The 43,973-nt window shown below is 41.9% G+C and carries 42 protein-coding genes; 16 read left to right on the top strand and 26 right to left on the bottom strand.

Translation table 11 applies throughout. From position 1 onward, the window contains the following. Positions 1-829: 829 nt before the first annotated feature. The 10 genes from ACFOUY_RS13580 to ACFOUY_RS13535 all read left to right on the top strand — a co-directional run bounded on the left by ACFOUY_RS13580 (position 830) and on the right by ACFOUY_RS13535 (position 13,814). Positions 830-2,965, top strand: coding sequence for a TonB-dependent receptor domain-containing protein (locus tag ACFOUY_RS13580; protein WP_378961366.1), 2,136 nt, complete (start codon positions 830-832; stop codon positions 2,963-2,965). A 2-nt stretch (positions 2,966-2,967) separates the two neighbouring features. Further along, positions 2,968-4,161 (top strand): hypothetical protein, encoded by a 1,194-nt coding sequence (locus ACFOUY_RS13575; RefSeq protein ID WP_378961365.1) that lies wholly within the window; start codon positions 2,968-2,970, stop codon positions 4,159-4,161. A 78-nt stretch (positions 4,162-4,239) separates the two neighbouring features. Continuing rightward, complete coding sequence (locus tag ACFOUY_RS13570) at positions 4,240-4,941, top strand: ABC transporter ATP-binding protein (protein WP_378961364.1); 702 nt, start codon at positions 4,240-4,242, stop codon at positions 4,939-4,941. Positions 4,942-4,944: 3 nt separating this feature from the next. Then, the gene (locus ACFOUY_RS13565; protein ID WP_378961363.1) at positions 4,945-7,380 is read left to right on the top strand and encodes an outer membrane beta-barrel protein; all 2,436 of its coding nucleotides are present in this window, start codon (positions 4,945-4,947) and stop codon (positions 7,378-7,380) included. Positions 7,381-7,663: 283 nt separating this feature from the next. Beyond that, a complete protein-coding gene (locus ACFOUY_RS13560) occupies positions 7,664-8,134 on the top strand; it encodes a glycine-rich domain-containing protein (RefSeq protein WP_378961362.1) in 471 nt (156 codons plus the stop codon). Continuing rightward, positions 8,135-9,067 carry a hypothetical protein gene (locus tag ACFOUY_RS13555; RefSeq protein ID WP_378961361.1) on the top strand — a complete coding sequence of 311 codons (933 nt, stop codon included), beginning with the start codon at positions 8,135-8,137 and terminating at the stop codon, positions 9,065-9,067. A 1-nt stretch (position 9,068) separates the two neighbouring features. Continuing rightward, a complete protein-coding gene (locus tag ACFOUY_RS13550; RefSeq protein WP_378961360.1) occupies positions 9,069-10,496 on the top strand; it encodes a DUF3526 domain-containing protein in 1,428 nt (475 codons plus the stop codon). Next, positions 10,497-11,921, top strand: a complete 1,425-nt coding sequence (locus ACFOUY_RS13545) for a DUF3526 domain-containing protein (protein WP_378961359.1) — start codon at positions 10,497-10,499, stop codon at positions 11,919-11,921. It abuts the gene before it with no gap. Positions 11,922-11,926: 5 nt separating this feature from the next. After that, positions 11,927-13,264 carry an MATE family efflux transporter gene (locus ACFOUY_RS13540; protein ID WP_378961358.1) on the top strand — a complete coding sequence of 446 codons (1,338 nt, stop codon included), beginning with the start codon at positions 11,927-11,929 and terminating at the stop codon, positions 13,262-13,264. 82 nt (positions 13,265-13,346) lie between these two features. Continuing rightward, entirely contained in the window at positions 13,347-13,814 is a 468-nt protein-coding gene (locus tag ACFOUY_RS13535; protein ID WP_378961357.1) for a Fur family transcriptional regulator, read from the top strand. Between the two features lie 415 nt (positions 13,815-14,229). On the opposite strand, the gene ACFOUY_RS13530 is transcribed toward ACFOUY_RS13535, so the two are convergent. The 5 genes from ACFOUY_RS13530 to ACFOUY_RS13510 all read right to left on the bottom strand — a co-directional run bounded on the left by ACFOUY_RS13530 (position 14,230) and on the right by ACFOUY_RS13510 (position 22,395). Further along, a complete protein-coding gene (locus ACFOUY_RS13530; protein ID WP_378961356.1) occupies positions 14,230-15,240 on the bottom strand; it encodes an ATP-binding protein in 1,011 nt (336 codons plus the stop codon). Between the two features lie 619 nt (positions 15,241-15,859). Further along, positions 15,860-16,948, bottom strand: a complete 1,089-nt coding sequence (locus ACFOUY_RS13525) for an efflux RND transporter periplasmic adaptor subunit (protein ID WP_378961355.1) — start codon at positions 16,946-16,948, stop codon at positions 15,860-15,862. A gap of 17 nt (positions 16,949-16,965) precedes the next feature. Beyond that, a complete protein-coding gene (locus tag ACFOUY_RS13520) occupies positions 16,966-20,097 on the bottom strand; it encodes an efflux RND transporter permease subunit (RefSeq protein WP_378961354.1) in 3,132 nt (1,043 codons plus the stop codon). Positions 20,098-20,100: 3 nt separating this feature from the next. Further along, positions 20,101-21,489 carry a TolC family protein gene (locus tag ACFOUY_RS13515; RefSeq protein ID WP_378961353.1) on the bottom strand — a complete coding sequence of 463 codons (1,389 nt, stop codon included), beginning with the start codon at positions 21,487-21,489 and terminating at the stop codon, positions 20,101-20,103. 81 nt (positions 21,490-21,570) lie between these two features. Beyond that, entirely contained in the window at positions 21,571-22,395 is an 825-nt protein-coding gene (locus tag ACFOUY_RS13510; RefSeq protein ID WP_378961352.1) for an AraC family transcriptional regulator, read from the bottom strand. Between the two features lie 99 nt (positions 22,396-22,494). On the opposite strand from ACFOUY_RS13510, the gene ACFOUY_RS13505 reads away from it, so the two are divergent. From ACFOUY_RS13505 to ACFOUY_RS13490, 4 genes are all read left to right on the top strand, one after another. Then, positions 22,495-22,932, top strand: coding sequence for a DoxX family protein (locus ACFOUY_RS13505; RefSeq protein WP_378961351.1), 438 nt, complete (start codon positions 22,495-22,497; stop codon positions 22,930-22,932). A 488-nt stretch (positions 22,933-23,420) separates the two neighbouring features. Next, positions 23,421-23,825 carry a hypothetical protein gene (locus tag ACFOUY_RS13500; protein ID WP_378961350.1) on the top strand — a complete coding sequence of 135 codons (405 nt, stop codon included), beginning with the start codon at positions 23,421-23,423 and terminating at the stop codon, positions 23,823-23,825. Next, positions 23,806-24,210, top strand: a complete 405-nt coding sequence (locus ACFOUY_RS13495) for a DUF1801 domain-containing protein (protein WP_378961349.1) — start codon at positions 23,806-23,808, stop codon at positions 24,208-24,210. The genes ACFOUY_RS13500 and ACFOUY_RS13495 overlap by 20 nt, the downstream gene beginning before the upstream one ends. A 9-nt stretch (positions 24,211-24,219) precedes the next feature. Continuing rightward, a complete protein-coding gene (locus ACFOUY_RS13490; RefSeq protein WP_378961348.1) occupies positions 24,220-24,609 on the top strand; it encodes a VOC family protein in 390 nt (129 codons plus the stop codon). Between the two features lie 315 nt (positions 24,610-24,924). Here the strand turns inward: ACFOUY_RS13490 and ACFOUY_RS13485 are convergent, their stop codons facing one another. The 3 genes from ACFOUY_RS13485 to ACFOUY_RS13475 form a co-directional block, all read right to left on the bottom strand. Beyond that, a complete protein-coding gene (locus ACFOUY_RS13485; protein WP_378961347.1) occupies positions 24,925-25,917 on the bottom strand; it encodes a DUF932 domain-containing protein in 993 nt (330 codons plus the stop codon). Then, positions 25,904-26,101 (bottom strand): hypothetical protein, encoded by a 198-nt coding sequence (locus ACFOUY_RS13480; RefSeq protein ID WP_378961346.1) that lies wholly within the window; start codon positions 26,099-26,101, stop codon positions 25,904-25,906. The genes ACFOUY_RS13485 and ACFOUY_RS13480 overlap by 14 nt, the downstream gene beginning before the upstream one ends. Positions 26,102-26,291: 190 nt before the next feature. Next, entirely contained in the window at positions 26,292-26,855 is a 564-nt protein-coding gene (locus ACFOUY_RS13475) for a hypothetical protein (protein WP_378961345.1), read from the bottom strand. A gap of 352 nt (positions 26,856-27,207) precedes the next feature. Here ACFOUY_RS13475 and ACFOUY_RS13470 point away from each other — a divergent pair, with 352 nt between their 5' ends. Together ACFOUY_RS13470 and ACFOUY_RS13465 are read left to right on the top strand one after the other, a co-directional pair. Then, positions 27,208-27,357 (top strand): hypothetical protein, encoded by a 150-nt coding sequence (locus ACFOUY_RS13470; RefSeq protein WP_378961343.1) that lies wholly within the window; start codon positions 27,208-27,210, stop codon positions 27,355-27,357. Between the two features lie 471 nt (positions 27,358-27,828). After that, on the top strand, positions 27,829-29,733 hold the full coding sequence (locus ACFOUY_RS13465; RefSeq protein ID WP_378961342.1) for a glycoside hydrolase: 1,905 nt from the start codon (positions 27,829-27,831) through the stop codon (positions 29,731-29,733). A gap of 196 nt (positions 29,734-29,929) precedes the next feature. Here the strand turns inward: ACFOUY_RS13465 and ACFOUY_RS13460 are convergent, their stop codons facing one another. From ACFOUY_RS13460 to ACFOUY_RS13375, 18 genes are all read right to left on the bottom strand, one after another. Beyond that, on the bottom strand, positions 29,930-30,349 hold the full coding sequence (locus ACFOUY_RS13460) for a RidA family protein (protein ID WP_378961341.1): 420 nt from the start codon (positions 30,347-30,349) through the stop codon (positions 29,930-29,932). Between the two features lie 138 nt (positions 30,350-30,487). Then, positions 30,488-31,054, bottom strand: a complete 567-nt coding sequence (locus tag ACFOUY_RS13455) for a Crp/Fnr family transcriptional regulator (protein WP_378961340.1) — start codon at positions 31,052-31,054, stop codon at positions 30,488-30,490. A gap of 221 nt (positions 31,055-31,275) precedes the next feature. Further along, positions 31,276-31,455: a histone H1 gene (locus tag ACFOUY_RS13450; protein ID WP_378961339.1), complete on the bottom strand. Its 180-nt coding sequence runs from the start codon at positions 31,453-31,455 to the stop codon at positions 31,276-31,278. A gap of 57 nt (positions 31,456-31,512) precedes the next feature. Further along, complete coding sequence (locus ACFOUY_RS13445) at positions 31,513-32,493, bottom strand: hypothetical protein (protein ID WP_378961338.1); 981 nt, start codon at positions 32,491-32,493, stop codon at positions 31,513-31,515. Positions 32,494-32,529: 36 nt separating this feature from the next. Further along, on the bottom strand, positions 32,530-33,576 hold the full coding sequence (traM, locus tag ACFOUY_RS13440; protein ID WP_378961337.1) for a conjugative transposon protein TraM: 1,047 nt from the start codon (positions 33,574-33,576) through the stop codon (positions 32,530-32,532). 21 nt (positions 33,577-33,597) lie between these two features. Further along, positions 33,598-33,816 (bottom strand): hypothetical protein, encoded by a 219-nt coding sequence (locus ACFOUY_RS13435; protein WP_378961336.1) that lies wholly within the window; start codon positions 33,814-33,816, stop codon positions 33,598-33,600. Continuing rightward, positions 33,813-34,439, bottom strand: coding sequence for a conjugative transposon protein TraK (gene traK, locus ACFOUY_RS13430; RefSeq protein ID WP_378961335.1), 627 nt, complete (start codon positions 34,437-34,439; stop codon positions 33,813-33,815). Before traK ends, ACFOUY_RS13435 begins: the two co-directional genes overlap by 4 nt. A 24-nt stretch (positions 34,440-34,463) precedes the next feature. Further along, positions 34,464-35,690, bottom strand: a complete 1,227-nt coding sequence (gene traJ / locus ACFOUY_RS13425) for a conjugative transposon protein TraJ (protein ID WP_378961334.1) — start codon at positions 35,688-35,690, stop codon at positions 34,464-34,466. Next, complete coding sequence (locus ACFOUY_RS13420; RefSeq protein ID WP_378961333.1) at positions 35,687-36,346, bottom strand: TerB family tellurite resistance protein; 660 nt, start codon at positions 36,344-36,346, stop codon at positions 35,687-35,689. The genes traJ and ACFOUY_RS13420 overlap by 4 nt, the downstream gene beginning before the upstream one ends. Continuing rightward, on the bottom strand, positions 36,333-37,007 hold the full coding sequence (locus ACFOUY_RS13415; RefSeq protein ID WP_378961332.1) for a hypothetical protein: 675 nt from the start codon (positions 37,005-37,007) through the stop codon (positions 36,333-36,335). Before ACFOUY_RS13415 ends, ACFOUY_RS13420 begins: the two co-directional genes overlap by 14 nt. Continuing rightward, positions 37,000-37,743, bottom strand: a complete 744-nt coding sequence (locus ACFOUY_RS13410; protein WP_378961331.1) for a conjugal transfer protein TraI — start codon at positions 37,741-37,743, stop codon at positions 37,000-37,002. The genes ACFOUY_RS13415 and ACFOUY_RS13410 overlap by 8 nt, the downstream gene beginning before the upstream one ends. A gap of 6 nt (positions 37,744-37,749) precedes the next feature. Beyond that, complete coding sequence (locus ACFOUY_RS13405; protein WP_378961330.1) at positions 37,750-38,118, bottom strand: hypothetical protein; 369 nt, start codon at positions 38,116-38,118, stop codon at positions 37,750-37,752. Between the two features lie 17 nt (positions 38,119-38,135). After that, entirely contained in the window at positions 38,136-40,598 is a 2,463-nt protein-coding gene (locus ACFOUY_RS13400) for a TraG family conjugative transposon ATPase (RefSeq protein WP_378961329.1), read from the bottom strand. Next, positions 40,595-40,921, bottom strand: a complete 327-nt coding sequence (locus ACFOUY_RS13395) for a DUF4133 domain-containing protein (RefSeq protein ID WP_378961328.1) — start codon at positions 40,919-40,921, stop codon at positions 40,595-40,597. The genes ACFOUY_RS13400 and ACFOUY_RS13395 overlap by 4 nt, the downstream gene beginning before the upstream one ends. A gap of 56 nt (positions 40,922-40,977) precedes the next feature. After that, a complete protein-coding gene (locus tag ACFOUY_RS13390) occupies positions 40,978-41,322 on the bottom strand; it encodes a DUF4134 domain-containing protein (RefSeq protein WP_378961327.1) in 345 nt (114 codons plus the stop codon). Between the two features lie 52 nt (positions 41,323-41,374). After that, positions 41,375-41,908, bottom strand: coding sequence for a hypothetical protein (locus ACFOUY_RS13385; protein ID WP_378961326.1), 534 nt, complete (start codon positions 41,906-41,908; stop codon positions 41,375-41,377). Positions 41,909-42,043: 135 nt separating this feature from the next. Continuing rightward, positions 42,044-42,931: an RteC domain-containing protein gene (locus ACFOUY_RS13380; RefSeq protein WP_378961325.1), complete on the bottom strand. Its 888-nt coding sequence runs from the start codon at positions 42,929-42,931 to the stop codon at positions 42,044-42,046. A 217-nt stretch (positions 42,932-43,148) separates the two neighbouring features. Then, complete coding sequence (locus ACFOUY_RS13375; protein ID WP_378961324.1) at positions 43,149-43,838, bottom strand: helix-turn-helix transcriptional regulator; 690 nt, start codon at positions 43,836-43,838, stop codon at positions 43,149-43,151. Positions 43,839-43,973: the final 135 nt, after the last annotated feature.

Below are 43,973 nucleotides of genomic sequence, written 5' to 3'. Positions count from 1 at the left end.
TTAACCCTTCAGGTAGTATTAAAGATAGTATTGAAGTGTCCAAAATAATAATGTTGTACAAAATTAAATAAACTTCTCAACTCCCCAACTTTTTTGCTTGATCCTCACTTATCTATCAGATAAACAATAGATTAGGCATAAAAAAAACCGGAGCTAAGTTTCTTAAAAACTTGAACTCCGGTAACGTACTCCAAACCTTTGAGCCCACGAACCAATTTTTAGACGATCTGAAACGCATAGCCACTCTGTTTGATGATTAAGGGCAATCTGAAATATCTAACCTGTTTTGAATTGAACCGTGTTGGACTTCTTAGGACAGGGTGGCATATCTTTTAAATTTAATAATAAAAAATTTTGATTCTGACAATATTTAACGCAACTTTGATGCATTATGTCAGGAGTAGACCTTTTTTATAGCAAAAATGTGCTTTTAGCAATAATCGCATGGCTATTAATGTCCGTTTTTCTTGCTATACCGATGGTCCAGTTATTGCACAAACACAAATTCCACACCGAATTTTCTAGAACATCAAAAGAACATATTAAAATTTCTTCTCATTCTAAATGTGAAATTTGCGATTACCTATCGCATACATTAAAAAAGCAAGCGTTTTACGCTTCTGCTGTCGAATCAGCTATACTCGCCACGAAATATATTCTGCGCAAAAGCTTTTTTGCATGCACAATATTCAAACAATGCATACAGGCTTTTACCAATAAAGGCCCCCCTCTCTTGTCATAAATCTCAACTTCTAAAAGGCATGTAAACCGTTAATCTATTAATGGTCTGCCTAAACCCGCTGATTTTTACGAAAACCCATTATCGTTAATGAAACGAATATGCATAGGTTTTTTCTTGTTTTTGCCGTGCTTAGCATTAGCTCAAAATACAAGAGATAGCCTTATTAAAAGAACCGACACAGTGCGATCACTGCAAGAGGTTACGGTCAACACGAGTATTTTAAAACAGTTAAAACAAGCCGCTGGCAATCTCACTGTCGTGGATGCAAAGCCGTTTTACCGATCAAACATTACCGCAGTGCAGCTCTTAAAGCAGACCGCAGGTATAAAGGTTAAACAGGACGGCGGCTACGGTTCGAGAGTTGAATTCTTTGTTAATGGGAGCACCGGAAAGCAATTAAAATTCTTTTTGGATGGTATGCCCATTGATAATTTGGGTGAAGCAACTAGTATTAATACGATTCCCGTTGAATTAATTGAACGCATTGAGATCTACAAGGGCGTTTTGCCAATTGAGTTGGGCGCTGATGCACTTGGGGGTGCTATTAATATTGTAAGCAGGACAGAAAGAAGAAATTACATAGATGCCTCCTATGCCTTTGGTTCTTTTGGTACGCATCGCGCCAGCCTATTGGGTAGGACTGTTCTTGGCAATAAACTTTATATGAGTTTACAAGCAACAGGGGGATATGCCAAAAACAATTATGAGATCGATGCAGAGGTTCCAGACCAATTTTACACGCCGGTTCTAACTAAGGTGCGCCGCTTCCACGACCGGTTTAAGAATGTTCTTTTAAAAGGAGAAATAGGACTGGAAAATACTTCCTGGGCTGATCATCTATCTCTGGGATTAAATTTCAGTGCGCTGGATCGTCAGTTGCAAAATAATTTAACGATGACCCAACCTTATGGTAGGGCTTTTTATCAGGAAAATCTATACAGTGCACAGTTAAAGTATAGAAAACGGTTAAAAAATGGTTGGTCGCTTGCCAGCCAGATCACATTGAATCGAAGTTTATCCAACAATGTCGACACATCCGGTAATGTATACGTTTGGGACGGCAGTGTATTCGATAGAAGATTAAAGCCCGATGAAGCTGAAATGGGAGAAGCTAAATTTTTGCGGGCTACAACAAATCTTTCCAATCATAGGATACAGTTAGCCTGGGGGCCTAATGATAATTTCAAGCTTGCATTCGCCAATACTATACAGTACTTCCACCGAATAGGAAAAGACACTTTGGCTCTTAACGCAAATGATGGCCTGGATTATTATGCGCAGCCGGCAACGATGTTAAAGAATGTAAGCGGTATAAGTATAGAACAGGCTTTATTGAACCAAAAGCTTATCATATCTACGGCCTTAAAGAATATATATGCTAAGATGAAAAGTCATGAACTGGTTGAAACAGCACTGGTACCAAGAGCGCAAAATATAAATAACCTGGGCTATAACCTCGCGGTCACCTTTGCTGTTTCCCAAAGAATTCTACTTAAAAGTTCTTATGAAAATGCACTTAGATTGCCCGATGTAGAAGAATCCTTTGGCAATCTGATGCTGATCAGACCCAATGCTAACCTGCGCCCGGAGAAAAGCCACAATATAAACATCAATGCGCTGTATACCTCTTCAAATTTTAATGTAGAAGTGGCGGGTTTTAATAGGATAATTTCTAATCTCATTTATCTTCAAACTGATACAAGGGGTGCGGGCACCAGTCAAAATATCAGTAATGCCCATATTTCCGGGGCCGAACTGACCTTTAGCGGCAGGTTATATAAGCAACTGCAATTTACGCTTAATGGGACCTATCAGGATATACGAAACAAGGGCATGATCAACGCTGCCGATGATAACCAGCGCTATGTAGATGCCCGGTTACCAAACATACCTTATCTGCTGGGAAATTTGGGGTTAACCTATCAGATCCAAAATTTTATTACCAAAGGAAAAAGCCTTCAGTTTTGGGCTAATGCAAATTACACACATAGTTATTTCCTTTATTGGGCTGGAGATGGGGATAAAAGTTTAAAAAATATCATTCCTACGCAGTTCGTTCAAAACGTAGGAGTAACGTTTGCACCAAGTGAACGATTGGCCTTTACACTCGAAAGCTTTAACGTAAGCAACCAAAAAACCTACGACAACTTCAATGTCCAATTGCCCGGACGATCATTCAGTTTTAAAACCCGATTTTATTTAACACAAAAACAAACAAATTAAACATGAAAATTAAAAATTTATGCCTTGTGGCCGCTGGCCTGGCATTAGCAATTCAAGGTTGCAAAAAAGACAAGACTCCTGAGACAACACCAGAAGTCGCAAACTATGTACTGAGTGTTACAGGGGGTGTTTCGCCGAACCAGACCAGTTACCTGTTTAGTAGTAAAGACGTGCCTACCGGCGCTGTAGGAACAAGCAATGCACTGGAATCCACGAGTTCGGCCACGATCTATAAGTACGGCAAATACATTTATCAAAACAATTTCGCTGCCCCGGCAACGCTGACCAAATACGGATTTGATGCCAGCGGTAAACCGCAGGCGGCTGGCTCTTTCGCAATTCCTGGCCTTCGGACAATTGGGGCAGTACTTTTTATCAGTGAAACAGAAGCTTACGCCACAGTGGCCAGCTTTGGTGTTACGCCTAAACTGGTGAAATTCAATCCAACAACGATGCAGGTAACAACGACTTTGGATCTTACAGGCCTTAACAAAACCGGTGCTACAGAGGTGTATTATATGGGGCTGGTTCAAAGAGGGAACAATATTTTTATGGGCGTAAATTATCAGGACGCTTCTTTCTCGAATTTAGAGGACAAGGTTTTTGTGGCGGTTATTGACCGCACCACCGACAAATTTGTAAAACTTATTGAAGATAGCAGAAGTAGCCAAATGTGGAACGGTGGAACTGACGCATCTTTCAGTCCAAACTCGTTGATAAAGGACGCAAGTGGGGATATCTACGTAATGGGATATGCAAACAACGGTAAACCCAGCGGTGTGCTGCGAATTAAAAATAACGAAACAGCATTCGATCAAAGCTATTTTTTCAACTTAACAACGACTGCCGGCGGGCCATGTGTCGGATTATTTCATTTTGGACATGATCAGACTTTTACGGTAACTTACACAAGGGCTGCAGCCTATCCATTCGATAGCGGTACTGCTGCCGGACAATACCGCAAAATTAATCTGCAAACCCAAACGGTAAGCGGTAATATTTCTAGTACTCTTCCACTAATAAAGGGCAATAAAGCATTTATGACAAAGTGGGATGATCAGAAAATATATTTCAACGTCGCAGCCGATGCTAGTATCAATTCCATTTATTCTTACCAATTGAGCAATGGCACAGTTAAAAAGGAGTTCGATCTAAGTTCCGGGGCATGTAACGGTTTTGCCAAGTTAGTACAATAAGTAAGCGTGTTAGTTAATTAGTTTAGTTAAGTGGGCTGGCCGCGAAAGTGGCTGCCCACTATTTTAAAACCGGAAAATATGTTAGAAGCAGTAAACCTAAGTAAAACCTATCAGCAACATGAAGCACTTAAACCCTTAAATCTGACGGTTAAGCCGGGAGAGATCTTTTGCCTATTGGGTGCTAATGGCGCTGGCAAATCGACTACTATCAATCTGTTTCTAAATTTTATCGAGCCAACTTCCGGAAAGGCACTGATCAATGGAATTGATGTGGCTTCCAGCCCGTTAGAAACCAAGAAGTTCCTGACTTATATTCCAGAAAATTTGATGCTCTACCCTATGCTTACCGGCGTGGAAAATTTGGATTTTTTTTGTGGTCTTTCCAGCCTTCAGTTTAAAAGAGATGAACTGGCAGTTTACCTAGCCCAAGCAGGCCTGCAAGAGGATTTTTTTAACCAGAGGGTATCAACTTATTCAAAAGGAATGCGCCAAAAGGTAGGGATCGCATTAGCCATTGCTAAAAAAGCACAGGTTTTACTCCTCGATGAACCAACTTCCGGCCTTGATCCAAAGGCTAGTAATGAATTCTCTGAATTGCTAATAAAGATGAAAGAAATTGGAGTTGCCACCTTGATGGCAACACATGACCTTTTTAGGTCAAAGGATACGGGAACTCATATCGGAATCATGAAACAAGGGCAACTACTGGAAAATTTTGAGGCAGCCGATGTGAGTTTTGACAGCCTGGAGAAACTTTACTTACAGCACATGCATAATTAAGTGATGATTGAGATTGAAAATAGAACCATTTTTAAAATGTCCCGCCGGAAAAGAATATTATTTTGGAGCGTTATTTTTTGTTTTACGCTGCCAGTCAGTGGCGCATATGCGCAGCAATTCAGCATCACGGGGAAAGTGAAATCTAAATTGGTAAACCTACCTTTTGCCACTGTAATCATACAGAAATCAACCGACACCAGCTTTAATGTTAAAACATGGACAGATACTGCCGGGACATACCATTTCGATAAGTTAGCACAAGCAACCTACCGAATTAAAGTGACCAGTTTGGGTTACAAGCGGTTTGAAAGTACTGATGTAGTTTTAAATAGCAATAAAACTTTCGATGTTGAGCTTCTTATCGATCAGACGCAGCTTAAAGAGGTGAGTGTAAGTGTTAAAAAGAAGCTATTTGAGACAAACAAAGGCAAACTGATCTTCAACGTACAGAATTCTACCCTTACCTCTGGTCAAACCGCTTTGGATATGCTCAAAAAAGTGCCAGGAGTAACGCTGGGACAAAATGACGAAGTGATTTTTCGTGGCTCTGGCGGCATAAACGTTATGATGAATGGAAGGATGACCTATTTAGCCGGGGCACAACTGGTCAATTTGTTAAAGGGAATGAGCGCTGAGGACATCAGCAGGATTGAGCTTAGCACTACACCAACGGCAGAACTTGATGCGGCCGGAAATGCAGGTGTAATTAATATTGTCTCCAAAAAAAGCCAAAACCTTGGCTATGCAATCGATATCCGCTCGGGCGTTTCAAAAGGCAAGAACTGGATGACAAATCAGAATATTTCAGCTGGTCTAAATACAAAAACACTTCGGTTATATGGTGCATTTGATTTTAATACGCCGCAGACTTTTTCTGATAACAGAAGCAGCAACTCGGTTAACAATAACGGTCAACTGATAAGGTTGGAGCGCAAAAGTGATTTTCTATTTAAATCTAAATATTATACCAAACGCTTTGAAGCCGATTGGAAATTTAACCCGAAACATCAAATCGGTTTGATTTATCATGGCTATCTGGATGATTGGAACGGGAGCAAAAATTCATTTATAGATCAATTCAATAGCCAAAATATGCTTCAATCCCGTATTCTTACCAAGAATACATTAATTGAGCCTTATCACTACGATTCGGGAACCTTTAATTATGGTTATACGATAGATTCATTGGGCAAAAAAATTACTGCTGAGGCGAACTACACATCGTATAGAAATTTTTCTGATGGCCTGATGACCACAAATATTTATGGAAAACAAGGGGATTTTTTGGGTCAAAATCTACTAAAGCAGTACCAGCCTGGTTTTATAAAAATCTTCTCGGCAAAGACCGATGCTGAACTTCCGTTTAAAAAGGTCACCATAAAAATGGGTTTAAAATATGCCGAGGTTTCCAATGACAACCAGTTCAGGTTTGATTCGCTGCAAGGAGGGAATTTTGTAAAAGTGGAAGAGCTTAGCAACCATTTCAAATATAAGGAACGCATTGCCGCAATTTATTCGACTGCCATCAAGAAATTTAATCAAACCAATATAGAAATAGGTATGCGCTTAGAGCATACCAATGCCGATGGTTACACCCTTAAACAAGATATTTCCAACGTATGGCAATACACAAAGCTCTTCCCATCATTAGCAGTAGAACAGGCCATCAACGAAAACAATAAAATAAATTTTTCTTTCAGCAGGCGTATAAACCGGCCATCCTACACAGATCTGAACCCGGTAAAATGGTATAATGATAAATATTTCTATTTTTCGGGGAACCCCAATCTTGTGCCAGAACTGGCCTGGGTTTATGCCTTAACCTATGCTATAAAAGATGAGTACATTTTTTCGGTGGGCTATAATCAGGGCATCAATTTTATCAATAGAAAGCTATCTATAGATGATGATGGGATTGCGATAAGAAGTACGAGTGACAATTTCGGTGAGCGTCGAAGATTTGACTTCACCGCTTCTGTGCCAGTTCATCTTTGCAAGTTTTGGGATGTACAAATGTTTGCAGATCTAAGTCATTCGGCCTATCCCATTTCTATGCGCAATGGCGAAAAGCAATTTAGCCTTTGGTCGCTTACCGCAACAATGCAACAGAATTTTACCTTGCCTAAAAACTTTAAGATCAATCTTGCCGGTTACTACTATAGCGCCGAGGCGTTGGGTATCTACCAGTCAAGGCCAACAGGAAGCATTGATTTTGGAATAAAAAAGTCGATGCTGGCAAAGCGGTTAAATATGCAATTTTCGGTTCGCGATATTTTCAATACTGATCGTTATCAAGCTGCCTCGCAAACGGATATTGTAGATTATAAATATAACGATAAACGTTTTACCAGAATTTTTGGTCTCTCTCTAACCTACCATTTTGGTGGGGAACTGAAAAAATCAGGTACACGCAAAACCGAAGAACAAGAAAGGCTGTAAGTAACAATTTATTAACGCAACAATGCTGCATTAATAAATTAATATGATTATTATTGTAATGTTATTGCAATGACAGGGCAAGCCGAAAACCTGATAGAGTAGGCAATCAAAATCTAAAAATTCAAATATGAAAAATTTAAGTAAAGAGGCATTAATTGCTTCGATCCTTGCAAGCAGAGTTATTAGCGGTAGTACTCACTGTGATACTGGTGGCCACTGTAAAGTAACATTGTAAAAACTATTGGCTTCCGCATTAACCTGCGGAAGCCTTTTTTAATCGACTATGGATCAGCAGCAGCTTAGCAAGATTTTAGCCTACCAGAATGAGGATGTGATCAGCCGGTTTACCGATATGATGGATATTGGGCAGCCCGAGGCGGAAGACATTTTCAATGAAACAAAAAAATTCCTCTACCTGAGCCAAGTGCCGGATATTTTTATTCCAGATGAATTGCTGATCATTGATGAAATGTGGCACAACTTTGTGCTTTTTACAAAAGACTACCATTTGTTCTGCCTTGATAACTTTGGGCGTTTCGTACATCATCAACCGGCTACCTATAAGGAAAAACAGGCCTATAGGGAAAAGAAGCAGATAGATGCAGAAGCGACCACAGCCGAATTTAACCAAAAGCTTGAAACCATGCTTTCTGCCACGTATGACCATTTGGGGCAGGATACCGTAGTGAAATGGTTTGGCACCTATCCCCAGCAATACAGCCCTGAAAACATAAAAAGTATAAGAAAGTATTAAATGAGTATATTCCCAAAACGAGGTTTAAGAGGCACTTCCATTACTATACACTGGAACTTTAATACATCATCAATCAAGGAATCCCATATTTGTCCTTTGGTTCGGATCGGGGTAAAAGATCCTAAAGGAAATATCAGCATGCTGTTCGAGAAGCATGTACTGTCGCTTCCGGCGATTAAAAATTTACCCGAGTCCAGTGATCCGGTCAGACCACTATATCTTAATAAAAACTTTCCCTTATTAGTTGTGGCCGAATACCTGTCAGGAAAATACAGCCGTGAAAAATTGGTTGATATTTTGGAGAATATTCAGGGAGGACGACATTTCTATTTTGTTTACCAGGTACCGGGTGATGCGGCGTTAGGTAAATACACTTTGATCTCCGAAGTAATTAGCGGAGGTGAAGTACGTTACTCAAAAACTGCGGAGGATGATTTTTTTTTCATAGAGGATATAGAAATTTCTAACTGCATAAATGATGGGCAATGTATCCAGGCCACTATTACAAACCACTCGCCGGAACCGGCTCCTGTAAAAGTGGTGGCTTACCATGCCAATGGGGAGCTTTCCCCGACCGACATTGATGCCTACGAATTAAGCGGCAACGAATCAAGGAAAATTACGGTAAAAGCACCCTATGGCTTTGTTTCCTACAACGAGGAACGGGAAATCTTGCCATTGCAAGCTGAACCCAGGATCATTAAAAACCCCTATTATCTTAGTTTGAATAAAGAGGATAAGCGTTATATTTTGTATCGGGATAGTGATAGTTCTTACATATTGGACGAGGAAACAAGAAAAATATGGGATTTCTCGGATGGCCTGGAAGAGCGAAGTACATTAGCTAAAATAGCTAATGTCCAGTTTGAAGAAATGCTAAGCAACCAGTTGATTTATCCAATTGATGAACGCGGTAACATTGTAAAAGATTAATATGGGTATTGTTACGAAGGTTATTAAAAAAGAATTTTTGAGCGCATTCCGGGATCGTCAGGTTACTTTTGCACTCGTCATTATTATATCCCTTTTTACGTTGGGCGGCATTGGTGGTTTTTTAAATTATGGACATCAAAAAAAACAGATAGAAATTCTAAAGAAAGAAAAGCGCGACCAGTGGCTGGGACAGGGAAATAAGCATCCGCATATTGCAGCGCATTATGGTACTTTTGTTTTTAAGCCCAAAACCGGCCTAAGCTTTTTTGATTTTGGACTTGATGCCTACACCGGTTCCTCGATTTATCTAGAGGCACACTATCAGCACGAGTTTATGTTCAGGCAGGCGCAGGATTTTGGCGCTATGATCCGCTTTGGTGAGTTATCCATCGCCCTGATATTACAGCTCCTTGTGCCGCTGCTTATCATTTTTCTGTGTTTCTCGGCGTTTGTTACCGAACGGGAAAATGGAACTTTAAGAATTTTGGCCAGTCAGGGCGTATCAATGACCACCGTCGCATGGGGCAAAATTCTAGCCTACTTTTCTCTTGTTTCAGGACTTCTATTATTAACCTTTGCAATTTTATTTGGCTTGGTATTTATGAGCCCACAATTTAGCCTTACGGCTGATACTTTGGCCAGGATCGGGGTTATTGCCCTGGCTTATCTAGCTTATTTTTTTGTATTTATTTGTTTATCGGTAGTTATCTCGTACCGATCCAAATATGCCCGTAACGCTTTACTTTCTTTGTTGGTAGTTTGGATACTCTTTACCATCATCGTTCCAAAAACAACGGCAAATTTTGCCAGTAACCTATACAAATTGCCATCACTGGCGATCTATGAAAAGTCGATCGCCGATGACATCAGCAGCAAGATCCTAAGAAACCCTACCCAGGATACTTTGATCACCAATTTTCGCGATAGGCTGCTTAAAAAATACCAGGTGAATGACGTCAATAAACTTCCCCTAAATTTTGAGGGAGCTTATGCCCAGGTGTATGAAGAGTTTGGCAACAAGATCCACGATGTACATTCTGACAGCCTTTTACATAAAATTCAAGCCCAAAACAGATTAAGTACGTTTATGGGCTTCATTGATCCTTTTCTGGCGGTAAGAAACCTATCAATGACAATGGCATCTACAGACTTTAACGGCTATACCGATTTTCAGAAAAAAGCAGAAGATTACAGGCGGTACCTGGTCAAGCAGATGAATGCCGACTATAGGGATCATTCCCACACTGGAGAGTTTTATGAATATAAGGCAGATAAAACATTATGGGGTTCCATTCACGATTTCCGCTATACTGTTCCTGATTTGAAAATATCAATCGGTCAATTATTAAAGGAGATTTTCGCTTTACTGATCTGGGTAATTATTTCAGTAATAGTGGTCAATAAAATTACTAAAAAAACTATACTGTAAATGTCCTTGCTTACACACATATTTAAGTACGAATGGCTGAACTTTATCCGCAATAGATTTCAATTGACAATGCTTGTCGTTGTGTTTCTATTGGGTTGTTACAGCATCTACTACGGTCATCAGGAGATGGAAAAACAGCGCGCCGCCATAGCTGTAGTCATAAAACAGGCGCAGCAGGAAAGGCAAGATCAGATTAAAGGCTTTTTTGCAGATACCACTTCTGTTGACGGCAAAAAAGCATGGCAACGCAGTACAGTGACCCGATTTGCCTGGAACAAGCAATTTTACGCTACTGCTTTTGAGCCGGGCGGCTTCGCATCAATGGCAACCGGGCAGAGAGACCTGCAGCCCTACTACTATAAGCTAACGGCAATGAGCATTTTTTACCAGCTTTTCCAAAATGAAATAGCAAATCCGCAAAAGTTGGCCGTTGGCAACTTTGATCTATCATTTTTGTTCGTTTATATATTCCCTTTGCTGATCATTGCTTTGTGCTATAGTGTGCTTTCGGGGGACAAAGACAGGGGATTGATCAATTTGCTAAAATCGCAATCCTGCGCTTTACATCATGTCGTGCTCTTCCGCCTGTTATTCTATTTTTTAATAGTTGTGGGACTGGCATCGGGTCTATGCGTAATAAGTTTTGTTGCAAATCATTTAGAGCCTACTGGCCAGCTAATATTGATGTTGAGCTGGATAGGCATTGTTTTCGCATACCTCATGTTTTGGTTTGCAGCATTGTTTTTATTGATATCATTTAACAAAACTTCCACGTTTAACGCAATGGTAGGGATTTCCATTTGGCTATTGTTGCTGATTGCATTGCCTGCATCGCTTAACATAGCTATAAGCGTTACTAAACCGCTTAATAGTGCTGTACTATCGGGTATTAGCAGAAGGACGGGCGTTATTAATGAAGAGAACGATGAAAATCAAAAAAAGGTTGTTCGTGAATATCTTCTGCAACATCCCGAGCTGAATTTCAAAGGTCTTTTCGACCAGAATTTAAGCGCTAAGGGTTTTGCGGCTTATACCGAACTCAACGATCAGAAATCGGCCAAATTGGTTGAACAATTTCAGCGACGCATTATAGAACGGGAACGATCAGCAAGGCTGTTTGACCCTATAAATCCGGCAGTGAGTACACAGGCAATGTTAGATCATATTGCCGGTGTAGATCTATTGGCATTTCAATATTTTTACGCAGAGGTTAAGAGCTTCCACGGGAGTTTGGTTGCTTTTTACTATCCCAAACTTTTTTCAGATAAGAACCTTACCCTTACAGATTTAAAAACAGCGCCCCGATTTACTTTTAGCCCGCGTCAGATTGATAAGGGATTTTTGCTCCGGGGTTTTGGCTTAATGCTCATAGGCGTTTCTGTTTTACTTTTATTAGGCCTAAAAAACATTAAATCTAAAACCTAACATTCATGGCTGGCAAAGAAGAGATATTGAAGGATAACATCTGGAAGCTGATGTTAAACATGTCTTTGCCTGGAATTGGGGGCATGTTGGTGATTTCGCTAAATTCTTTTGTGGATGCGATGTTTGCTGGTCGGTATATCGGTTCTGACGCCCTTGCAGGAATTTCACTTTGTATTCCTTTGTTGGTTGTCAACTCGGCTGTGACGGGATTTATTTCTTCCGGATCATCAAATATATTAAGTAGAGCTATTGGCAGCAAAGATGAAACCGTATTTAGAAATCTATTTGCTTATACACTGGCGTTTTCGTTGGTAGCTTCTGTAGTACTGGGTGTATTGGGTTACCTTTTTTCTACACCACTGCTCCAATTAATGGGCGCAACGGGTGAAATCCTGAAAGAGGCGGGCACATATTACCGCCTGATGATGGCCGGTTGTTTTACCAGTATTTTTGGCTTGGGCATTTCATCTCTGATCAGAGCGGAAGGGAGAATGAAATATGCAATGTCAATAACTACATTCGCCGTCATCCTTAATATTATCTTAAATGCCATTTTGGTGATCTATCTAAGATGGGGAGTAAAAGGATCGGCAATTGCCACTGTAGCCTCTATGGGTATTTTTACTTTATTAACGCTAAGGTATTTTGTAAAAGAGGATAGTTACGTAAAGCTTAATTTTAAAAAACTGGCTTATCTTCCAAATATGATCTCGGATATAGCTAACGTTGGTTTATCGGCCTTGGTAATGCAACTGAATAATTTCTTACGTCAGGTTTTTCTATTCAAAACGGTAACCTGGTATAATGGCGCAATTGACACGGCTTTTTTTTCTGCGGTATTTCGTATTTTTTCTTTTTCGGTTATACCTATTTTTGGCATGTTACAGGCTATGCAGCCAATTGTTGGAATCAACTTCGGCGCCGGAAATTTGGAACGCAGCATCCGTGCGTTAAATTATTTCAGACTGGCAACTATTGGGATGATGTTGATTGCACTCATACCACTTCAAATTTTCTCCGGGGAAATTTTATCCTTACTATTACCTGAAATGAATTTTTCGGCACAAGATATTATGCGCTTTAGGTTGCTGATGTGCATCCTACCTATTGCCCCGATTGCCTCTACAGCAGTCGTATTCATGCTGGCAACCAAACGGGGCAAAGTGACCACTTATCTGGCATTGGGCCGGGAGCTGTTGTTATTTTGCCCATTGATGCTATTGCTTCCTTTCCTATTTGGTGCAAGCGGTATCTATTACGGGCTTTTTTTAGAAAATATCATTTATATGATTGTCGTCATTCTCGTATTAAAAATTCAAGTTAAAAAGCTGCTTTTTTTCTGATCACAAAGCTTGTGTAGAAGATCAAAAGTTGGCAACTGTGTAATATTTGCTGTTAAGTCAGGATATTCCTACTTTTGGGCTTATGAATATAGGCGATGAGCATTATGGTAAGTTACTCGACAAATACAACTTAAAAAAAACCAAAACACGACTAAGCGTGCTGGAAATTTTAGATAGTTCAGAAACAGCGGTATCACAGCCAATTCTAGAAAAAACACTTGGCAAGGATACTGATCGGGTTACCTTGTATCGTGTATTGAAGTCATTCGAGGACAAATGCATAATCCATAAGATCATTGATAAGAACGGCACTTCGTTTTACGCGCTATGCGATTCAATCGATCATCTTCATCAGGATCACGAGATGCACGTACATTTTAATTGTGTGGTTTGCCTGAAAGTTTACTGTGTAGACGATTTAAAGCTACCGCATATGCCACTTCCAAAGGGATTTACGGAGTCTTCCAAGAGCTTGGTCATATATGGTACTTGCGAGGTATGTAATAAGGCGGCCCTACTATATGCGGGTGATAAAATTTCAGAATCGTAGCTGAATGATTAATGCCTCCTAGGCGCATTATCATGTAGTAATCTTTCAAGATTATTTAAATAATCTTGAAACCGTTATTTTTTTGTCACCAAAAATTTAATAGGATTTAACTGCTTTATATTTATTTCGATATCTTGATCGATCGGGACAAAATCTTGGGTTAGCCCCTTTCATCTTTTTGTGATCTTGTCCGTCTGCTGGCTCCTGGTGAAGTTTGATGTTCACCACCTTGTTTTTTATCAGCCATTCCTTAAACAGAACATTCTGTTTTGTGGTATGATGTATTATAGAACCATCTTTTAATAGCATTGTAAAAGTATCTCTGGCTGCAATGACTTGAATATTTCTGCCGGATGGTAAAATCCGGGGCAAGTATTTTGGTTTTATTATTCATAGGGAGTGTGTAGGGAATGCTTTAAGCCGTAAATTCGATAAAAAAGGTAGTTCCCTCTCCTTCAGTACTTTCAAACCATATCTTACCCCTTAGCCGCTCGATGCAGGTCTTTGCAAAATACAGGCCAAGCCCCGTAGATTTCTCCCCATTGGTTCCGGGACGGGAGGAATGTGTAAACTTGTCAAAAACATGCGCTTGTATGTTCAACGGGATGCCTATTCCGCTGTCACAGATTTTTAGGGTGAAATGCTTGGCAAAGACTAACCTGGATACATGGATCTTGCTGCCCGGATTAGAAAACTTTATTGCATTAGAAGCGATATTGTGTATGGTGCGCTTAAGTTGCAACCTGTCGACAGGGTAAAAAAATGCTTCATTTGGCAGCTCGCTCACCAGTTCTATATTTTTTGGGGAATAGATACCTTTCAGGTAGTCCAGGCATTCCCTGATAAAACCGTTCAGTTCGGTAATTTCTAGCCCAATCTGTTCGCTGTCCTGGCGCTCTATAAATAATAGTTCACTTAGTATGTCCAGGGCGTGAAGGCTAGCTCCTTTGGTCATTTCCAACAGTTCGATATTTTCCGGCTTTTGAAGGTTTTCTTCAAGCATTCCGTTCAGGCCAATAATATTGGAAATCGGGTTGCGTATATCATGGGCAACTTTTTGGAAAACCAGTTTATACCGGTCAAGTTCGCTGATCAGGAACTGGCTTAAGTCAAAGCTGGTGACGACGCCCTCAAATACATCATCTTTGAATACTGGCAGTGCGTCCTTTCCCGAACTGGCCATCAGGTTCAAGGTTTCGTTGATCATAAATTCGGGGGATACTTTAAATTCCCCGAAATTGCAGTCCGCTACTTTACCGTTCGGGTTTTTAAGATAGTCGGTATAGGTAATCAGGCCTACCCGGCTCCTTTTTTCTCCCAGAACAACCAGGTAGTGACCGGGCAGTAAGTTTTTGGCAATAGAAGCCATATCCTCCTTAGAGGATACGGTCAAATAATCTTTTTTTATGATAGGGCTAATGTTCATGCAAACTAATTACTTAAAACAAAATTGGCGAAAGCTACACTTATCTCATAAGAGAGGGGCTGGTATAGCTTGAAAACAGCGAGTATTTTCTCCGCAATCTTCCAACAAACATCTCCCGTTCCGGGAAGGGTTATCGTTTCGGCAAAGCTAGTGAATTTATAGCAGTTCAATTGGCTGATCTGACGGCAATTATGTATAGTGCTCCTATGTTAGGGCTTTGCCTTATATCATCTACAAAAAGGCTTCCAAGCATAGTGAAATGCCTGGCATAATCTTATTGAAGTGTACATATATCCTTTTTGTGGTTGGAATTACGTGTAAAACAGATGTTATAGAGCGAAGTGTTCCAGGAGTCTTTGGCGCTGTAACCTCGAATGGCACGTCGGATGAACTGTTAGATGATTTTTACTAAAAGGAATAAAATCATGAACGCTCGTTTAGAGTGAATAAGCTTGTTCTGCGTTTTTCCTTTTTACGCTCAAACTAATTAATTCGGGCGTAAAAATATATTGGATTTCATTGCTAGTAGTTTTATCAATGCTTATCATATAAAGAGGTGACGACTAATTGAATTCGACGGATTTGATTTTAAAATCAGGTTAATTAAATAAAGAAGTTTTTACTTATCCATCTTCCAATATCCCGTAGAACCCGGTTTTCTTTCATCGGTGGCCCTAACAACTATGGTATCTCCAACTTTTAGATCTCCAAAAACCTCTAGTCCTTTTTCAGTGCTCATTCCCTGTCTCACATCAATCCATTCCGCCTTCCCATTTCTAATGGAAATTACAAATTTGCGTTCCTGATTAGTTGCAATAGCGTTTGGCGCTACAACGAATGAATCCGAGCTGCGCTGCAGATTAAGTTTTACGTATGCAAAACTCCCAGCTTTTAATTCGTTGTTTGGGTTATTAAATTTATATTCCCATAGCTCAGTTCGGTTCTTTGGATCAATTGCACCACTTTTTCGTGCCAACTGAGCAGTAAAGCTCTTATTGGGATTGCTTTCTACCCTAAAATTTACTTCTTTACCGGTGGTTTCGGCAGACATATAAGCTTCGGGAACGGCAACCCTTAACCTCAAAGTACTGGTATTCTGAACGGTAAATATTGGGGAATTTTGGCCTACCAAAGCACCTCTATCTGCACTTCTGGAGGTCACAATTCCACTAAAAGGAGCTCTTATCACCAAATAACCAGCTACTTCATCATAAGATTGAGCTAAACTTTTTGCACTCTGATAGGCCGCACTGTCTGTCAACTTCTGGTTTCTACTTTTCTCCAGATCTATTGGAGCAACAATACCTGCAGTTTTTGCCTGTGAAGCCCTAAGCAGCCTATCATAAACATCTTTACTTGATTGGTACCTAGACTGTGCCGAAGATAGGGCAGATTTGTATTCAGCAGATTTGGTTCCTACCTCTGGGGCATCAATCATAGCCATCACCTGTCCTTTAGTTACTCTATCTCCAATATCCACCCTCATGTCTTTGATATATCCTTCCACTTTTGGGGTTAGATCAGCAGTTTCAAAGGGCAATAATTCAGCAGGTAGTTCGATTGATTTATTTACCGCCGAACTAGATAGGATAAATACAGGCACCGTATCTGTTACCTCAGCTGATGCTGTAGTCGTTGCAGATTTATTTTCTGTACAGGCAGAAAAACACAGTACAACTATTGATAATTTGAAGATTAGCTTTGTCATTTTTTGATAAATACAGTTTAACTAATTTTTGAAAACTTACTATTGAGATCATCGGGATCCAATGATAAATGATTATACTTTCTTTTTCCAACAGTGCTTTGATAAACGGATGGCAAAAAGAACAAAACACAAATCGTGGAGGTAATCAGTCCGCCGATCACTGCAATTCCCAATGGGGCAATCATCCCATCTCCTATTGCCATTGGTATCATCCCTGCAATCATCGCCAAACTGGTCATCACGATTGGCCTTAAACGATTTTGGGCTGAAAGCAGGTGTGAGTTCTTATGGTCACCCTCTTTCCTTAATACCTCTGCATTGGTCACAAACAAAACAGCATTTGCGATTGCTACCCCAACAGCCATGATGGTGCCCATGTAAGATTGGATGTTCATCGACTGTCTGGTAATTAAAAGCAGCAATAAAGAGCCTGCTATTACGGCAGGAATAATAGACAGCATTACAAATCCGATGCGGAATGATTGAAAGAACACCGTCATCAGCAAGAATACCACAACAATAGCTACCAAGAGGCCAAAAGCCAAGGAAGTTAGGGTCTGGTTTAACAGTTCTGGCTGGCCTCTGACCAGAATTTTAGCTCCCTTTGAAAGATCCGTCCTTAATTTTCCTGCTATTTTATCTGCCTGTTTAAAAGCCGTTCCCAAATCTTTATCGTGTACATTTGCCGTAACGGTAATATATCTCTGCTGGTTCAAACGGTCATATTCGCCTGGCATTGCAATCTTTTTCCATGTTGCCACCTCATTCAATAAATGGCTATTTCCATTTCCACCCCCAACTGGGATCATTTCAATTTGTGAAGTAGAATTCATCTTATATTCTGGATATTGTACCTGAACGATATAGGCTGTACCTGTTGTTTTATCAAGCCAATAACCTGGCGACATGAAACGTGTACTAGAGGTTGCCGCAACAACAGAACGTGTAATCTGTTCAGAAGTTAGATTAAGCTGACCTGCTTTAACCCTGTTGATGTCAATTTTTATGGCCGGATAATCAAGTGGCGTTGAAATCTGCACATCACGCATGTAGGGCAATTTTGAAAGTTCTGCAACCAATTTTTTGGATGTAGCCTTCCCCTGATCCAGATTTTTGTTCACCACTGCAATTTCGATCGGATTGGTCGTGCCCATATTCAATACCTGACTTGCAATATCACCCGGCTCAAAAGAGATGACTGCCTTGGGTAGTTCTTTTTTAACTTCAGCACGCAACTTTTCCTTAAACTCTTCAATTCCAATAGATCCCTTGTTCAATTTTATTTTGGTCACACTCTCATGCGGACCGCCAGTCCATAGGTAAATGTAGTTTACCGGAAAGCTGGAAGGCTGGGTTCCCACAAATGCAGAGGTAATTTTAATGTTCTCTCTACCAGCTATCTTTTCAGACAAGCTCAATAATTTTCTGGTCGCATCTTCGGTACGCTCTAATCTGGTACCCACTGGCAATCTTAGTCTAACTTGTGTTTGACCAGAATCCACCACTGGAAATAGTTCTGTACCTATCAACATAAAAAATAGAACGACCAGTCCCAATGATAGGGTAACAAAGAAGAAGGTAACACGACTGGTATATTTGGAAATACGTTCAATATTGCGCTCGTACCAAGCTTTAAATTTATCGAAAGTCTTTCCAGACGAGGTTTTTTCAATGTGGTCTTTCATCATCCAGTTGGCCATAACGGGTACAAAAGTTTGGGATAAGATAAAAGAGGCAATCATAGCAAAAGCCACTGCAAGAGACAGTGGAACAAACATCGCTCTCGGTACACCATTCATAAACAATGCGGGAACAAATACCGCGAGAATGCTCAACAATATCAATAGTTTTGGAACAGCAATTTCCTTCGAGGCATCTGCAACAGCACGGGCCTTGCTCTTTCCCATTTCTAAATGACGATGAATATTTTCTATGGTTACGGTGGCCTCATCAACCAATATCCCCACAGATAATGCCAATCCTCCCAATGACATGATATTGATCGTTTGTCCCATCAGGTAAAGTACCGTTACCGAACACAGTAAAGCCAAAGGGATGGTCAGCACAACAATCAATGCAGCTCTTTTATCGCCAAGAAAGAGCAAGACCATAAGTCCGGTTAAAACAGCACCCAGTCCACCTTCAAAAAGCAGATTTTTTAGTGCATTTACCACATAATCAGATTGATCAAACTCATAAGAAACCTTGATGTCATCTGGTATAGCTGCCTGCATATCAGGCAAAGAAGCCTTTACCAATTTTACCACATCCCAGGTCGAGGCATCAGCTCTTTTTGTAACCGGAATATATACCGAGCGTTTACCATTCACCAGCGCATAACTTGTGGTTACATCAGAACCAATACTTACCGTTGCAATGTCTTTAACATATACAGAGGCCCCACTTCCTTTTTGCAAAGGTGTATTTTCCAGGTCCTGCAGGTTTTCAATGACGCTATTTTGAGGTGTCAGATACGTACTATCTCCTATCCGTACATTACCAGCAGGAGAAATGGTGTTAGAAGTGGCCAAAGACTGCATCACCTGTTCTGGTGTTAACTGGTAATTACGAATCTTATCAGGATCTACATTAACGATTACCGTTTTGTTATTCCCTCCAAATGGTGGTGGTGCAGAAACACCTGGCAAGGTAGAGAACATCGGTCTTACACGAAACAGGGCCAAATCGGATATTTCGCCTAAAGATTTGGTAGTCGAACTAAATACCAATTGGCCAACAGGCACACTTCCTGCATCAAACCTGGTGATAAATGGCGGCACGGTACCAGGAGGCATAAATGCACGGGAACGGTTTACATAACCCACCACCTCTGCCATGGCCTGAGCCATATCCGTACCTTCGTTAAACTCAATTTTTATTAATGCAGCACCTTGGATAGACTTAGAATCTACATATTTAACACCGGTGATGTAAAGAAAATGGTATTCGTAATAGGAAGTCACAAAACCCTCCATTTGCTCAGGCGATAATCCACCATAGGGCTGGGCCACGTAAACGGTTGGCAACCCCAGCTTTGGGAATATATCTATCTTACTGTTGCGTATAGAAATAAAGGAAAAAAAAGCAATCGCAATAACTGCTACGAGTACTGTGATGGGATTTCTAAGAGCGGATATAATGAGTTTCATCTATTACTGGATCTGTTGAAAAAATAAATCTAAATCTCCTTTTGCGATACTGATGTCGAGCAACGAGCGCTGAACGGCCAATAGCGCAGTGGCACTATTTACTTCGGCCTGCTGAAGTTCATACTGTGCCTGAGCTAAACGCGAAAAATCAATCAAACCACTTGCGTAGCTAAGCTTTAGACTGCTAAAAGCATCGGTTGCACTCTTTAGTCGGATGGCTATTTTGCCTGATATGGCCACATTAGAGTTGTACTGCTGCCAGGCGATATCAGTTTGTTTATTTAAATCCAGTTCAAGTTGCTTTAACTTAAAATGGTCTGCTTTTAACAGTTCTCCGTATTGCCTTTTCTTTGCATTAACCTGATAGAACTGAAAAACAGGAAAGCTAAGCTGTACTCCGGCACCAATATTATCCCTACTAAAACTGAACCCATCCGATTTATTTACAGCACCCATTGCATTGACCCCAGAGCCCCGACTATATATATTCCCCCAAAAATCCAGTTTTGGCCGCCATGTTTTTTTAACCTCATCTAATTTTGCTGCCGTTAGGTCCTTCTGTGCAATAGCAGTCATGAAATAGGGGTGTTTAGCAATGCTTGCTGATTTATCATTAAAAGCATCCATATTTTTAAAAATGGTATCCACCAATAACAGGTTACCATCTCGCTCCTCGCTTCCGATAAGGGAAGAAAGCGTGATCAGTTTTTGTTTGTAGGCATTATCAGTTTGAAGCAGTTCTATTTCTGCCTGAGCGAGTGAGCTTTGAAATTGAACGGTATCAACCCCTGGCCGAAGGCCTGTTTTGGCCAAAACCATTGATTGCACCAAACTACTCGAATATCTTTTGATACTTGCCTGATGACTGGAGATGAGCTGTTTTAGATAAACCGCATCCAGATAGGTATTTATGGCTAAAAACTGATACCTGAAAGTTTGCTCGTTATAATCGGCATTGGCAAGTTTAAATTGCGCTGATGCCCTTTCTATTGCAGCATTGCGCTGACCAAAAGAAATTGGCCTCCAAGTTAACAGCGCCGCTGCCGCCGAGCCGGGCACAAAGTTCAAATCGTTATTTTGGGATGGAGGGCCACTGATAGGCATCATTAGCCCCGGGTAGCTCATCCCAGTAATGTTATTAAAAGTGGCAATATTTGCCTGGTAACCCAGGGTAAGATCGGGCATCAAGCTCCGTTTTTCATAATCAATTACTGATCTGTCTGCCGCTGCATTTGCTTTGGCCGCATTTAATTGGGGCAGATTGTTTTGTACAAGCGAGGGAAGTTCTTTAAGGGATAGTCTTTGCTGGGCTTTTCCAGCAAAAGAAATCAGTAAAAATACCAGAGACAAGAAAATATGCACCAACGGTATGCTTAAAACTTTTCTATTCATCGAAGGTTGTAGGATTAAATTCTCAACCAAAAATGCGTTTTAGAAAATGATTTGCATGGTACATTTGAAAATACTATGGTATCACCACTGTTCTAATCGAAATATTTTTGGCGTTTGGCCTGTAAAGCGCTTAAAGTATTTCACAAAGTGCGAGGAATCACTGAAACTCAGTAGAAAGCCGATTTCTGAAATCGTTTTATCTGTATAAATAAGCAATCTCTTGGCCTCACTGATGATAAATTCAGAAAGCACACCGGCAGCAGACAAATTTGCCGCACGCCTGCAAATGGCATTAAGGTTTTGCGGCGAGGTATGGAGCAAGGTGGCATAATGGGAAACACTATTCTTTAGCCTGCCTTCCTGACTTAACATTTCACGAAATAGATGGTAGATATCTATTTCGGCACTGTTATTCCCTGTAAATGATCTGTCTTCTGAAAGTAGCTTTGCCAGTAAAGCCTTTAAAAGGCCTTCAACAATAGGATTTGAAGCCGTGATATCCTGGACGCTTTCCTTTACCAGCAGCTGAAACAAGGTGGTAACAGTGGCTGTATCTTTTAGTAACATCATTTCTGTCTTACTGAGTTTATACAACAGCGTTTTAATTTCTTTATCTAAGCTTAATTCTACAAACTTCTTTTTAATGATCAGCACATAACCATCGGGTTCGGTATCCAAATCCCAATAATGGATCTGTTCCTTTCTTACAAAAAAGATAATAGGTGGGATAATTTTATACTTTTGCGAATCTATGGAGTGGATGCCTGTACCTTTTGAAAGAAAAACAATTTCGAAATAATTGTGGTGTTTATGCGGGCTGGTTACCCGAACCCCTTTTTTAAATGGTGCTATCTTGATAATCCTGCCAGAACTTATCTTGTCTTTAATAGCTATCGGAGCGATCATTTAATTAAATTGGGCCTAAGTACCGTTCTATTTTCAAATATACCATAATAATTGATTGGTACGGCCTTAACTTAGCAATCCGTTCAAATATTAAAAAGCATGTTTCAGAAAATCATCAAAACCGATAATTCAGGCGCTACCATTATCGTCCGACTAATGGTGGGAGCTGTATTTTTATCAGAAGGAATACAGAAATTTCTCTTTGCAGATAAATTGGGATCTGGTCGCTTTGTAAAAATTGGCTTGCCCTATCCCGAATTCTTTGGGCCTTTTGTTGGCAGCTTTGAGATTGCATGTGGCGTATTGGTTTTGATAGGGCTTTTTACGCGAATAGCTGCACTACCCTTGTTTATCATCATGGTGGTTGCCATGGCGGTTACCAAAACTCAACTATACCTTGACAATGGTTTTTGGTCTATGCTTCATGACAGCAGAACGGATTGGGCCATGTTTTTGGGAAGTATATTTTTAATGGTAAAAGGTGGTGGAAAATGGTCGGTGGATAAAAATCTATGTCAAAACAACAAAGCTCACTAAAAGAAATAGGCAGAATATTTCTGAAATTATGCTACCTTGGTTTTGATCATCCTGCAGCTAATTTCGCCATGATGGAATAAGAGGTTGTCGGGAAACGAAAATGGTGTTTTCTAAATACTTTTTGGATCGTGGGAGCACCACCAACTTCCAATAGTATTTGGGAGAATTGTATCGTTACGACTCTTATTTAAACTTTTTGATGTAGCCGAACTAAAGCGTTATAATTGAATTTACGCGGCAAAATTAGCTAATTTTCCTACACAGTTTCAGTCGCTTTGTTACTGCCCATTTAACGGCTTGTTAAAGTCAGCTGAAGAAAGATCTTTATCTTTAAAGAATTCGATATTGTATTCCATTATTATTACTATACGTCCGTGTCACATTTGACCACTTAGATTGTCACAATTGCACCCTACTGGCGCAAAATTTGTTGGCTAGATTTGAATAGGAAAAACCTAATTAGTTTTCTCGGAACATAAAATTAAAAAATGAATAAGACAATTTTAAAAAGTATTGGAGCAATATTGGCAGGAATTGTATTGGCGGCAATGCTTTCTATTGGAGCAGACTTTTTGTTTGACAAACTGGGAATTATGTCGATGGAAAATTTCAAACAAACATCACTATCGATAATTATTCTGATCGTGGTATACCGCTTTATATTTAATGTAGTTGGATGCTACTTGACAGCAAAATTAGCACCGAATAAACCAATGAAACACGTTATAATAATTGGAATCATAGGGACAATTTTTAGCATTTTTGGCTCATTTGTAATGTGGGACAAAGCAATTCCTTTTTACAACATTGCAATTATTTTAATTTCTTTACCAAGCGCTTGGCTTGGCGGGCAGTTATTCTTAAAAAAACAAAATGGCAAAACAAAAAATTAATGTAAACAGCGAAGTAACTAACTTTTTGGATGAGCAAAAACATCCATTTAGAAAGGAAATTGAAATATTAAGAAATTACATTTTATCTACAAACATAGCTTTGAAAGAAAATATAAAATGGAATGGTCCAAACTATTGCTTCGACAATTCGGACAGAATTACAATGAGAATTCAACCACCAACAAAACAAGTTCAGCTAATATTTCATAGAGGAGCGATCAAACAGACGCCACCCAAAGACAAATTAATAGCAAATAAAAGCAAAATGTTAATTTGGAAAGAGAATGACCGAGCAATCCTAACATTCAAAAGCCTAGAAGACATAGAAAATGGAAAAGCAGAGTTGACAGACATCATCACCGAATGGATAAGTGCAACAACATAAAAAAATGATATGATGAGGAATAGTACAGCTACTGTAAAGCCTTTTCTTACGGTTAATAATTGTCAACAAGCAGTAGAATTTTATATTGCTGCCTTTGAAGCTATTGAAACCAAAAGGTTTGAAATGCCAGACAAAAAGCTATCTTCTGTTGTAGAAATTGAGGATGCAGAATTTTATGTGGGAGATGAAGAACTACAAAACGGTAATTTAAGTCCATACCTAAACTTGAATAGTCCAGTTAGAATAATTCTAAACAGTAGAAACGCTGACAAGCTATTTGAAAAGGCATTAAAGTTAGGTGCGATAGAAATTTGCCCTATCACAAACGAACATGATTGGAGAATAGATAAGCTACAAGATCCATTCGGACACATTTGGGAGATTTGGTACATTTTGTAGAAATGAATACGTTAAAATGACAAGTAAGAGAGATTGGAAAACAACCCATCGCTAACAGCGGTTCCTATGTGAAGCAGTTTTCTTAGAATCAAGTTAATAATTCATTTTAATTATTTCAATAAGTCTTTAAAGTTTGGGACATAAATGTATAGAACTATCAGTCTGCATCTTTACCGATTTTGACGAACATATACATGAAATTTACAATAACTTTGGTAATCACTTTTGTCCCGTAAGGGACCGCGCGCAAAATTGCCCCTCCATTCACCTGGGTCGTTGGCAATTGAAAGGGCATTAAAACGGTTATAGGACGTTTTAGTTCAGCTTTAGTGCATCGTTGCCATGCTTCGCAAAGTCCGCACACAAATCAAAAGTAACCTGCGAACGATCAAACCCAGTGCCGTACATGATGGATTTAAATTTGCTTTCATCATCCCTGAAATTCCGTACATTCTGAAAGTAACCCGTTACGCTGTTGTATGCGCCAAACAATGTGCCTTTGGTGGTTGCTTCCTGCTGGCTTTCTGCGGTCATGGCATAATCAAAAACACTGCTAACCATGTTGTTGTAATGGCTGGATAGTTCGCTTTCCTTTCCCACTTTCAGCTTTTCGAAAGTCTCCTTATTTGGCACCATTGCAAGTTGAATAATGCGTTTAACTTCGGGGTCGGAAATGCGTACCCGTGACCACCTGTTAAAGATTGCTTCCAGTTCGGCACATAACTGGTCAGATACGCCTAACATTTTATGCGCCCCTTGCAGTTTTTCGGCGGCGCTTGCGGTGTGGCGTATCTTAATTTGGTTACTGCAATTTTTCATTGCAGCATTTAAAGTATTAGCGCACCAAATTCTAACTGGCGTAAAAGCTATGGTAATACTACCTAAACCGTCATGTGTAGAGGTTAAAAACAAGTATTGGTCTATTAGGTCATCCCTGCCCACACGTATTTGATCGGGCAGTTTAGCAGTTATAAATATGGTTTCACCATATCCTAACGCCCCTGCGGTTTCATACTGTATACCACCTCTGCCACCTACGATGTTATCAAAAAATGAAAAGGCATCAATGTTTTGTACTACTTCGTAATCCCTTCCGATCTTGTCGCCTAAAATGGCTTCTGTATCGGTTCGGTAGGTAAAAAATGAATTACCCGAAATGATATTATTACCACTTGGCAGGGTATGTAAATTAGGGTGTTTTGCTACTTCAAAATCTAAACCTGCCTGTAAAATAGCTTCTGCGCTTGTGGCGTTTCGGTCAATGTCCTTGCCAATGACCTTCCATATTTTTTCTTTAACGTTTGCCATGATTGATATTTTTAATGTTGCGTACTCTTGATAATAAAATCTCTGTTTCCAGTATGTTGACGTTTGCGGTATCGGTTAAACTTAGTTTTGATTGTGTTTCTACCTCGTTTACGATCTCTGCAATACTGGTATGGTCGGCATGGACTGCCACACGAACCATAATAAAAAGGGTCTCATATTTCATGCTAAATGGTATTGATTTTTGAACTCTGCCAACTGCCTGTAAAAGGCTTGGGGGTTGTCAGCTTTGAAATCCTCTCCGTAACCCTGCCAATAGATTTGGTCAAGGTGGTCTATAAATGCTGCTTCCATGTTGTTGCTGATTAGGTAAGAGAAATAAAATACCCCTGCCATTTAGCAGAGGCATTTAACATTTATGCAGGAATGATAATACCTGCTTCGATCTCTGCCAAACGGTTTACGCACATGCTGTTTACAAACTGTGCTACTGCCTGAATAATGACAGGATTTTTAGTGGTGAACTTCCTGCGGTTATCGTCCTCAATGGTCAAAACGCAACCCTGAAAGTGGTTTGCTTCGGTTTCGTCCGCATCATCGATCTGCGCCACTTCAAAAGCTTCCAATGTATCAATGGTATCTAATAACCTGTCTCGTTGTATTTTCCTGCGGTGCAATTCTTCCACCAGTTTTAAAGTGCTTTCCAAATTCAGCACTATTTTTTGTGCTTCGGGCTTCACCTGTTCCGGCTGTGACTGTATCGCTTCAGCCTTTGGCGCATCCTGTGGCTTTGGCTGTTCAGTCGGTGCAGGGGTTTCCGCTTTCTTCGCTTCGGTTTCGCCCTTTGGCTTTTCATCAAACTCTTTGCTCAACGGCAAACCGTTGGTTTTTGGCTGTGTGGCATTGTTTTCTGCCTTAGCGTTTATCGCTGAACTGTTTAGGTTACCTTTTTTGTTGCTCTCGATTACTGTAGTTTTCATGATTTTGATTTTAAATTTTTACTGATAATGATTTGATTTTGCCCTGTGGGCGTTTTGTCTGTGCATTTTTTACTCCCTGCGGTGGGTGGGCTTCTGCCGTTTGCTGTTTTTGTGTTCATGGTGCTATCTCTTTTATTAATATGTCAGTCGGCAGGGGCCTCCTGTCTTTTTGATAAGCACCCTCACCTAAACCAATCCCTTTGTAAGGCAAGACTTTTCAGAAAAAAAAACCTCGTGAGTGTAGCGAGCAGGGAAGATTTTTTTCTGAAAACCCGCAGGGCCCGGTCTTGACGTCAAAGGGATTGTTGAGAGCTTTGCTACCAAAAAGATGGGTGGAATTATTGACCAGGGATTGCAGACACTTAAGAGAATTTATGAAGTGGCAGGCAGCATGGGTGGCGGAGGAACGGAGCAAGTTATGCCAAATGCAGTGAAGCTGCCGAATGTAGGAACGGAATTTGGCGGCTGGAACTGCTGGCGCATAGGAAAAGGAAAAGGATGAACAAACTGGTATCATTACCCTTTTTGACCACCTTATTGGTACGGGTGTTACTCCAAAACGTCCTTTGGTCTTAAAAGCCAAGTGCCTATAATATCAGATCCATGCTGAAAGCGGAATTTAGCCCCGGGATGGAACTATACTGAGCTTACTTTTAGAGACATTGTCTCCTGTGCGAATAAACGGGGCTAATTCAACACTTACCGTCGAACTGGTCGCTTTTAAGGATATTTATACTAAATGGAAAGGCGATGGTATATGCATCGAAAAGTTGCTGTGTAAACCGTCCTTGTTCAACGAGCATATGGGATTGACTACGCGGCGTATTTATTAAATGCGATTGTAGATTCTTTTTATATAAATCCTATTATCTGGGTCCATCAGCTGCTTATATAGATCCGATCATTATCTTTACTCCACTATCAACCATATAGCACTCTAAAGACTGCATAAGCAATAAATCTCAACCGATCAATGAAAAAAATTACTGCTATTTTTATTTTACTTTACGTTGTTTCGTTTACAGCCTATTCAAAAACCTGGATCATCGCAAGCTCCAGCTTGGAAGTAAAATTTAACGATCAAACAAATATGTTGACTGTTACAGACAAGCGCATCCAAAAAGCCTGGCAACAGACCATAGCCGGTGAAATTTTCACTGTAAAAAATACATCCCAAAGAGGCAACACCTTACAGGTCGATTTTACCGGTAAAAACACTTTTACGGCAATTTTTACGCTAACGTCACTTTCGGCATTAGAGATCAGCTTATCAGCCGACACAAAAATGCCCATGAACGAACTTAGTTTTCCAGCCGCCTTTAAAACCCCTGATAAAGATCATTATTTACTTTATACCGATGGCGGCGGTTTTCTGCTACCGGCAGACGATACAGACTATCCACTTGGCAACGGCCGTACATTTTTCTGTGGCGGCGGTACATCGATGGCATGGATGGGCATGACAGATACTCAATTTGAAAGCGGGTATATGGCAATTTTAGAAACTCCGTTTGATGCGGCATTAAGAACCAAACGTGAGAACGGCCTGGTTACATTTTCGCCTGTTTGGTTATCTTCTAAAGATCAGTTTGCATACGATAGAAAAGTTACGTATCATTTTTTTGATAAGGGTGGTTATGTTGCCCAATGCAAAAAATACAGGGATCATATCTGGAAAAAAAACAACGTTATTACCTTAAAGCAAAATGAACAAAAAACACCTGCTATTGCCAAAATGATTGGCGGGGTACATATATATGTTTGGGACAATGCCCGCGAAGCAAGTTTTGCAGCAGAATTAAAACAAAGTGGAATTGACAAGGCTCTTATACTTTGGAATCCCAATCATACTCCATACCCGAAAATGGGGTATGATACGCAATTAAAAGAGTTAGGCTATGCCACAGGTACTTATGAGCTATTCACAGATTTAAAACTGAGAGACACAGTATTTCGTGAAACAGATGAAAAAGGACCTTTGCGCTTTGCCTTAACTAGCTACCCCGGTAAATTTAATGAGCTTGCGATTAGAAATAAGGATGGTAAAACAGTGTCGAATCAATTTGGGCACACCAGTAACCCCATTGCCATACGCCCTGAAATGGTGAAACGTATTGAACGTGAATTGAAAGAATTTAAACACGAATCATATTTCCTGGATGTGTATCAGGCGAACGGCTTGTTTGAGGATTACTCGACAAAAAATCCGCTTACCCGCCAACAATTTGCAGAAGAAGTAATTAAAAATCATAAGTTATTAGCTGATAAATATGGCCAGTTTATGGGCGGAGAATGGGGAGCGGATTATTTAGGGTCTGGTGCTGTTTACAACCATGGGATGATGACTTTGCAAAGAACCTGGTTTGGCTCAGACATACAAAAAAAAGGAACGATCTACTATTATGGCGACTGGAAAAATAACTCCAGGCCAACGCAAATGTTGGGAACGAGGGTAGCTCCGGATAAGTATCTACGATACTCAATTAATGAGTATACCAGAGTGCCTTTATATGATCTGGTATATCATGATGCCGTGGTAAGTTCCTGGAGATGGGAAGATGGTAATCACCATAATCCTGAAATATGGTGGAAAAAAGATCTATTCAATATCCTTTACGGTAATGCGCCACTTTGGAGTATTGACAGAAATGTTTGGGATGCATACAAAAATACGTTTATAGAGAGCTATAAAAATATTTGTCCGTGGTTACAAAAAATAGGTTATGATGAAATGGTATCTCACCGGTTTGTAACTGCCGACCATAAAGTCCAGGAAACGGTTTTTTCATCCGGTAAGAAAGCGGTTGTCAATTTTGGCGATACGGTGTACACCTTCCAGGGAAAACCGATAAAACCGAAGGGATTTCTATTATTGTAACGCAAGGATCTTTTCGCTTGCATTGATTCATTACTTATGATATTGCGATCTCCAAAGACATTATATCAATGAAGTTCAATAACTACTAATAGGATAATTTATTACAAAAAATACCACGTTTTGCAACGGTTCTGGGATCAAACTATAAAGAAAGACCATGCGTCTACATGGTCTTTCGCTGGATCAAATTAAATGATTATTTCACTACAGTAGCTTCCAACTCCACCTTTAGTGTTTCGTTCAAGGCAACGACCTGCATAAGTGTGACCGACTGTTTCATTCCGTGCTTTGCCACGAAGGCCTTGAATAAGTCGAAACAGTTCTTGATAAATTCATCGGAGGAAGTAGAGTAAATTGTGAGCCGAACTATATTTTTGGGGTCATAACCTGCCTCACTAATTACCTGTTCGAGGTTCTGTATGGCCAGTCCAAGCTGGGTGCGCATATCGGCATTGCTCGACTTGCCATCGGCATGCACTGCTGCCTGACCTGATACATATAGTGTACCCTGCACATTTTTTACTTCAACAGCCTGTACATAGCTGAGCTGGTCCTGCCATTGCCAAGGACTGAATTCTCTTTTTTCCATTTGTTTTTCCTTTTTATTTTGCGCCATAGCTCATGCAAAAGTTAATAATGTAAACACTAAAATTTTACCAAACTTTTTCATGATCTGATGTCTAATTTATACATCAAAGTTCATCAAAACCTCTGCTTACTTTTCGTGACAAATCTCACAATTATCTTAAGCGCGCTATGATGTAGAAAGCCTGCTCAGTGTCTCTCGGGTTACACCCAGATAAGAAGCAATCAGGGTGTGGGATACACGCTGGAAAAGTATTGGATATCGTTGCAGGAGCTTATCGTAGCGTTCTTTGGCATTAGTGCTGATTAATTCCAGTATTCGCTGCTGGGAACTGATATGCCCCCTATTGGCTTTCTGAAGAAAGAAGTAGGTCATTTTAGGAAGGTTCCTGCACAGGTTGTTATAACCCTGAAGGGTCATACATAGCACCTGGGTATTTTCAAGGGCCTGCAACGACATAGTTGCACGACTTTGGTTGAAGAACGCAGAATAATCCCCTTCCCACCAGTCTTCCATAGCAAAGGCTACGACATGTTGCTTTCCTGAGGCATCCGCATAGTCAAGCTTTAAAAGTCCAGACACAACCCAAAAGGCATATGGAACTCTTCCGCCTTCCCTGATAAGAAAATCACGCTTCTTGAAATTCATTAATAAAAAATGCGACAACACATCCTTAAACTCGTCATCGGTAAGCGCAATTACTTTTTCTATATGAGCTTTAAATAAATTTTCCATATTATAAAAGTTTTCAAATTGTAAGCCATTTATAGAGCATGTATCCCTAAGGCTGACATAAACCTGCTTTATATAAATTTATAATATTGTATTGATCAATAATAGCAAATCACTTGTGAAATGTTCTGAAATATGTGCCGGTGGGACTTCTTCGTAATCAAATCAAAAATGCCCGACTGTCAACCAGCCAGGCATTTTCTAAAATGGAAACACCTTTCGAGTTATTTCCCTGAATTTTTCTTAGCAGTCACTTCGGCTCTAAGTTCCTGGGCTAGTGTCTTGCTCTGCTGCAATGCGTTGCGCAGCCTGGTTCCAGCCGCCTTGTTGCCTTTTTCAAAAAATGCCGTAGCATCAGTTTCCGCTGACAAGATCAGCTCTTTTAATTTTTGGAAGTTTTCCATGATATACTTATTTAATTAATGAAACTATGCATTCTTATTGGTGCTGTAATTGTGAGTTTAAACTTTGACCCCACGGCTTTGTGAAAGGTGTTTTTGGGTATTTTTGCCTTTCTCTAACAGTGGATCATTTTTAACAGCCACCTGGAACTGTTCCCTCTTTTCCGGCTTGCCGTTCTCCTGGAACATGTTGACCTGACCATAACGCGGTACCGCCTCAATGCGCAGCTTCACTTCCTGTCCATCTTTGACGGTCGTGATCAAAGGGCGGTTACCGTTCTTCAACGATTCCTCCAGCTTTTCGCGCTGCTTAGGGTCTGCCAGTTCCTTGATATTGTATTTGTCCAGTACCGCTTTCAGGTCAAACCCGTAAGATGGATCATGAAACTGCTTGGCCTTGAAATTATCAAAGCGGTCTTTGGCCTGATCAAAATCCAACTTGATCCACGCCTTGTAGGGCTGACCACCTAAGTTAAGCAGGTCGTCACGGTAAACAGAACGTCCCTGTATCAGGTTGATCGACTGTTCAGCAGAGAAACCCTGGCCTTTTTCCACGTACACGTTCTGTGTTACGGCGGGACTATAAAAAGTCTTCTGGAAATCCTTGGCGACAAAGTTCACCTTGTCGTTTTCCATAGTGGCCAGGGTGGTCTTGTGACCGACGTCCTTGCCGGAAGCCAGTTCGCTATTGCCTTTCTGTTGCTTAAAATAACTGATGGCCTCGTGCGGGCTGTCGAACTTGCGGAATACCGGCTTGCCCTGGTCACCGGGAGAAATCACCAGGTATTTCTGGTCGGCTTCCAGCGGTTTGGCATTGTTAAGGGTAACCGAGTACTTATTGAAGTAATAATAATCGGACTGCCCGGACTGGCGGAAATGCAGCTGCATATCTACCTGTCCCTTATCGGCAGGCAGGTTATGACGGAGCTGGAATTCGGGAACATTGTTCTGCATGTTCTTTTCCATGTCCTCCGCAAGTTTTTTGGGAAAGCCAAGCGCCTTGAGCTCGTCTTTCAAATTCTCCAGATTGTTGAGATTCATCTTTTCTGTATTTTGTGTTTAAAAAATGATTGTTTGTTAGCGAAGCTTCTGCTGGTTATTGCGCAGCAATACCGGCTGGCCTGATTCCAGCTTGACCTTAATCTTTTTAATCTTCTTGCTGAAGAGGGATTTGGCGGCATCAATACCGGCACCCGCTACCTGTGTGGCGATGGAATTATCCATACCATACATGCCGATGCTGCGCACCGCATCATCCGCGCCGCTACCTGCGGCATTCGCCAGTTCTGCCTCCGGCGCATACAGTCCCGGCATACCGTCCAGCGAATAGACCGACAGGTCAACCGGAATGATGGAAGTGCCCAGGCGGATGTTCTTAATGTCCAGTAGCAAGCGCTGGTTAATGATGCCGCAGGTGCCGAAGATCTCGTGCCCTTTGGGGATCAAATAACCATACAGGGTAATCGTGTCTTGCAAGCGCAGCTTGATGGTGGCACCCTGTACCGCTTTCTGCTTGTCTACGATTTGTGCCGGGATCGCCTTGAACTTGGTATCTCCTTCGGAACCGGTAGTTTTTACCGTTTTTATAGCCACGCTTTCAGGATTTTGTATGGCTATAATTTTATCCATCATCTCGCTGAGCTGTTTCATTTCCGGGTCTTCAGCTTTGTCCTCCTGCATGGTGCGCATAAGCTTTTCCAACCTATCTACGTCAACAGTCATATTGCTGTTATTTGCAGGCTGGGAATACCTTGTCGCATAATCGACAGGTGGAAGAGGCCTGTTAATTTCAGTGCTGATCTGTGACAGCTTTTCGCTGATGCGCTGCTCATTAAGATCAGGTGCACTTGCTAAGCCAAAGCCCTGACCGGTAACCGAAGCTGGTAGGCTGTCGGGTTTTTGCTCCCGGCCAGCGAGTTCGTACAGGCTCAACTTGGTTTGCGGGTCTTCCTTTTTAAAGGCCGCATCCGGCAGGCTGGTGTTGATGCCGGGTTTGCTTGTTAGCTGTGCAGTACTGTTACCTTTACCACCGCCCAGGGCATAGAAGCCGAGCGACAGGAACGGTAGTACCAGTAATGGCAATACCAGCAACATCTTTCTGGTTCTTTCTTCTTGTGTTTTCATTTGATTATTTTTTAATGATGATTAAATCGAGTGAATAAGCAGGTAGAGATTGATCGCCGCAAACAATACGCAAAACAGGATCAGCATGACCAGCCTTGCCTTTGCTGATAGGTGAGCTGACTTGCCGTTCAGATAATCTGCTGCCTTGGTCTGCCAGCGAATGATCTTACCAGCAATGCCTGCGGCCAGTTCCTCCTGTTTTACGTTAACCGCCAGTGGTTTTTTTCGGAAAAGTTTCATGGCTTGATCGCTTTAGGGTCTTCGTCGCGGTTTTCCAATATCTCCCAGCCCTGGATCAGAAAGCCGTGCGGGTTGTTGTCCGTCTGGGTTTTAATGTCCCTGATCGTTCCCTGCGAAACTAGCCTGCGCTTGACCGTACTGCTGGAACGTACCAATTTTTGGGTAGCATAGCAGGTAAAAGCATAGGGATAGGCATTAACATCCAGTTTGATGCTGTCGACCTCAATGTCCTGTGAGATATTGGCGGATATCAGGTTGTTGTAATAACCGCTTTCCTTTAAGTTGTCGTACTGTTTTTTCGCAGATTCGTCGGCGAGGTAGAGTGCTTTGGAGATATTGGCCTGTATCGCTTTGTCATCTGGCGCCAGGTTAAAGAACAGCTGGTGAAAGGTTTTGATGTGGTCGCGCAGCTCAACCGGCAGGTTGCTTTTCCTGTCCGATGCTATCGCTTCCAGCACTTTCCCGTTGTACAGGATATGAACACGGTTCTGCGCCTGGTTCACCATATCATAGCTCTTGTAGATGCAAAAGCCGATGGTCAGTACATTGGCCAGGATCAGGAAGATGCTGAACGTCTTGATATGCCTGAAGGCGGTGTCTATGTTTTTAAATTGACTGAACATATAATTGGGGATTAATGGTGAATGTTAGTTACCGGATAGTTTATCCCTTTGGTGCTGTGAGCCGCCGGATTTGTCCGGAAAGTAATCGCTGTTACCAGAACCGGAAAAGCCCTGTTTGATATTCCGGTAGGCATCGCCCAAAGCGTCTGCTGCCATACCGCCGCCAGTTATCGCCGCACCGCTTGCAGTAGAGCTTGTGTTACTTACAATGGTATTCACACGTTGCAGAATGGTATTACCACCTCCTGCATGTACTACATAGTTTGCTACGTTTGGCACCGAGAAGTAACCGACGATCCCGATCACGAGGAAAATTAAATATGCGGTATCGGTCGAGCTAAAGAAGGTATCGCCCTGTTGACCGATCTGCGAAAGGTCGAGTTTGAGCATGTTCTCCTGTATCTTGCCCAGGATGCTGCCGAAGATATTGGCGATGGGTAGCCACAAAAAAATGTTGACGTAACGTGCCAGCCAAACGGTGAGCGTATGCTGAAAACCATCAAACACGGCAAAGCCGAATACCAATGGGCCAAGTATCGCCAGTACGATCAAAAAGAACGTGCGGATGGTATTGATACACAAAGCCGCTGAAGCATAAAGTACTTCCAGCACCTGGCTCAGCCATTGCTTGATTGAGTTGCGAAAGTTATAGCTCTGCTTTTCCGCCCAGAACTTCATGTCGTTACCAATCCCGTCAAAGAAACCTTCCTCTTCGCCACCAGGGTCTTTGGGATGGGTGTACTTATACCATTTTTCCCGGTCACCGCTTCCATCTTCACCAACATACATCTGCCACTGTTTGGACTTTTTTACCGCTTCTTCCTTTTGTTTGAGCAGTGCTGCGATGGCTTTGTTACTATCTCCTACCATAGCACCGGTCGCTAAAACGGTGGGCTGCAATACGCCGTTCATCAGGGCAATGACCGCCGGAAAGGCAATGATGGCAAGGCCAAGCGCAAATGGCCGCAATAATGGATAGAAGTCGATGGGTTCTGCCGCTGCGATCTGGCGCCATACCCGTGAGGCAATATACCAGAGTGCGCCAAACCCGGCTATGCCGCGGGCAACTCCAATCAGCTTCGAGCATAGCGGGAGCATCTGGTCGTACACCTTGTCCAATTCGCCCTGCATACTGCCTATCTGATGCGCCATGCCCTGGGCGTGGGATAGGCTCGGGATTAAGAGCAAAAGTAGCCCCACCCAAACCGTCCCCGGTAGGGAGGGCTTTTTAAATTTGATATTTAGTTTCATGGCTGATAGATTTTTTGAAGGGTTTGTATATCGTTCTTTTCCTTTTGCCTTTGCAGGTTCAACATACTGGCCTGCTGGTTGAAATCTCGTAAAAAGGAAAGCTTGTCCTGCGTGTCAATAAAGATCTTGTCAATGGCCTGCAAGCGTTCATCATCGCTCATGCGGAGCTTTGAGGAAGTGACCACGTTCATTAGCGCATTGAGGTTATTAATGCTCTGGTCGAACAACTGCCCGTAAACTTTGCTTAGATAAGTGATCTCCTGTTCGCTGAAAGTACCGGATGCCTTAAAGCGGTTAAAGGCGGTTTTATACTCGCTAACGATGTCTTTTTGATAGGTGATAATATCCGCTACTTTGTGGTATTTCCTGACCTCGGGGCTGACCAGCATCAGGCCGTCGATAAACACTTCGTGCAGGTTGAAATTCCCCTGGGAAATATTTTTCACGGCATTATAGCCAGTATTCAGAATTTGGTAGCCGTTCTTCATATCAGAAAGGATGTTCTTGAACTGGCTGAGCTTTTCTACGTTCAGCAATAGTTGCTGTATCTCGGTTGACTGTGCATTTGACGAAAACGGTAAGCAGAAAGCCAAAAGCAGCCCCACCCAAACCCTCCCCGGAAGGGCGGGCTTTAAATAGCTTTTAATGAATTTCATAGTTCTTTTTAATTTGGTTAATGGATCGTTGTTCACTCGCTTTCTGCCCGATGAATAAGCTGACCTCCCCAGTAAAGCTTTGGGTAAAAGCAGATTTGTCCTTCATCCCGGCATAGACCTGATCCAAGCGTTCGATGCGCTCATCATCCGTCATTTCCACCTTGCCGGAAGTGATGACCAATAGCAGTTCCTCCAGGTCGGAAAGGCATTCATCCAGTACCTTTTCCCTGACCGAACCGATATATTCCCGGTCACCATCCGAAAGCTGGTCATTGCTTTTAACGCCGTTAAAATTCTTGCGAATGGCCAGTTGCATTTCAATAATGTCCGCTACCTTGCTGTTGTTCCTGATAAACGGGCTTACTGCTTTGAGCGAACCGAAAAAAGCACTGTGCAAGCCGAACTCACCGTTCTTAATATCACGAATGGTATGGATGCCGCTGGTTGCGATGTCGTAGCCCTTTTTAGCAAATCCAATATAGACCTGCAAGCCTGCGATCTGCTTTAACAGGTATTCCTTTTGCTTCTTCTTCTGGCTAAACCATTCGGCGAAGGTCTGCGCCTGGACAGGCTGAAAGCTAAAGGCGCAAAGCAGACAGCAAATACCAAGTATACTTAACAAGCCTTTTACCCTTCGCTTTTCTACTTTTACCTTATTCATTGATTCCATAGATTTCTTTCAAGGTGGCCACTTCATCCAGGGACTTTGCCCGCTGGATGCTTAAAGCAATGTTCTGCGAGTTGAACTTTTTCAGGTCGCTGTAATTGATGTCCATCTGGTCAGCGGCAGCATTGATGATTTCCAGTCTTTTGGCATCGCTCATCTGCGTTTTAAAACTGTTCACCACCAAAAGGATGTGGTCAAGGTTTTTGATGCTGGCATCCAATATGCCGGAATACACCGTTTCCATATAGGTGAGCTCTTCCGGCGTAAAGTGCATGTCTTTACCGAACAGCCCCCAGGCCCATTTGTATTCGTCCACAATGGCCACCTGCTTTTCGGTCAGGTCTTTGATCCGCTTGTAATAGGCTATGGCCGATTTGATCTGCCATAGCTCATTGTAATACTGGCTGTAAAGTTCCTTCTGCTTTTCCGTCCAGTCGGCGATCTCGGTCAGTTTAAGTTTGGACAACTGGTTTTCCAACACCTTCTGCGCATTTTGCAGCCAGATGGTTTCGTTCTGTAGGCGTTGTACCTTTAGGTCAACCGCTTTGATGACTTTTTTTATGCCTGCCTTGATTACCTCCACGATAGCGATCTGTGCATTCGCCTCGGAAGGCAAAGCAACAAACAGCGTCATGGCGCTTAAAGGCAGGGCAACCATATATTTCTTCATAAAGCCCCCTCTAAATCTCCCCCGGAAGGGGAGACTTATTAATTTTAATAATGTGTTCATAATTGATTAATTGATCTTTTTGTATTCCCGCTTGCCGACTTTCAGCGTGCCTGTTTCAGGATAGAAAGTGATGAGCTTACCCTTGCGGGTTTCGGTTAGGGTCTTGGTTCCCTCATCGTAGATGGCGCTCCATTGCTCGGTTTCGTGCTGCCGCTTACCTTTTTTGCCGTCGGTTATGACATTAAAGCTGGTTTTTCGCTGAATAGTGAAGTTGTTGCTTTCGGCAGGCTCGATGACCAGCGTATCATTGGCTACGCTGTATTCGCCTCCGGCGCTATTGACATAGGTGCCGGGAATGTATGAACGGGTTTTGTCGGTGGTGCAGGCGGTAGCAAACAGTATCGCCATTGCACATAAATAAAACAGTGTTTTCATTTTTATAGATTTTAGGATTAAGAATTCTGGTTACGCAGTTCACTGGCCAATACGGCGATGCCCTTTTGTATGCTGCCATACTTTTCGGCGTATTGCTGCACCTTCATTTTTTCGCTTTCCTCGGTGGTATAGGCGAGATATTCTTCGAGACTTACCTCTGTCCGGTAGACCTTGCTATACTGTCCGCCAAGGGAAATGAATACCTCTTTGTATTTACGTTTTGGATCATTGGCCTTGTTCATGGAGAGTACCTGCGCTTTTTCCTTGTCAGTCAGTCCCAATAGTTCCTGTATCGCATCGAACTTGTTCTGGTACTTGCTTTGATCTAAAAGGATCTTGCAGTCGGAGTTATTGACGATGGCCTGCTTGACAATGGGACTACTAATAATGTCCTCGATTTCCTGCGTTACGACGATGGCCTCACCAAAGAATTTCCGGACAGTTTTAAAGAGGTATTTAAGGTATTCGGCCATGCCTTCTTTGGCGATGGCTTTCCAGGCTTCCTCCAGCAAGATCATTTTACGGATGCCTTTGAGCTTGCGCATCTTGCTGATGAACACTTCCATAATAATGATCGTGACCACCGGAAACAGTATTGGGTGATCCTTCACCGCATCCAGCTCGAAGACAATAAAGCGCTCATTCAAAAGGTCAAGGTTTTCGGTAGCGTTCAGCAGGTAATCATATTCGCCTCCCTTGTAGTAAGGGTTCAGCACGTACAAAAAGTTGCTGATGTCAAAATCCTTTTCTTTGACCTTGCCGTTTTCCAGCACCTGCATGTATTCCTGCATCAGGTAATCATAGAAAGAATTAAAGCAGGGGAAGATATCGGGGTGTGCATCCAGGTGCTTGTAGTACAGGGTAAGCGCATTGGACAGGGCTACATATTCTGAACGAGTAAAAGGCTCATCGTCCTTTTTCCATAGGGCAAGCAATAAGGTCTTGATACTTTCCTTTTTCTCGGTATCCAGCACATCGCCGTCAGTCAGATAGAAGGGATTGAACTTGATCGGGTCTTTTTCAGAATAGGTAAAATAGTAACCACCAACTAGGTCACATAGGCCTTTATAACTATGGCCAACATCAACCAATACCACGTGCGTACCCTGCTCATAATAGCTGCGCACCATGTGATTGGTGAAAAACGATTTGCCGCTACCGCTGGGGCCGATAATGAACTTGTTGCGGTTGGTAGTGTAACCAAGCCTGATCGGCTCATCAGAGATGTCCGTATGCACCGGCCTGCCTGAAAGCCTGTCGCCGAAACGGATGCCGAATAGGCTGATTGAGGAACGGTAATTGGTCTCCAGGTTTAAGAAACAGGTAGCCTGTTCCAAAAAGGTATCAAAAGTGTCGTTCATCGGGAAATCAGCCTGGTTTCCGGGCAAACCTGACCACCAGATCTGAGGCGCACCGTCGGTTTCCTCCTTCGACGTAGCATCCATCTGGGCCAATGCAGAGCTGACCTTGTTCTTCAGGTCTTTGATCTCCGTTTCATCCTCTGACCAGGCCAAAACATTAAAGTGTGCTTTGACCGGCAGGCGCTGCTGCCCGATTGCCTCGTTCAGAAAATCGTTAGTCGCATCTCTGGAAATCGCATTTTCGCGGGAGTAAGCAGACAAAGATTGCAGGCGAAGTTTTTTGGCTTCCAGCCGTTTGAGCGTCTTGGGTACATCCTCGATAAAAATGTACTGGTTGTAGATGTGGTTGCAGGGCAATAGCTGGCCTAAAGGACTGGCAAATCCGATGCTGAACTTGGTGCGGTCGGTGCTGTACTTGTCATAGTTGATACGGCTGCCGCATAATGAGGGCAGGTCTTCGGCATCGGACAGCGTAAACAGTTTGCAGTGCGCCTCACCGATGCGCAGCGCATCTTTAACATGCACATCGCGGATAGTCTTTTCATTTTCCTTTTGCAGGAAGCAGTACTTTTCAATGATGCCAGGGCGGTTACCGGTTCCGGCAAGTTCTTCATCAGTCAGCCTGCGCAGCGTGATAAAGCCGCTGTCCTTCAGCACCCGCTCGAACTGGCCGGCACTATCCAGAAAGTCACCAAACAAAACCGGGTTAACCGTCTGTTGTGGCACGATCGATTTGCGTAGGATATTGGAATAGACCGAACTGGAAAGTTTCCTGTCCTTTGGCTTTTTGGTCAGGAAGATATAGCAGCGGTGGTCCAGGTACGGTCTTTCGTTAAAGAAGCGTTCGCTGGAGCGGCTTAAAAAACTGTTGTCGTCAGTTTCAAAATTCGCGCGGTATTTGGCTTCGGTAAACCAGTCCTGCTTGTGAAAAATGCTGTTTACGGGCAATAATTTAATGGCTTTAATCAGCGTTTGGTGGTAAGCCTCATAATCCCTGTCGGAAAGCGTAAAGATCTCCGGCAGGCTTGCCTCGTAGGCGATGGTGATGTCGCCCTGCGCCGATACGATGGCATTATGTTCCACCGTGCTGATCGGCATAATTTTCTCTATTGCGGTCATGGTTTTGCCTTTCTTAAAGAGGTGAATGCTTTCCTTGAACTGAATTTGAGGTAGCGTGGCAGCTGTCTTTTGGCAAAGTATTTCATCAGCCCATGCTCACCATATTTATGGCTAAGCCGGAATACGGTGTAAAAAAGGCCGCCACCTAGTCCGAAGATTACCGGCAGGATAATGAACAGGCTTAATCCACAGATGTATAGGATAGCAAAGCTGATCAGCAGCAATACCAATCCTACTGCGAGGTAAGCAATATACTGCGCCCGCAAGCCCTTGAATTCTATGGGTTTGTTGATGCCTTTGTTGATCTGATATACGCTTGACATGGTAATTGATTTTTAAAGCCCTGCCTTTAGCTCGGTGCCAAAGGCAGGGCTATAGGTTAAATGCCGAAGAATGATTTGAGGACGGTAGCGACTACTACTAAAAAAATACAGGAACCGAACCAGGCAGCGGCTACCTTGTTGGTGTCCGGCTCACCAGCATTCCATTTGTTGAAGACCTTGATGGCCCCGATGATGCCGACAACTGCACCGATGGCATACATCAGGTCGGTTCCGGTATCAAAATATCCTTTGACCTTGTTGGTTGCCTCGGTTATCCCGGCATTACCGTCCTGGGCGAATAGGGACAGGCTGCAAAGCATATTGTACACGCAAAGGGTGAAGGACAGTAACAGGAATTTGGCGAAGGTTTGCTTTTTTGGGCTATTGAATTGATTTTTCATGGGAATTACTGTTTAAAATGGCGGATTGAATTGATTTGAAAGGAAAGCATGCTTAGTCCCAGAGGTCTTCGAGTTCCTCATCGGTCAGCAGGAAGGGCGCATTGTCTCGGATATAGCGGTTGATATCCTCCAGGTTGTCGCTTGCTTCTATCTTAGGATACTTTTCCTTGATCTGCTGAATTAGTGGAAAAAAGTCAGTTTTACCGCCATCCTTATTTTCCAGATCACGAAAAGCGACTTTCAGTTCTTCCAGCACATCCGGCACAAGCCCTAATTGATCGTCTTTGTGAGCATCCGGCGACCTTTCTGCGAAATGGACACCATCCATCGCTACCATGCTTACACCTTCGGGCTCCACCGATCTTCCCATCAGGGTGCCGGGTTCTTCTTCTTCCGGTTCGGGTTCATCTTCCAGTTCTGCTTCCCATTCCTTATGGAGCTTTTCCGGTGGTTTTTCCTTCGGCTTTTGCAAAAAAAAACCGCTTGCCTTCTGCCGGTAGTAAAGCAGAAAAATGGCCAGGTACCAGACCAGCGAGAGTACGAATGCGGCAACCAAAAACTGTTGCCAGGTGAATTGTTCTAACATGATATTTGCTTTTGTCCTGCCGCCCCATTGCGGCAGGAATTACAAAAGCAAAGGTTGGCAGCATGCAAATCCGCATTGGACAAGTAGCCAAAAATTATATTCAAATCATTGATAATCAATTCCCTTTAAAAGCCATCAGCTCTGCCTTTCACGCTTCGATTTTAATTTTTCAGGCTCATAACGTTCGTCATCGTCGATCTTCTTATTGATCGAATCACGCATATTGTCCAAAAAACGGGTACGGCTCAGACGCTTTCTTCTTTTGATCTCAACGAACCTTCGTGCCGGAATTCCAATCGATACGTTCAAGTGCTCGGCAAGCCAGGTAAAAATGTCGTTTATTCCGGCCTTACCGTGGTTAAGCTGTCCGCTGTCATACAAGCCATAACCAAGTTCAACCAGGTTAATGCTTTCACCTGTCCATGTGAGTTTTTTCGATACATAGGCACTATGTTGTGTGCCCTTGTCTGCAGAAGAACCCAAGTGAATTTGCTCTATGATGTGGTCTTGCAGATCTTCATAAGCTTTGAATCGGGCGAACAGATGATCTCCGCAGGTTGAAAATCCGATATCATGCTCTTCAAACTCAGATACAAGGACTGATGGCACTTCAGCACCACGCAAGAAATACAGCTCGTCCATTTCGACCGCACCCGCGCGGAAATATTGGTATAAGTAAGCATAATGCAAAAAAAACCTTTGGATTATCTCTAATTCTCGTTCATAGTAGGACAGCAGTTTTCCCCAACTTCCAGCAGGTTTGCTCTGTTCTAAATTATATCTCTCCAACTCAAATATTTTTGCAGCAAGAAATATTGGTTTTACCATTTTGAAAAAATGGATCTCTTCCTGCTTACTTTTAAACGGTTCTGACATTACTTGCTCGCGTAGTAGAAGCAATAGCCTTCGGATGAGTTGAAGAGCGGCAGCAAGACGGCCGGAGGGTGTTAATTTTTGCCCAGCTGTATGAGCCAGGCCATCGGTAAGCTGAATGAGCAGCTTTTCAATCGGTTTTGATAACATAAACATATAGGTTAAATAACCCTTGCTCAGCCTGTTCACTGGCAACAACTTTCACTTTAGCATGGGATGCGTAAAATCCTATCATATTGAACAGATTTAGATAAGTAATATTTACACAAAGTTGGGAGGATGCTAATTAACCTGCAATACGGATTTAGACATATTTTAAGAAAACTTTATACGTCTTTCGGCTTATTTTAAGAATTATAAGCCACTTTTATCCGTTATCTTTCGAAACTAATTTGTTTATAAGTTCCATCCGTCCGTTGGTGCCTGTTTTATGAAACAGATTTTCTATATGCTTTTTAACAGTTCCTTCCGAGATATGGAGACCTTCGGCGATAGCCTTATTTTTATGGCCCTGACGGATATTTTGAACGATTTCAATCTCTCTCTTGGTTAAACCAAACCGGGAGCAATTCTCGGTAAAATAGGGTGAAGACTGTTTATCTGCCATCTTCAGTTCTAACAACTCAGCATACTCTTTTCTTGCAGCTTTAATAGATGTAGAGATAAATATGATGGTGATAATTATAAAACCGGTATTCGTAAATAGTACCTCAACGAGTTGAGAGGCATGAAAGTAGGATAATATAGGCATGGATGCCCATGGGGTAACTGCGAAATAAACGCCCACTTCCTCTAAGAAATTATTGCGTTCCCTGTGCTCTTTATATTGAATCCTAATCGCCTTGATTATAGCCCACAGCAATATAAGGGCATAAAAGAAGGGAATTATGCTGCCATATTCAATGGCAGCATTTAAATTTTTATTTAAAGAGTACCCGATAACAAAGAAAACAAGGTAAGGCAGTAAAAGGAATAGCGGCACCCCATATATGGCATGAAAACGTAGTGTTTTGAGATCAAATCCTCTGTAAAAGTAATAAGGAAAGTAGGAAGCCATTATAAATCCTGTCCCATAGGCAATTATGTTTGGAATTGCAATAGTATACTAGAGGTTTTTTTATTGTCAGATTATTTTTTTTGAGAAGCATTACTTTAGATTCCGCTAAAATGGATATTAAGCTGCTTTTTCATT

This window comes from Pedobacter jamesrossensis, from assembly GCF_042650905.1.
GTDB lineage: Bacteria > Bacteroidota > Bacteroidia > Sphingobacteriales > Sphingobacteriaceae > Pedobacter > Pedobacter jamesrossensis.
Note: the sequence above shows the minus strand (reverse complement) of the source record. Positions and strands in the feature narration are given on the sequence as shown.

Coding starts and splice junctions, on each gene's coding strand:
- ACFOUY_RS13580 (WP_378961366.1), top strand. CDS start 830: ATGAAACGAATATGCATAGGTTTTTTCTTGTTTTTGCCGTGCTTAGCA.
- ACFOUY_RS13575 (WP_378961365.1), top strand. CDS start 2,968: ATGAAAATTAAAAATTTATGCCTTGTGGCCGCTGGCCTGGCATTAGCA.
- ACFOUY_RS13570 (WP_378961364.1), top strand. CDS start 4,240: ATGTTAGAAGCAGTAAACCTAAGTAAAACCTATCAGCAACATGAAGCA.
- ACFOUY_RS13565 (WP_378961363.1), top strand. CDS start 4,945: ATGATTGAGATTGAAAATAGAACCATTTTTAAAATGTCCCGCCGGAAA.
- ACFOUY_RS13560 (WP_378961362.1), top strand. CDS start 7,664: ATGGATCAGCAGCAGCTTAGCAAGATTTTAGCCTACCAGAATGAGGAT.
- ACFOUY_RS13555 (WP_378961361.1), top strand. CDS start 8,135: ATGAGTATATTCCCAAAACGAGGTTTAAGAGGCACTTCCATTACTATA.
- ACFOUY_RS13550 (WP_378961360.1), top strand. CDS start 9,069: ATGGGTATTGTTACGAAGGTTATTAAAAAAGAATTTTTGAGCGCATTC.
- ACFOUY_RS13545 (WP_378961359.1), top strand. CDS start 10,497: ATGTCCTTGCTTACACACATATTTAAGTACGAATGGCTGAACTTTATC.
- ACFOUY_RS13540 (WP_378961358.1), top strand. CDS start 11,927: ATGGCTGGCAAAGAAGAGATATTGAAGGATAACATCTGGAAGCTGATG.
- ACFOUY_RS13535 (WP_378961357.1), top strand. CDS start 13,347: ATGAATATAGGCGATGAGCATTATGGTAAGTTACTCGACAAATACAAC.
- ACFOUY_RS13530 (WP_378961356.1), bottom strand. CDS start 15,240: ATGAACATTAGCCCTATCATAAAAAAAGATTATTTGACCGTATCCTCT.
- ACFOUY_RS13525 (WP_378961355.1), bottom strand. CDS start 16,948: ATGACAAAGCTAATCTTCAAATTATCAATAGTTGTACTGTGTTTTTCT.
- ACFOUY_RS13520 (WP_378961354.1), bottom strand. CDS start 20,097: ATGAAACTCATTATATCCGCTCTTAGAAATCCCATCACAGTACTCGTA.
- ACFOUY_RS13515 (WP_378961353.1), bottom strand. CDS start 21,489: ATGAATAGAAAAGTTTTAAGCATACCGTTGGTGCATATTTTCTTGTCT.
- ACFOUY_RS13510 (WP_378961352.1), bottom strand. CDS start 22,395: ATGATCGCTCCGATAGCTATTAAAGACAAGATAAGTTCTGGCAGGATT.
- ACFOUY_RS13505 (WP_378961351.1), top strand. CDS start 22,495: ATGTTTCAGAAAATCATCAAAACCGATAATTCAGGCGCTACCATTATC.
- ACFOUY_RS13500 (WP_378961350.1), top strand. CDS start 23,421: ATGAATAAGACAATTTTAAAAAGTATTGGAGCAATATTGGCAGGAATT.
- ACFOUY_RS13495 (WP_378961349.1), top strand. CDS start 23,806: ATGGCAAAACAAAAAATTAATGTAAACAGCGAAGTAACTAACTTTTTG.
- ACFOUY_RS13490 (WP_378961348.1), top strand. CDS start 24,220: ATGATGAGGAATAGTACAGCTACTGTAAAGCCTTTTCTTACGGTTAAT.
- ACFOUY_RS13485 (WP_378961347.1), bottom strand. CDS start 25,917: ATGGCAAACGTTAAAGAAAAAATATGGAAGGTCATTGGCAAGGACATT.
- ACFOUY_RS13480 (WP_378961346.1), bottom strand. CDS start 26,101: ATGAAATATGAGACCCTTTTTATTATGGTTCGTGTGGCAGTCCATGCC.
- ACFOUY_RS13475 (WP_378961345.1), bottom strand. CDS start 26,855: ATGAAAACTACAGTAATCGAGAGCAACAAAAAAGGTAACCTAAACAGT.
- ACFOUY_RS13465 (WP_378961342.1), top strand. CDS start 27,829: ATGAAAAAAATTACTGCTATTTTTATTTTACTTTACGTTGTTTCGTTT.
- ACFOUY_RS13460 (WP_378961341.1), bottom strand. CDS start 30,349: ATGGCGCAAAATAAAAAGGAAAAACAAATGGAAAAAAGAGAATTCAGT.
- ACFOUY_RS13455 (WP_378961340.1), bottom strand. CDS start 31,054: ATGGAAAATTTATTTAAAGCTCATATAGAAAAAGTAATTGCGCTTACC.
- ACFOUY_RS13450 (WP_378961339.1), bottom strand. CDS start 31,455: ATGGAAAACTTCCAAAAATTAAAAGAGCTGATCTTGTCAGCGGAAACT.
- ACFOUY_RS13445 (WP_378961338.1), bottom strand. CDS start 32,493: ATGAATCTCAACAATCTGGAGAATTTGAAAGACGAGCTCAAGGCGCTT.
- traM (WP_378961337.1), bottom strand. CDS start 33,576: ATGAAAACACAAGAAGAAAGAACCAGAAAGATGTTGCTGGTATTGCCA.
- ACFOUY_RS13435 (WP_378961336.1), bottom strand. CDS start 33,816: ATGAAACTTTTCCGAAAAAAACCACTGGCGGTTAACGTAAAACAGGAG.
- traK (WP_378961335.1), bottom strand. CDS start 34,439: ATGTTCAGTCAATTTAAAAACATAGACACCGCCTTCAGGCATATCAAG.
- traJ (WP_378961334.1), bottom strand. CDS start 35,690: ATGAAACTAAATATCAAATTTAAAAAGCCCTCCCTACCGGGGACGGTT.
- ACFOUY_RS13420 (WP_378961333.1), bottom strand. CDS start 36,346: ATGAAATTCATTAAAAGCTATTTAAAGCCCGCCCTTCCGGGGAGGGTT.
- ACFOUY_RS13415 (WP_378961332.1), bottom strand. CDS start 37,007: ATGAATAAGGTAAAAGTAGAAAAGCGAAGGGTAAAAGGCTTGTTAAGT.
- ACFOUY_RS13410 (WP_378961331.1), bottom strand. CDS start 37,743: ATGAACACATTATTAAAATTAATAAGTCTCCCCTTCCGGGGGAGATTT.
- ACFOUY_RS13405 (WP_378961330.1), bottom strand. CDS start 38,118: ATGAAAACACTGTTTTATTTATGTGCAATGGCGATACTGTTTGCTACC.
- ACFOUY_RS13400 (WP_378961329.1), bottom strand. CDS start 40,598: ATGACCGCAATAGAGAAAATTATGCCGATCAGCACGGTGGAACATAAT.
- ACFOUY_RS13395 (WP_378961328.1), bottom strand. CDS start 40,921: ATGTCAAGCGTATATCAGATCAACAAAGGCATCAACAAACCCATAGAA.
- ACFOUY_RS13390 (WP_378961327.1), bottom strand. CDS start 41,322: ATGAAAAATCAATTCAATAGCCCAAAAAAGCAAACCTTCGCCAAATTC.
- ACFOUY_RS13385 (WP_378961326.1), bottom strand. CDS start 41,908: ATGTTAGAACAATTCACCTGGCAACAGTTTTTGGTTGCCGCATTCGTA.
- ACFOUY_RS13380 (WP_378961325.1), bottom strand. CDS start 42,931: ATGTTATCAAAACCGATTGAAAAGCTGCTCATTCAGCTTACCGATGGC.
- ACFOUY_RS13375 (WP_378961324.1), bottom strand. CDS start 43,838: ATGGCTTCCTACTTTCCTTATTACTTTTACAGAGGATTTGATCTCAAA.